This is a genomic window from Acinetobacter sp. WC-743 (assembly GCF_000335555.1).
Classification (GTDB): Bacteria; Pseudomonadota; Gammaproteobacteria; order Pseudomonadales; family Moraxellaceae; genus Acinetobacter; species Acinetobacter bereziniae.
This window is the reverse complement of sequence record NZ_AMFQ01000041.1, coordinates 1-57,671: the sequence shown is the minus strand read 5'-3', so window position 1 is coordinate 57,671 and position 57,671 is coordinate 1. Positions and strand designations below refer to the sequence as shown.

Here is a 57,671-nt window from a genome sequence, read left to right as displayed (position 1 = left end):
TCTTGATGCACATTTAACATAACTGATGCTTCTGATCAGATCTGATCAATTTTTAATATGGAAAATACGCAGTCCATTTTGGAATAATTTTTTAAGTCAAAGCCTCTACAATCTCTCAAAAAGATACATAACTTTTATTTATAATTTAAAAAACAAGCGTGGAACATATTAGAATTACTACAAAATTAAGAAATAGAGTGTTTTCCTGATAATCTTGTTCAAATTTAAGCGTTTCTGATCAAACAATTGTGGATAACTAAGATTTAATTACTGTTTGTTGAAAAATTTTCACAGTCCATTTTTTAAGATTTTTATGGTATTTGAGCATTAAAGTTTTTACTTTCTGTAGTCAAAATTCGTTCGAAATCCAAAATTACCCACAGACTTATCAACAACATTTTGATCAAGAATCAGTCACAATTCAAGTATAAAATTTGTCCATTCGTCGCTTTTTTAATGTCTATCTGATTTTTAAAAAAGTTAAATTGAGTAAAAAATAGTGAAAATTACACAATCTTGTTACATACAAACAATTTGTAATAAAAGCAGTACCACTTACTTAAAAATTTGATTTAGTTATGAAAATGAATGATATGTAATAAAATGAACCAACTAGTTCACAATAATTATCAAAAAAATAAAAATAAATGGAGTAAATACTCTATTTTTTTCAAACAAAGCTGATTAATATTGCGCTTAAGGAAAGTTCCTCAAGATGAACAAATAGATCAGGACGAAAATATGAAAAAAATTGCATTCGCTATTGCCGCTACTTCTTTACTTGGAGTGAGCTCAGCATCTCAAGCTGCTATTGATGTTTGTGTATTCGACTTATTGGGTAAATCTGGTGAATCGTTCCAGATGGCTCAAGAATGGGCATTGACAGCAAAAAGTTGGGGTGCAGATATTAATCTTATCCCTAAACAAGATGAAGCTGTTGCTGATAACGATTTTAAAGCGGGTAAATGTGATGGCGTGTTTATGACCGCAATGCGCGCACGTCAATATAATAAATTTGTAGGTTCAATCGATTCAATTGGTGGTGTACCAAGTAATGCGATTGCACAAAAAGCCATTACTTTTGCTTTAGATGCACGTAATGCAGCAAAAATGACCACAACCCTAGGTGGTAAAAAATACGAAGTTGCAGGGATCGCACCATTAGGTTCAGCATTTATTTTCGTACGTGATAAAAACATCAACTCAATCGAAAAAGCTGCTGGTAAAAAGTTTGCGGTATTGAGCTACGATAATGCACAAAAAATCTTGGTACAGCGCGTAGGTGCACAAGCAGTGCCATCAGATATCACTAACTTTGTTGCTAAATTCAACAATGGTCAAGTTGATATGGTTGGTGCGCCTGCATATGCTTATAAACCACTTGAAATTCAAAAAGGTCTAGGTGCAAATGGGGCGATGTTTAACTTCCCAGTTCTACAAGTAACTGCTGACTTTGTCATTCGCCCAGAGAAATTCCCAGCTGGTTTTGGTCAAAAATCTCGCGATTATTTTGTGAAAAACTTGCCAAAAAGCTTTGCAATGATCAATCGTTTAGAAGCAACCATTCCAGCAAAATACAAGATGAATTTAACGGCTGAAGATAAACTTAAATATCAAAAGTTAATGCGTGACGGTCGTTTAGAACTGACTAAACAAGGTATTTATGATGCAGGTATGATGTCAGTACTGAAAAAAGCACGCTGTTCAGTAGATAAAGCCAACTTTGAATGTACCCTTGGCGGTGAATAATACAGTTGAGTATTTCAACATTTGCAATAAAAAACCAGTTTTCATAAACTGGTTTTTTATTGCTCTCTTTTTAAATTTAGAATCATATATTTAAATTATTAATCACAAAAAAGGGAACAAACCAAAGTTTATTCCCTTTTTTTGCACTGTATTTCTTCAATTAAGCATCAATATCAGCATTGAGTGCATTTTCTTCAATGAAAGCACGACGTGGTTCTACGTCATCACCCATCAAACACGCAAACATACGATCTGCTTCAATTGCATCATCAATCGTCACTTGAAGCATATTACGGTTTTCAGGATCCATTGTGGTTTCCCAAAGCTGCTCCGCATTCATTTCACCCAAACCTTTATAGCGTTGGATCATCATGCCGCGACGAGAGTCACTTAAGATGTGTTGCCACACTTGGTGGAAGGTTGAAACGTTGATTTTACGCTCACCTTTTTGCAAATAAGCGCCATCTTCCAACAAACTGAACCAGCTCTTAGAATTTTGCAATAAACGTTTATATTCACTCGATGCCAATAAACCTGCATCTAATAAATAGCTATGCGGTAAGTTATGTACATATACGGTAATACGTGGGAAATAAACTGTCGTTTTAGTTCCGTCAGCATTGTCTTTATCGAATGCCTCTAAACTCAACTCAGGACGAAGGCTTGGTTGAGCTGAACCAATAGCAGATTGAAGCTTTTCCGCCCATTGCTGTACATAATTTTGATCATGATTTTGATCAAGTTTATAAGCATCTAAACTTAACAAACCATCCAGCAAAGTTGCTGGATAACGTAGCGTTAAACGATTCAAGCTTTTTTGTGAAGTTTGATAATCTGAGATCACTTTTTCCAGTGCCACACCACGAATAGCAGGTGCATCTGCACTCACGTGCAACTCTAACTCATCAATTGCATTGGAAATCAGATAAGTTTCAAGCGCTTCATCATCTTTGATGTATTGCTCTTGTTTACCTTTCTTCAACTTATACAATGGAGGCTGCGCAATGTAGATATAACCACGTTCTACAAGCTCAGGCATTTGACGGAAGAAGAAAGTCAGCAGCAAGGTACGAATATGTGAACCATCCACGTCCGCATCGGTCATGATAATGATTTTATGATAGCGTAATTTGTCTGGATTATATTCTTCACGCCCAATACCACATCCCAGTGCAGTAATCAGCGTTCCCACTTCTTGAGATGAAATCATCTTGTCGAATCGAGCACGCTCGACATTGAGAATTTTACCCTTTAATGGAAGAATGGCTTGCATCTTACGATTACGTCCCTGCTTTGCAGAACCGCCCGCAGAGTCACCCTCGACCAAGTATAATTCAGAAAGTGCTGGATCTTTTTCTTGGCAATCTGCCAATTTACCTGGTAAACCCGCAATATCAAGCGCACTTTTACGACGCGTCATTTCACGTGCTTTACGCGCCGCATCACGCGCACGTGCAGCATCAATAATTTTTCCTGCAATCGATTTGGCTGCTTGAGGATTCTCCAACAAGTATTCAGAGAAAGCCTTGTTCATTGCCTGTTCTACCGCAGGTTTTACTTCACTTGATACCAATTTTTCCTTGGTTTGTGATGAAAACTTAGGGTCAGGCACTTTCACTGAAACGATTGCTGTTAAGCCCTCACGCGCATCATCACCAGTTACGGCAACTTTCTCTTTTTTGAGTAAGTTTTCATTTTCCATGTAGCTGTTTAAGCCACGTGTTAATGCTGCACGGAAACCAGCCAAATGCGTTCCACCATCTTTTTGTGGAATGTTATTGGTGAAACAACGCACATTTTCCTGATAAGTATCGTTCCACTGTAATGCGACTTCAACACCAATTCCATTTTCAGCTTGCGTAGTAAAATGGAAGATTTCATTCAGATGCGTTTTACCTTGATTGATGTATTTTACAAATTCAGATAAACCACCTTCAAAATCGAAGATATGCTCTAAAGCGACACGTTCGTCACGAAGAACAATACGTACACCAGCATTTAAGAATGACAGCTCACGTAAACGACGTGCCAAAATATCCACATTAAAAATCGTTTGACTGAAGGTTTCTGCACTTGGCCAGAAACGCACAGTGGTTCCTGTTGTTTCAATATCACCGATCACTTTCAAGGGATATACAGGATCACCATGTTTGTATTCTTGTTGGTGAATATGCCCAGCACGGTGGATCGTTAATTCAAGTTTGCTCGATAGTGCATTTACGACAGAAACACCTACACCATGCAAACCACCTGATACTTTATAGCTGTTATCATCAAACTTACCGCCAGCGTGTAGAATGGTCAGAATTACTTCTGCCGCAGAAACACCTTCCTCTGGATGAATATCAGTAGGAATACCACGCCCATTATCTGCAACACTGACAGATTCATCTTCATGAATCGTCACTAAAATTTCATCACAGTGACCTGCTAAGGCTTCATCAATCGCATTATCGACGACTTCGAAAACCATATGGTGTAAACCTGAACCATCATCAGTATCACCAATATACATACCTGGACGTTTACGAACTGCATCTAGACCACGTAATACTTTGATACTAGAGGAATCATAAGCCTTTTCATTGGTTTGTTCTGTCTGAGAAGCGATTTGATCTTCTGAACTCATGGTTTCTCCCTAGTGAAAAATAGGTCTTTCCAAAATTGGTTAAAATCTAAAATCATGTTGCAACAACACTTACCTGACCTTGATCCACCTGAAATAACTGGTAGGAAATAGACAAATCATGCAAATGTTTTTTTACTGATTCATGGTCTAGTGTGGTAATAAAAACTTGACTACCAAGTTGGCTCAATCGCTCAATTAAACGTTGTTGTGCACTTAAATCTAATTCTGCTGTTACATCATCTAATAATACCACAGTTTCCTTATTACAGGCATGTAACATGGCAATTTGTGAGAGTTTTAACGCCATTATGAGTAACTTTTTTTGCCCTCTGGACAGTACCACATCAGCATCCCCCATTGAGGTTTTTAGTCGGATGTCGGCACGGTGCGGACCGTATTCAGTATAGCGACGATCAACATCTTTTTGATGATATTGAATGAGGTCATTGGCTAAGCCATGTTCCACATGGAACCCTGCGTTATACTCCATATCAATACTTAAATCTGGGAGTAATTGCGCCAAATCTTCTTGTAAATATTGTTTCCAGCGATCAACTATTTCGACGCGCTGAGAATGCAACATTTCACCATAATCACTGAGCATTTTGTTCCACGGTTCCAAATCTTGCAAAGACAGGTTGCGTTGCGATTTCAGCAACGTATTGCGTTGTTTCAAAGCTCGCGAATAATATTGCCATGCATGATAAAAATCTGGTTCCACGTGAAACATCAACCAATCAAGCAATTGTCGCCGTGGCTTTGCGCCATGGTCAATAATATCGGTACTTAAAGGATCAATCAGTTGCAAAGGTAGAATTTTGGCAAGCTGCCCTTGTGTTGCCACAGTATCGCCATTGACTTTAATCAGTTGCTCACCACTCTGTAGTTTCTGCATACCGATTTTTTCAGTCATAGATTGCGCAAAGACAATCGCATCAGCTTGATTGTTTTGAATGTAATTTTTAGGAATATGGGTTCGAAAGGAACGTCCCGTTGCCAATAGATGAATGGCTTCTAAAATCGAGGTTTTTCCAGATCCATTTTGTCCATAAAAAACATTAAACGGTTGCAACTCTTGGAGAGCAACCGTCTTAAGATTTCGAACACGTTGTATATTTAAACGCGTAATATGCATAACAAATGATTTAAAAAATAAATCAATTAAACACGCATTGGCATGACAACATAGGTTTGATTGGATTGGGTTGGATCTTGAACCAATACCGACTGATTTGCTTCAGACATGGTCATCGCAACATCATCACCATCTAAAACACTCAATACATCTAAAATATATTGCGCATTAAATGACATTTCCATAGGTGCATTGGCGTATTGAATGGCTAGATCCTCAATCGCCTCATCTTGTTCAGGGTTGTTTGCACGCAATTGCAAAGAATCTGCATTAAAATTCAAAAACACACCACGTAATTTCTCATTACTTAAAATCGCAACACGTTGTAATGATTGCTTGAACACATCATGCGGGATATGAACCACTTTATCGCCACCACGCGGAATCACACGACGATAGTCTGGGAACTTACCATCGATTAATTTTGTCGTGAAACGTACAGTAATGTCACCTTGCTCTTTATCACGGCTTGGTGTTTGAATGGTCACATTCAACAGTTCGCGACCGATCAATAAGGTCAATTGTTCATCTTCGATGCTGAGAAGGCGTTGTAATTCCCCTACCGCTTTACGTGGAACAATCGCTTGTACCAACTGGGTTGCAGTTGATGATGCTAAGGTTTCGCACAGTGCCAAACGGTGTCCATCAGTCGTCACAGCACGCAATTGATTTTCATCAATTTCCAATAAAGTTCCAGTCAGATAAAAACGCACATCTTGCACAGCCATGGCAAAAGAGGTTTTTTCAAATAAACGCTTTAATTCACGTTCAGTCACTTGAACTTGTGTACCTTGACTATGCTCATTGGTCAATAATGGATAATCTTCTGCTGGCAAAGTTCCCAAAACAAAGCGGCTATTTCCTGATTTTAAAATACAACGCTGGTCTTCAGTAATCTGTAAATCAATCAATGCTGCTGATGGTAAGGATTTGCAGATATCCACCAATTTACGCGCAGGAACAGTGGTTTCCCCAGCTTGTAAACATGCACCATCCGCTAAGGTTGTGCTGGCAACCAACTCGACTTCCAAGTCTGAACCAGTAATGGTAAGCGCTTGATTTGTAGCTTGAATTTTCACGTTTGAAAGAATATTCAAAGTATGGCGACGTTCAACAGCTCCAACCACATGGGATAAAACATTGAGTAAGCTCTCTTTCGCGATTTTCAAACGCACGGTGGAAATCCTCTAACTAAATTTGACAGAAAAGACAGATAATAAATTTTTTTAATGACGTACTATGCGGCAGTTTATGCCGCATTGCAAGCGTATAATTTGTACAAATTTTAGCTTTGTAACAGACGCATGAGGTTTTTATAATCCTCATTAAAAATTGGGTCTTCATCACGTAAGCTCTGCACTTTTTCACAAGCATGCATGACCGTACTATGATCGCGACCACCAAATGCCATACCAATTTCTGGGAAGCTATCCCCAGTTAATTCACGAGCCAAGCCCATAGCCAATTGGCGTGGTCGAGCATAAATACGGGTTCTTTTTGGACCCACTAATTCTTTCAATGGAATGCGGAAATACTCACTCACCACGCGTTGAATATTTTCTGTACTGATCGTCCGCGCACGAATGGCCAAAACGTCTTTCAGTGATTCACGCACCACTTCCAAATCAATCGCAGCACCTTTAAAACGGGATATTGCGACGACTTTATTCAATGCGCCTTCAAGCTCACGAACATTGGCAACCACTTGTTGAGCAATAAACAATGCGCAATTTCGGGGGAGATCAATCCCACTACTTTCAGCTTTTTTCAGTAAAATTTCGATTCGAGTTTCGATATCAGGGGGTTCTACACCAACAGACAAACCCCAAGAAAAGCGTGAGACTAAACGTGGATCAAGTTCTGTTAACTCTTTTGGATAGCGATCCGAAGTTAAGATAATTTGTTTAGACTCATCTAATAAAGCATTGAATGTATAGAAAAATTCAACCAAACTGGCTTCTTTACCCGCCAATAGATGAATATCATCGACCAATAATAAATCTAAAGAACGACAATTCTTTTTAAATTCCTCAACCTTGCCTTTTTGCAAAGAGCTGACAAAATCTTGGACAAAACTTTCAGCAGTCATATACATCACGCGCGCATTTGGTTTTGCCTGTAATAAAGCATTTCCAACCGCTTGCATTAAATGTGTTTTACCGAGACCTGTTGGACCATAAAGAAACAGCGGATTATGCTGAGATTCACCCAATTGAGTCAAAACTTTACGACAAGTTTCTGCCGCCATTTGGTTGGAACGCCCCTCTACAAATAAAGCAAAATTAAACAATGGGTTAAGTTGTCTCTTTTTCACATTTTTTGCAGAAACAACGTCTTGCTCTTTGTCTTTTTTTACTTTTGGCGATGCTATAGCTGGGCTGGCATGTTGTTCTAAAGCAGCAGTAGTGGTTGCTGGTTGTTCAGCAGCAGAAAGGATTGCACCTGGACGTGAATCAACCAAAATTTCAACTTTACGTACACGACCTTCAGATAATTGCTCTGCCAAGATTGAAATCAATTCTAAATGATGTTCTTGAATGTAGCGTGTCCAATATGGATTAGGTGCATACAGTTTTAAAGTATCTTCGACTTCTTCTGCAACCAACGGACGAATCCACATGGCAAAGACATTATCAGAGAGCTCTTGTCGCAAGCGAGTTAAGCAGTCCGTCCAAAGCATGTGAAACCCCTCTATTCCATTTTAAATTCAAAAAACACAACATTCCCCCTACCCTATAGATAAAGGGGTCGCCATTCTAACCAAGTTATCCACATCTGTCATGAACAATTAAAGTAAATTCGCTCAAAAAAGCAACTTTCTGTAAATAAATTTAAATTCAAAGCACTTGTGGATAAGGTTTTCCACATGCTGTGGATAAATTACCACATAAACTTATCCACAATCCATCAAATTAATAAAAACACAGATACCCACAGCTTAAATCTTTATTATTTAATGTAAAAAAGCTGTTTTCCACAGAAATAACCGACACTAATAATAATAAATTTAAATTTTAAATTTGAATTTATTTATAAGAACCGAGTTTTTTGTGGATAACCTCCAAGTTATGAATTTAAATTCAAAATTAGCAGGTTTTTAAATTTAAAAGCATGGAAACGAATTTAAATCTAGATGAGGTTATGGATAACTTTGAGGATATATCTGTTGGTAACTCTTATTTATACTATAAAATAATAAGTTATGTTGTGAATACTTTTTTTGTTGTTTTTATAGCTCAAAAGACAGTTAAAATTTCATGTGGGTAAAAATGCAACAAATATGATCGAATATAGAAGAGATATGTGTATATTCATTGACAGCATAAAGAATGCACAATACAATCGCGAACCTTTAGAAAGATCAATTTTGGAGTTTCGATATGAAACGTACATTCCAACCATCTGAATTAAAGCGTAAGCGCGTTCATGGTTTCCGTGCTCGTATGGCTACTAAGGCTGGTCGTCAAGTATTAGCTCGCCGTCGTGCAAAAGGTCGTCACAGCTTAACTGTTTAATTCGTTAAACAGTTAATACACGACTTGGGTGTTATGTCTCTTTATAGTTTCAGCCCAGCGGTGAGAATCCACTGCGCTGCAGATTACAAAGGTGTATTTGATGGTGCGCTTTTTAAAGTGCATCAACCCCATTTTATATTCTTAGCAAAAGTGACCGAACAGCCTAAAAGCCGTTTGGGTATCGTTGTTGCTAAGAAAAAAGTGCGCCGTGCGCACGAAAGAAATCGAATAAAACGTTTAACGCGTGAAAGTTTTCGCTTAAACCAGCAAAATATTGATCTGTTGGATATTGTGGTGATGCCTAAAGTCGGCATAGAAGCCGTACCCAATGCTGAACTTTTTCAGCAGTTACAATTTGCTTGGTTAAAATTGCAACGCATCGTTAAAAAGCACCATAAAATAGCTCAATCTTCCCCTCAAAAATAGAGGAAACCAATGATTCGTTTATTGCATTGGTTGATTCGTTTCTATCAAATTGCGATTAGTCCTCTCATTGGACCTCGTTGTCGTTATATTCCGACTTGTTCTCAATATTCGTTAGAAGCAATCCATACGCACGGCGCAATGAAAGGCAGCTGGTTAGCTGCAAAACGCGTGTGCCGTTGTCATCCTTGGGGCGGGTATGGTTATGATCCCGTGCCAAAAAAAACAATTCGTTTTATTTCGTTTCAGCAAATAGATTCTCAAACGCTTCATGTTCCTGTACCCTTGCGTGAACGTTTATTGAACCAAAATCACTCTAACCACTTGGGGTAATAGATATGCAACAATGGGCCAGGTTTGCAATCCTTGGGGCCATGTTAGTCACCGCATATTTGCTCATTTTGGCTTGGCAAAAAGACTATGGTCATGATGCAACAAAAGCTGCGACTCCGCAGGCTGTTGTCGCGCATGATGTCTCTGCCGATTTGCCAAAAGGTCAAGCAACTGCGGCTTCTAGCGATGTTCCACAAGCAAATATAGCTGCTGCACAACAAAATACAGCTGCGCCAGCCACAGCAAATCAACAATTGATTTCAGTACAAACTGATCTTTATCATCTTTGGATTAGTCCAAAAGGTGGTGATATTGTTCGTATTGAATTACTGAATCATGACAAGAGCAAAGACAGTGATCAGCCTTTTGTTATGCTTGAAAGTGATGCAAAACGTACCTATGTTGCGCAATCTGGTTTAATTGGATTGAACGGTCCAGACAGTAAACCAGATCGTCCAAGCTATGCGTTTGAAAAAAGTGCTTATACCCTTGCTGATGCTAAAACCGCACAAGACAAAGAAGGTAAATCTTCTCAAGTCTTAACTGTTCCGATGGTATTTAAAACAGCGGATGGTGTTGAAATCATCAAAACGTTTAGTTTCAAACAAGGTCAATACCCAATTGATGTCAGCTATCAGGTTGTAAACCGTAGTACGCAAAATTGGCAAGGACAAATGTTTGGTCAAATTAAGCGTGATAACTCAGATGATCCAGGAAAAACCTCTCAAGGTATTTTCACACTTGGAACCTATTTGGGTGGCGCTTGGGGTACACCAGATGAGCATTACAACAAGCTAAAATTTGCGAATTTTACCGATGAAAAACTCAACACTGAAGCAAAAGGTGGCTGGGTTGCGATCGTTCAGCATTATTTCGTAAGTGCTTGGATGCCAGGTCACTTTGGTGGTCAGCAATACACGGCAAAATTGGAATCACGTAAATCTGCTGATGGTATGAACATCATTGGATTTACTTCACCAACCATTAATGTTCCAGCAGGTAAAGCGATGAGCATTGATGCAACTTTCTACTCTGGTCCAAAAATCCAGTCTGAATTGAAAGATTTAGCGGTAGGTTTAAACCAAACTGTAGACTATGGTTGGTTATGGCCAATTGCCAAATTATTATTTGCAGGTTTACAGTTCTTCCATAACCTTGTGGGTAACTGGGGGTGGTCAATCATTCTATTGACTGTATTGGTTAAACTTATTCTTTGGCCGTTGTCGTCTAAGAGCTATCGTTCTATGGCGAAAATGCGTGTGATTGCACCAGAAATGCAACGCATGAAAGAAGAGTTTGGTGAAGACCGTATGCGTTTCTCTCAAGAAATGATGGCACTTTACAAACGCGAACAAGTCAATCCATTGGCGGGTTGTTTACCATTACTTTTACAAATGCCAATCTTCTTAGCATTGTATTGGGTATTGATGGAGTCTGTAGAACTTCGCCATGCACCGTGGATGCTGTGGATTCAAGATTTGTCTGCAATGGATCCTTGGTTTATCCTTCCATTGATCATGGGTGTTACGATGTTTGTTCAACAATCATTGAACCCACAACCGACTGACCCTATGCAGGCGAAAGTTTTCAAAATCATGCCAATCATGTTTACAGTATTTATGCTGTTCTTCCCTGCTGGCTTGGTTTTATATTGGATTGTGAACAACTCGATCACGATTCTGCAACAGTGGTTTATCAATAAAAATGTTGCAAAAGCCAAAGTTGAAAATGAAGTTGTTTAATCTTTAACGATTAAGCAATAGCTGAAAAAATCCGCTTAAGATGGTAATCTTAGGCGGATTTTTTATTGTCAAAGTTTGAGTAAATTTAGATGACGAACACTGTAAACCAAACCACAATTGCCGCAATTGCGACGCCACCAGGACGTGGTGGTGTAGGTGTGATTCGTCTTTCTGGACCAAAGGCTTACAGTATTGCGCAAGCTTTGACACAAAAAGATCTTCCCAAAGCACGTTTTGCTGGTTTTCGTCAATTTTTTGACCATCAAGGTGAAGTCTTAGATGAAGGCTTAGCCATTTGTTTTCCCAATCCAAATTCCTTTACGGGTGAAGATGTGGTTGAGTTACAGGGACATGGCGGACCAGTGATTCAAAATGCGCTACTAACACGTTTATTGGAGCTTGGTGCCACTGCAGCCAAAGCTGGTGAGTTTTCCATGCGTGCCTTTGAAAATGGCAAAATGGATTTGGTACAAGCTGAAGCGATTGCTGACTTGATTGATGCAACCTCACAAGCTGCAGCACGTTCTGCGGTACGTTCCCTACAAGGTGTATTTTCCAATAAAGTAAATACCGTGTTGGAGAAACTGATCCATCTACGCTTGCATGTTGAAGCTGCAATTGATTTTCCAGAGGAAGAAATTGACTTTTTGGCGGATGGGAAAATACTGAGTTTGTTAGAAGAGGTTCAAACTTCGGTTGCTGCGGTACAACAATCGGCTCGTCAAGGTCAATTACTACGTGAAGGTCTGCAAGTGGTGATTGCTGGGAAACCTAATGCAGGTAAATCTTCATTACTTAATGCCTTGGCGGGTAATGATCGTGCTATTGTGACGGATATTGCTGGAACTACACGTGATGTGTTGCATGAGAAAATTAGTTTAAATGGCTTACCGATCACTTTAACCGACACTGCAGGTTTACGTGAAACAGGCGATGTGGTCGAGAAAGAAGGCATTCGTCGTGCAATTAAAGAGATTGAGCAAGCCGATTTATTGCTCTTGGTTTATGACTTGAGCCAAGGTGAAAATCCTTTAGAACTTGCACAAAATTACTTTGAAAACCACTTAGATTACAAGCGTTTAATACTGATTGGAAATAAGTGTGATCTCACTGATCTATCTGCTGAATTAAATGATTTGCAAGGTTTTCGCCATATCACCGTTTCAGCCAAACAGGATGTGGGCGTGCAAGTACTCATAGATGCGATTACAGCGCATGCAGGCTTTCAGCCTGAGGAAGATACCTTTATTGCACGAACACGCCATTTAGACGCAATGAAGCGCACACAGCGCTATTTGGCAGAGGCACATGAGCAACTTGTGGTTTATCATGCAGGAGAGTTGGTTGCGGAATCACTACGACTTGCCCAAAACGCTTTGGGTGAAATCACAGGTGATTTTAGTGCTGATGATCTCTTGGGAGTTATCTTTGGATCGTTCTGTATTGGTAAATAAGCTTAAAATAGTGAACATGAACGCTGACCAAGTGTCAGCTTTTTTGATGAAAAGTTGTGCTTTTGTAAGCTGATTTTACATCTGAGTTTGAATTGTTTACTGTAAGATCAATAACATATTCAAAAGGGTGTATTATGAAAAAGTCTCCTTTATTGCTTTCCCTCGCAGTATTTGTGATCACTTCAAATGTCTGGGCGGGTAAGGCAGATCATGTGATTATTCAAGAAGCAGCGAAAAATAATATCACCATTGAACAAGCATTACGTGCCAGTGACGAAACTGCGGTAACTTTAACCGGTTCGATTGTGCGTCAAATTAAGCATGAACATTATGAATTAAAAGACAGCACAGGAACCATTGGAATCGAAGTGGATGATGATCTGATTGATTTAAAAAAATTAAAGCCTGGCACCAAAGTAAAAATCGTGGGTGAAGTCGACACGCATCGCTACAAACCAACAGATATTGAAGTGGTTAAAATAGATATTGTTCCATAACTGATTTAAAAATAGGTGCTAAGCACCTATTTTTAAGCGGTATTTGTTTTTTAAATGTTGAATCAATAAGTAACAGCATAATGTGCCGACTCCTGCACAAAAGCCTAAAACACCGATCATTAAACCAAAATGATCGGATAAGTATCCTGCGGAAATAATTGGCACAATCGTACCAAAATAAGCAATAAACAAATATGTTGAAACCACAGCGGCACGATTTTCGATTTGGGTCATTTGATGAATCAATGCAAAAGCACTCAATAAACTGAGTCCATGTCCCATGCCAACCAAAATCACACTGATAAAGAATAAAAAACTCCAATGCATCAGCATACAGACAGACAAAATCAAATAACTACTGATTAATAAAATCAGTCCGATATTTAGGGCTTTGTGCATATTCATTGATTTGGCAGCGAATTGAGCAATCGCGGAAACCATTAAAATACTGGCAATGGTTGCACCACTGACCAAAGGACCATGCCACGGAATAACATCATGTATAAATGAGGGCGCTAAAGAGGCAAATAAACTGAATGATCCGAAAGCACAAAACGCACTAAAACTGGTGATGTAAAATAAGCCTTTAAATTGTGTTTCTGGTAATTGTAAATGAGGTGCAATCGAAAAAGATTGTTTTTCAAATTGAACTGTTTTAATGCGAAATAAACTGAATAAACTCAGCAGCGCTGCGACAATGACAGGTAAATAAGGTGTGATTAGGGGGTGATCTGAAAATTGAGCAATTGCACCACCAATAAAAGGTCCCAACCCAAAACCAATCACGGTAATAATTGAACTTAATTGTGCTGCACTTTGTTTGTGTGAATCTGGGATAGTATAGATTAATCCTAGCATTGCCGAGGTGCTGATTAAGCCAGATGCGATTCCGATAATGAAACGACCTAAACCCAGATAATAACGATTCGAGGCAAAAACTGAGAGGCTCAGGCCAATAATAGCGAAGAATAAGCCGATCTGTAAGGTACGAATAAAGCCAAAACTATTGCTCATACGCCCTAAAAACAGCAATGTAGTTAAACAACCAAACATATATGCAACAAAGATATAAGTGATTTGGCTCGGGAGCAGGTGCCAAAGCTGTTGATAGATTGGATATAACGGACTCGCAAGTGCAGTACCGATGGTGCCAATACATAAGGCAAGACTGACCATGAGAAATGGACGCCATGATTGCTGATTCATAGATCTAGGACTTAAAGTGCAAATAATCTTGCGGATAAATGCCGAAGATAAGTATTAAGATCGGCAACGAAGAAATCGTATATACCGAAAAGCTTAGAACTTAATCAGTAGGGGGTCAATTAAAACTTTAAGACTTTATCTAATCACCTGTATTGAGCTTATTTTATGAATAACGTTTAAGCAATTTTAAAAATTCTTGTAACTCATTTGCATCAACAGCTTCAGGGTCTTGAATCACATGTTCAGTGAGATGTTGCTCAATTAATTCATTCATTAAACCATTGACGGCTCCTTTCACTGCTGCGACTTGTTGGAGAACCGAAATACATGAAGTACTTTGATCGTTCAATGCCTCTTCAATGGCATTCAGCTGTCCTTTTAAACGTTTGACACGGTTAAGGACTTTTTTATCTTGATGAACATGACTCATAAACTGATCCGCTAAAAATATACTCCCTTATAGTATATTTAAAAATAAAATAATATACTCATGGGGAGTATATAGGATCATGCCCACATGCAATTTAAAACTATACAACGTGAACACACTCATCAGTTTGATGAAGGTAATCCATTGGCACAAAAGAAAATTTTATGGGCAACCATTTTGACAGGTTTGATGATGCTGTTTGAAATTCTGGGAGGCTGGATTTTTAATTCAATGGCATTGCTTGCTGATGGTTGGCATATGAGTTCACATATGCTGGCGCTCGGTTTGGCTTATGCTGCTTATCGAGCCGCGCGCCATTATGCGCAGGATTTTCGTTTTAGTTTTGGGACATGGAAAATAGAGATTTTAGCAGGTTACAGCAGTGCAATTTTACTGATGGTTGTCGCTTTATTTATGGCTTTTCAATCGATTGAACGTTTATTTCATCCTGTTCAGATTCATTATAATGAAGCGATTCTAATTGCTATTTTAGGTTTATTGGTCAATTTAATCTGTGCATGGTTACTGCATGATCACCATCACCATCACCATCACCATCACCATCACCATCATTCACATGATCATGATGAACATCATGGACATGATTTAAATCAAAAAGCGGCTTTTCTTCATGTAGTAGCAGATGCACTGACCTCTGTTTTGGCAATTATTGCATTATTTGCAGGTAAATATTTTGGTTGGGATTTTTTGGATGCGACTTTGGGTATTGTGGGCGCAATTTTAGTTGGACGTTGGTCATTTGGTCTTATTAAAGAAACAGGCAAGACTTTACTGGATGCTGAAATGGATCATGTTGTAGTGGATGAAATCCGTGAAGTCATTACAGGTCTTAAAGTAAACGCCAAAATAACTGATCTCCATGTCTGGAAGGTGGGCAAAGCCAAGTTTTCAGTCATTTTGGCACTTGAAACATCTGATCAAAATTTAAATGCTGATCAAATTCGTAAAGCATTATCAATCCACAACGAATTGGTTCATATTTCCGTTGAAATTAATCAAACTGCGATTTTTAGCTGGGTTCCACGTGAAACTTCATCACCATAATTTAAATTTATCCCTTTATTATAACTCTGGATTTGAGTCGAGCATATTTTACTCAAGTTGGTTTAATCACAGTTTTCAAACAAGCTCACAAGGCAACTGTGTTTTAATAACTGACAATATATTCTGAATTTTTGATTTATGTTAAAGCACATCATTGCGTTAAGTTTAAGTTTTGCTTTTTGTGGGAGTAGTTTTGCCAGTATTGAAACTGTGAAAGCAAAACTCAGCAAAAACTATCCCAATGTCAAAATTGAGCATTTACAGACGACTGAAATGCAAGGTCTGTATAGTGGTACGTTAGATAATCAAATCGTGTATATCAATGAAGATGCTCAACATATATTTGTTGGTTCTATGATTCGTTTAAAAGATCAACATAATTTAACCAAAGATCTCGTTGTTGAAAAAAATACGGTTGATTTTAAAAGTCTTCCTTTCAATGATGCAGTAAAAACAGTCAGGGGGAATGGAAAACGCCAGCTAGCCATCTTTTCTGACCCAAATTGCCCATATTGCAAAACGCTTGAAGGGAATCTAGCTAAACTCAATGATGTGACGATTTATACTTTTATCTATCCGATCAAAGCACAATCTATTTTGCCTGCAAAGCAAGTATGGTGTTCGGCAAATCGTGAATATGCATGGAAAAATTTGATTCAAAATGGGGTAAAACCCACTGCACCAGCAAATTGTCCAACACCGATTGAGCGTAATTTAGAATTAGGTAAAAAATTAGCGCTACACGGTACACCAGCAATTATTTTCTCAAATGGCTATAAAGCAATGGGTGCCTACCCTGCTGAAGAAATTGAGAAGTTATGGAACAAATTTGGATTATAAAACGATAATTTCATAAGCACTTAGAAAAAAAAGCACCCTGAATGGGTGCTTTTCTAAATGCAAAATTTTAACTTCGTTTGGCAATCATGTTGTAAATAAATAACACGATAATTGCACCCACCACAGAGGCAATAAAACCGGCAGATGCACCTTTAGGGTAAAGTCCTAATAATTGACCGCCGTAGGTTGCAACCAATGAACCTACGATCCCCAGCGCTGTGGTTACAATAAAACCTGCTTTATCATCACCAGGATGGATTGCTCGAGCAATCAGACCTGCAATAAAACCAATCACAATTGCACTAATCAATGACATCATAATCTTTCTCCTTTTTCTTTATTTTGTCGTGAGTTACTGCATCGAATTAATTTAATATTCAAATATTTTTACAGGAAGTAAAAGGTTGGATTTGCTACAAGTTGTTGCATTTTTGTTCGACGGTTGCTGGGGGAAGCCATAAAAAAAGCGACCGTGGTCGCTTAAATCAGTTTAGGTAAAATGGGTTTACCGAAGATGATCTTATAGACCAATTTCTCCAATAAATGGAATATGGCGATATTTTTGATCATAATCTAAGCCATAACCCACAATGAACTTATCTTCTACTTCAAAGCCTAGAAATTTCACGTCTAAGTCGATTTCACGGCGAGAAGGTTTGCTGACTAAAGTACACAGTTCAATTGAATTCGGTTGACGGGTACTTAATATTTCTAAAACTTTGCTCAAGGTATTGCCTGAATCAATAATATCTTCTACCACCAAGATGTCTTTTCCACGAATTTCTCCGTCTAGATCTTTTAGGATTCTGACATCACGAGAGGATGTTGTATTACCACCATAGCTTGAAACCGTCATAAAATCGAGCTCGTGAGTTTTAGTAATGGCACGGCATAAATCTGCCATAAAAATCACTGAACCACGCAATAAGCCAATTAAAACCAATTCTTTATCACTACTGGCATAATGCGCATCAATTTTTTTACCAAGTTCTTGAACTTTTGCATGAATTTCTTCAGCAGAAATCATTACTTTCATTTCAACAGTCATGGGAAATACCTAAAACTTAAACATCAAACTCTAAAATTAAAAAAGGTGTTGACTAGCAACACCCTAAAAGATGGCATAATTTTAAAACATATCAGGTTCAGATGCATCCTTTTTACGATTTGAAAATGTAAATGCTGAAATTTGAAGCTAGATGTCTAGTGAGCATCTTGTTTTAACAACAGCGCACATACGATAAAAACACCCCCTATCAAAAGAAGTTTTTTCTTGGAGGGTGATGATTTAGGATTTTTTTCAGACTTGTGCATAGGCTTTTTGTCCATAAATATAGGTGGCTTGAATATTGCGATCATCCCCCATAGTGAATAAGGCGAATAATGCATCTTCAATATTTTTTGCTCGCTCTTGACGCAATTGCTGTAATCCGGTTGCTTTTAAATTCAGCACAACAAAGTCTGCTTCTTTGCCTACATTGAAATTGCCCAATCGATCATCTAAATGCAGCGCTTTAGCACCACCAAGCGTTGCATGATAAAGCGATTCCAGGGCTGAAAGTTTATCGCCTTGTAGTTGCTGAACTTTGTAGGCTTCGTTAAGTGTTTGTAAGTGGCAAAATGCGGTGCCTGCGCCAATATCAGTTCCAAGACCAACTTTAACTTGTTTTTCCCAAGATTTTTTTAATGGAAATAAACCACTGCCCAAGAATAAGTTGGAGGTTGGACAGAATGCGATCGCAGAATCAGTTGCATGCATACAATCCCATTCGTGTTCTTCTAAATGAACACAATGGGCGAAAACAGAACGCTCCCCTGTTAACCCATAATGATGATAAACATCTAAATATCCCTGTTGTTCTGGAAATAATTCTTTGACCCAAGCAATTTCGTTTTTATTTTCACTTAAATGCGTATGAACATAAACATCAGGATATTCTGCTTTTAATTGCCCTGCTTTTGCCAACTGTTCTGGTGTAGAGGTTGGTGCAAAGCGTGGCGTAATGGCATAAAGATTACGACCTTTGCCATGCCATTTTTCAATCAGTGCTTTTGAGTCGAGATAAGCACTTTCAGCAGTATCGGTCAGCTCTTCTGGTGCATGACGATCCATCATCACCTTACCTGCAATTAAGCGCATTTGATGACGTTCTGCAGCTTCAAATAAAGCATCCACAGATTGCGGATGTACTGTACAGAAAACCAGTGCTGTTGTTGTGCCATTTTTTAGTAATTCATGAACAAAAAACTGTGCGATTTTATCTGCGTAGTTTTTATCTGCAAATTGAATTTCTGTTGGAAAGGTATAGGTATTGAGCCATTCTAATAATTGTTCACCATAGGCACCCACCATTTCTGTTTGTGGGAAATGAATATGAGTGTCGATAAAACCAGGTACAATCAACTGTTCAGGATAATGATCAACGCTCATATCATTACTTAATTGCGACTGCCCTGCTTCCCAATCACTAAACCAGATAATTTTACCTTGTTCAGTAATCAATAACCCATCTTCAATATAACGCGTTTGATCTAAAATTTGAGTGGCTTGGGAAACGGTATTTTGAATATCAAGAAAACGTCCGCGAATCGCCGTTTTCTGCACAACAGAAGACATGTAAAACCTGCAATTTATCCTTTTTTCGATTGATTGTACCTGAAATTTATTTAAGCTGCTGTAAGCAGTTTTATTTTCTTGTGTGCTCAAAAATGTAATTGATGTTGAAGATTGTGAAAAAATCAAAAGCATTAGACGAATATTTGAGTTTGTGACTTTATCTTTAATCTAAGAATAGGTACAGTGTCGGCAAATGATGGAAATAAGAGAAAATAATATTTATGTATTTTTGGAATACCAAAGCTTTGGCGCATGAACTAGCAGAAGATACTTTAGAAAAACGCCATTATAAGAATTATTATTTGATCGCTGCTTTAGTGGTCAGTGCAGTTTATTACTATGGTATGTTTTCGCCTTATTATGATGCTCGTGTGATTGGTTTAGAAGGCATATTGACGCTGATCATTATGTTTGTTGGCATTCAACGTTGCTATGCTGCAAACGGTGGTGATGAGGGCGTGCATTTTATGAATCGTGTCACTGCACTCTCATTCCCTATTTTGTTGCAGACCACTGTTGCGGGAATTGCTTTTGGTTTGATTCTGCTCGGCATTTATCAATTTTTTAATCTTGAAAATACTGCTTTTGAAATGTGGTATGAGTGGTGTGTTTCTGCCTTTACGATTTTTTTGCAGATTGTGTTTTTTACCCGCTTAAATCAATACATGAAACGTGTTGCGGATCATACAATTTAACAATAAGCAGAGTCATAAAAGGGATTTATCTCACTGGATAAATCCCTCAGTTTAAATAGTGGATATGATATTTATAGATTTTTTAAATGTTTAATCGCCAAAAGAATGACAGTGTTGAACTGAATATTGGTCTGTTTAAAATTACTCTATAAAATAATGGGCTGCAAAATGTGCATCATTCCCAATAATGTCAAATTCATCTTCTCGAATCGACATACCTGCACAAGTATGTCCAACCATCCATAAACCTAGTGTTGGAAGTTTACCGTCATACAATGGGGTATTGACCCATTTTTGCGCAATATAACCGTATTTATCATAATTATCAAAGTAGAAGCTTCCTGAAGCAGCGCCCTGATCAATATTATCTTCTACTACACGGATATTTGCGCCTTCTCGGGCGAGAATAGGCTTTTTCACCCATTTGCCTTGTAACGAAACATTGGTATCGAAGGCATGGGATTCAAGTAAATAAGGATGGTTTGGAAACTTTTTCCAAAGTTCTACCAAAATTGCTTTATTTGACAGCAACATTTTCCAACATGGCTCTACCCATTGTGTTGTGGGTTTTAAATATTGAGAAAAGTTTTCTTCCCAGACCCATTCCCAAGGGTACAGTTTAAATAGCTGATCAATCGATTGATCATTCAAATCCACAAAGTTTTGTCCATCCCATCCGATATTTTCCATCGAAAGTTCGGACACACGATGTCCTGCTTGGAACGCCGTATCCATTAAATATTCGAGATTACCCCAATCTTCACGTCCGGCTTCTTGGCAAGCAGCGAAATGAATATGCGAACCTCGTGGAAAAATCGTTTTCCAGCGATTAATCAGGTCTTCGTGAATACTGTTGAATTGATCACGATGCGGAATATTTTCCACTTGTTCAATCCAATGCCACTGAGCAACTGAGGCTTCGAGTAACCCCGTGGGTGTATCTGCATTGTATTCCAGCATTTTGATTTGACGACCATCATAGGCAAAGTCAAATCGACCATAAAGCATGGGTGCATGGTTGTGCCATGAATGTTCAATGAGTGGGATTGCAGCCTGTGGAATTTGAAAATAATCAGGATAATCACCTTTTTGAATGATTTCTCCAGCCACTTGCATGCACATCTGGTGTAATTCATTCGAGGCATCTTCAAGTTGCTCAATTTGCTTTAGGGTAAATTCATAAGCAACCCCTTCAGACCAGTAAATGGAGCCATCCAGAGAAGGTAAGTTGTAATAATCAAAACCAATTTTTTCGTGTTCTTGTTGCCAGTTGGGACGAGCTTGGAAGCATTTTCTTTTCATAATATTCTAAATCATAAGATTGCGTATAAGATGTCTAACCACCAAAAGAGAACCCACTGCGCCCAAAGCCTCCACGCACAGGCGAAGATTTGCTATTACTTTTGGTGACTTGAGAAACCTGTGGTTGTCCAACACTTAGATTTGTAGAGGGTTCAACTTTACGTCCTAAATAATTTACTTTGCGATTGCCTTCATAATATTGTGGACCAATAAAGCGAGAGCCAGCATAGTATCCACCAGAAGAATGACTACCAGAAGAACTTGATGCTGTTTCCTCTTCACAGAGATCAGTGTTCCAGTCATATGAACAGTCATATTGGCTATTATAAACATCTTGAACAAGGGGTTTGTTATTGCTACTGCATGCTGTAATTAAAAGAGGGACTACAACCAGACTGATTTTTTTTGAACGCATGATTAGCCTTAGATCATCGAGTATTTTTATCTATTTGCTTTATAACATGATAAAAAGAAATTGTTTTATGCGCTGTATGATATGAGGATGTATGTTGAATGTACAGTCTGTGATTTATAAAATTGTTTTTTATCTGGATAATCGCCTGAAAATAAATCGATATTCAAACCATTTAGACATTGAATGATTGCGAAATAGCGTTGAATAAAAAGAGCCATGAACTATACAAAACAGCTTGAACAGATGATTTATAGCTTCCCTCAACTGATGATGAGGTTACAGTATTTGCGAGAACTACATGCAGATGCCTATTTGAGTGCAGGGGTCATTCGCAATATGGTATGGTCTAATTTACACGATCAGGTTTATTGTCTTGATAACACCGAGATTGATGTGATTTTTTATGATCTAAAGGATCATACTGGGAGACAACAACGGCGTTTAAGCCAAGAATTAAAACAAAAATTCCCAAGCAATGATTGGGATGTGGTCAATCAAGCCTATGTTCATCTATGGTACAAAACCGATGATGGGAATGCGATTAGTCAATATTCTTCATTATTTGATGCTTTATCTGTTTGGGTTGAAACCTCAACTGCAATAGCTGTTCGTCTACAACAGTCTGGTCAATTAGAATGGATTGCGCCTTTTGGACTCAATGATTTATTTGAGTTAAAGTTAAGATGGAATGCTCGTTTAGTCAGTTATGCCACCTTTGTACAACGAATCGCGTCTAAGCGTTTTTTGCAGAGATGGGACAAATTGGTCATTGTCGATCAACCATTTAGAGATCAGGAATAGCTCGGTAAAGAATGAATTCAATATTCCAAAGCATCCCATGATCAAGTGGTATTTAAAACGCATTCCTTGCTTAGGATGTCCTGATAAAAAAGCCCTCCGAGTGGAAGGCTTGGTTTAGTTTTATAAACGGGTTTCCTGATGCTTTTTGTTATGGCGGATCGACAGCCAAGCGGTAATGGTCAATACAATAACAATGAACCCTAAAGAAATCCAAATTGGCATATGGAATACATCCAACATTAACATTTTAAAACCAATGAACAGTAAGATAATTCCTAAACCGTAAGGTAAATAGTGCATCTTAGACGCAGCACCAGACAATAGGAAGAACATCGCACGCAAGCCTAAAATTGCCATTAAGTTCGCCGTGAGTACAATAAAAGGATCACTGGTGACCGCAAAAATAGCTGGAATTGAATCGACAGCAAAGATCACATCAGATGCTTCAACTAAAATTAATACTAGAAATAACGGCGTTGCCCAAAGTACACCATTTTGACGGACAAAGAATTTAGCGCCTTCCAGTTTAGGTGTAATGCGCATGTGTTTACGTAGCCATTTTAGAATCGCCATATCTTCGATATTGGTTTCTTCCTCATCTTGACCTTTCAGGAATTTGAATCCTGTATAAACGAGGAAAGCACCAAAGATATAGAGGACCCAAGAGAACTCTTGAACGAACCAAGCACCAATAAAGATAAATAGAGTACGTAAAATAATTGCGCCTAATACACCATAGAGTAAAATTTTACGCTGTAAGCCTTGGGGAATTGCAAATGCAGCAAAAATCATCAACCAAACAAAAACATTGTCAATTGCTAAGGATTTTTCTAAGAGATAGCCTGCAAAGTATTCCATGGTTTTAGTATTGGCTATGGCAACACCCGCAGTTTGCTGTAAATATAGCCATAAACCGCCACCAAATAAAGCAGCAACACTGACCCACGCAATACTCCAGTAGGCAGCAGTTTTAATTTTAACGTCTTGACCTTGTTTTTGCTTAAAGCCTAAAAAGTCAATCAGTAACATCACGATGACGATAGCGAAGAACGCTAAATACAGCCATGGATTGCCTATAGATTCCATAAAATTCTCCGAATCTGGCAATCAGGCATAAAAAACCTTGACCTGTTGCCAGATGATTAAACATCTGTATCAACATGATCAAGGTCTTGCCTACATTTTAGCGTTTATAACATGACTAAAATGCTCAGATACCGGCTTTTAAAAGCGTAATGACGATATTCTGATTGGAGGAGGCTACTCCCCTTGTTCAATAAACTGTGTAAGAAATAAAAATTTCTTTATATGCGCAGAGAATCGCACATTTATTTGAAATGTGCAAATATTGAATGTATTTTTATGTAGCTCAAATTATATACAAAATTCAGCGCAGGTTTTTAGCTGTGCAAAAGCCTGACTGAGTGTTTGATGATGGTGTTGAATAATCAACTGCGCATTGAGTACGGCTGAATCAACAGTACTGTGTGCATCTGAAATCAATTGCACCTTAAATCCTAAATCTTTTGCTGCACGACAAGTGCTATCTATGCAAAATTCAGTTTTTAAACCGCAAACAATCAGCTCTTGTATATTCAATGACTTCAATCGTTGTTCTAAATCAGTTTGAAAAAAACAATTTGGGCGAGTTTTTTCCAACACCTGATCAACATCATGATCAATGTTTAATTCTGCAATCAATTGAGTCATTGGACTATGAGGTGCCATAGCAGTATTGGCAGCACCCACATGACGAATTGCAAATACAGGAATGTGTTTTAAATGAGCGTATGCAATGAGTTGATTGATATTTTTTAATAATCGATCAGCTTCAAATGGAGGTTGCGATGCATAAAACAAACCATTTTGCATATCAACAACAATTAAGGCTTGTTTGTTTTGAGGGTCTGACATGAGTTTCTCCGTAACGATGTGCCCAATCACGGAGCCAAAAAATAACCCCGCACATTTGGCAGGGTTGGCTTTACAATTTATTTTAAATGCAAAAAACCACACTGCCGATGCAGTGTGGTGGTAAATAATCTAATGAAAAAGAAAGTTTGCATTGATCATCATATAATAACTAGATAACTTTGATTAAATTAAACTTATTGAGTTGAGATGTCACTTTAAAATTTGTAAATTTACGCTTTTTGAATAAAATCTTTACGTTGTACCAGCACTAAGGCAAGCAGTGTGCCCAATACAGCAATGATACCGCCAACCACACCAATATGATTTAGCCCATAACTGGCAGTAACTAAACCTCCAAGAAGTGCCCCACCGCCGATACCGACATTGTAAAGCCCAGAATAAATGGCCATCGCCACATCTGTTGCATCAGAAGCTAAATTTAATGTTTTGGCTTGTTGAGCTAAACTAAAGCAAATAATTGCCATTCCCCAGAACAAACTCAACACACTGAAACTGACAAAATCGATGCTTAATGTGGTCAATAACAGCATAGAAATCGCCAGTATCAGACTGCTGAGTGGGATCGGCAATTTGGGATATTTTTTAGCAAATTTTCCAAATAAATAGGAGCCAAAAAAGCCTGCTGCGCCATAGATGAGTAATAAGGTTGTGGTTTGTGTTGAGCTAAAATGTGCAACATTTAAGGCAAAAGGTTCGATATAACTATAAGCCGTAAACTGTGCTGTAATCACAATCACAGTGAGTGCAAAGACCATCATCAAACTTGGGCGTTTTAGAAATAATTTTAAGCTGCTTAAAGAACCAGAGTTGACACTCGGTAAGCGTGGTAATGTTTTGGCTAAAATTAAACAGACAACAGCTGCGCCAATGGCGATCAAGCCAAAAGTATTACGCCAACCATAAGATTCTCCCACCATTCTGCCAAAAGGAATACCTAAGACCATCGCCAGCGCTGTACCTGTGGCCAATAGACCTAAAGCTTGAAACTCCTTACCTTTGGGTGCGACACGAACGGCTAGCGAGGCAGTGATCGACCAAAATAGCGCATGCGAAAATGCGATACCAATTCGGCTGGCAAGCAGTACATCAAAACTCCATGCAAAATAAGACAAGGCATGACTGGCAACGAAAACCATGAATAAGCCAATCAGCAAAAAGCGTCTTTCGATATTTTTGGTGAGGAGCATAATAGGCAAAGAAATCGGCGCAACTACCCATGCATATAGAGTAATCATGATGCCGACATCCGTTGCTTGCATACTAAAACTTTTACCAATATCGCTGAGTAAAGCTACGGGTACAAATTCTGTGGTATTAAAAATGAAAGCAGCAAAGGCAAGGCTGATTACACTGACCCATTGCTGCGTTTCACTGGGGGCAGATTGGGGTGTGGGCGTTTGGGAAGAGGAACTGGACATGATCATATTTTCAAAGATTAGCACTAAATTTTAGGCTGATTTTTGCATAAAGTTAAGCTTAAGTTTTGATACATAAAAATTAGGATTGTCGGACAAAACTTAACAATAAACCCAATAAACTTATGGCATTTTGAATGTGCTTTTAAGTTTGTATGTATATAAAGAGTAAATAAAATGTTAGAAATTAGACACAAAGATGATGGAAAAAAAGGTGAGTTTTATATTGGTGAAGACGGTCACCATTTGGCTGAAATGGCATATACATGGGCAGGTGAAAATATGTTGATTATTGATCACACACTTGTAGAAGATGAGTTGCGTGGTCAAAGTGTGGGACGTAAGTTATTGGATCAAGTGGTGGATATGGCACGTTCAAAAAATGTGAAAATTATCCCTCTATGCCCTTTTTCAAAATCTGTATTTGATAAAGATCAATCGATACATGATGTTTTGAAATCTTAAGTTTGCTTTGTTAAAGTGGAATTGTGTCATAAATCATTAATGAGAAATAATAGATGCAATTCCAACATATCGATAATCAACATAAGGGTGAGTTTTTCTTAGATAATCCTCAAGGACAGCGTATTGCTGAAATCAGCTATGTTTGGAGTGGTGAACAGCAGATTATTGCCAACCACACTTGGGTTGATGATTCCCTACGCGGTCAGGGTATCGCCCGCCAATTATTAGATACTTTGGTTGAATTTGCGCGTGAAAAACAACTAAAAATTGTGCCAACATGTTCATATGTGGACGTGATGTTTAAACGTGAAAAAAGCTTTGCAGATGTCAAAGCATAGATAGATATACATACATTTAATGTCCTACCTGGATTGGACTGTTAAAATTGAGTTAGATACTTCAACATGTTAAAAAAAATTCTGATCGCTTTATCATTATTGATCAGCCCTATACTGAGTTATGCAGAAAGTTGTTTTGAATTAAACTTACGCGCTTATCAAAAAGAGCAAGAGATCAACCCACGTTGGGAATTAGTGGCTCAATCGAAACATCGTATATATTTTTATTCAGCGCCTAAAAACTTTTGTAAAATGAATGATACTTTTGTTATTCAAAATGATAATGTTACAGCATATTCAGTGTATAAAGATCGGGAAAAACAAGCGTGGGTCTATGTGGTATTTAATGATCCAAATCAACATATAGAAGATGACTTGGTTGAAGGATGGGTCAAACTTAAAGATTTTAAAGCTTTGCAGAAAACAGTGACCCCAGATTAAATGAAAAAACCACATTTTGTGGTTTTTTTCATTTCTAGAAAACTTATTTTGCTTTTAATGCAGTAATTAGTTTTTGGTGTAATCCACCAAAACCGCCGTTCGACATGATCACTACGGCATCGCCCTCGCCTGCCTCAGTGCGAATGGTATTGATAATCTCATCTAAGGTACGAGCCACAACAGCTTTATTTGTGGCTGCATCAATCACGGGCTGTAAATCCCAATCCAAGCCTTCAGGTTGATACCAAATGACTTCATCTGCCAAACGTGCAGAATACGCCAACCCATCTTTATGGCTACCCATACGCATGGTATTTGAACGTGGTTCAATGACTGCCCATAGTTTACGTTCGCCTAAGCGTTTGCGTGCACCTTCTAAGGTTGTATCAATCGCTGTTGGATGATGGGCAAAATCATCGTATACCTCAATACCTTTTACAGTATCGAGCAATTCCATACGGCGTTTCACTCCGCCAAAATTCGACAAGGCTTCACAAGCCGTTGCAATGTCGACACCTACGTGCTCTGCAGCAGCAATCGTTGCTAAGGCATTGGCAACACTATGCTGCCCTGTCATATTCCATTGAACTTCGCCTTTGACTACGCCGTGTTGTAAGACTTTAAAATGTGAACCATCCGCAGAAAGTTGCTCCGCATAGACTTCAGCACTGTCGTTGGCATCTAATGAAGTCCGAACCACTGGTGTCCAACACCCCATTTGCAGAACTTCATCAATATTGGTTTCAGTGATCGGTGCAATAATGCGACCTTCGCTGGGAATGGTGCGGACTAAATGATGGAATTGTTTTTGAATCGCAGCCAAGTCATCAAAAATATCGGCATGATCAAATTCAAGATTATTTAAAATCGCAGTTTTTGGATGATAGTGTACGAATTTAGAACGTTTATCGAAGAATGCAGAATCATATTCATCTGCTTCGACACAGAAGTATTTTCCTCCGCCTAAACGTGCACTTTCACTAAAACCTAAAGGTACACCACCAATTAAAAAGCCTGGATTTAATCCTGCCTGATCCAACACCCATGCCAACATGGTTGTGGTGGTGGTTTTACCATGTGTGCCTGCAACACCTAAGACATGTTTAGCTTGTAATACATGGTCAGCAAGAAATTGTGGTCCTGAAATATAGGGCAAACCTTCATTCAACATATATTCAACAGCATCAATACCACGTTTCATGGCATTACCAACAATCACAAGGTCTGGGTGGGGCTGTAAATGGCTACGGTCATAGCCTTGCATCAAGGTGATACCTGCATTTTCAAGCTGGGTTGACATCGGCGGATAAACATTTGCATCTGAACCCGTAACCTTATGACCTAAATCGCGTGCCAATAATGCCAATGAGCCCATAAAGGTGCCGCAAATACCCAAAATATGCAGATGCATTCGTTTTAACTCCAGTGCTTTTATAGACTCATCACTTTGTGCTTGTGGTGTAGCCGATTCATTTGATTTGAGAGCAACGATAGCAAGGCTTAAAGCGAAAAGATAGTTTTTCTTGTTACGATTTTAAAGCATAGCTTTTGTGGATAAAATCCTGCATATTTGCAGTTGAATATAGGTGCTTGCATAAATTTTATTATTGCCAAACATGTCAAAATCTCGGAAAAGAACAGCAAAAAAATTCGTCTTAAATCAGGTTTATCCTTATTCTTCGATCAGTAGTTTATTGATTGCTTTGCCAATGATGTTGATTTATGGCATTGCCTATTATTCTTTGTTGGGTGACGGTTTTTATTTAGGTCCAGTAAGCTTAACGTTTTTGCTTTATTTTGCTACAACGACAAGGATAATCCGACTATTTTCTAAAGATGTCACCATTTGGTTTGATGATCAGTATATGTATCTTCAATTCAATCAAAAAGCGCCACAAAAATATGCCAAACAGGAAATTTTAGGTTTTTACAGCTATGATTATTCAACCAAATCACCTTTATTATTCAATTCAAAAGTTTCCATTCATTTTTATCTTGATCAGGGTCAAAAAATATTTTTAAATGATTCTTCTTATAGAAATATCGTTGATGAAGAAAAGCGTCTAGTATTACTTAAATTTTTAAAAACAGCTCAAAGTGAGCTTGAGTTTTCTCCCCTTCATGCCAAATCTAGATTCTTTGCTCATCATGTGTATTGGTACGCGCGTCAGCATGATCGAGATTGAAGGTTTTTCACTTTTAAAAAAATGCAGTGTAATCTATTGAGGCATACATCATTGTTGAGCTAAAAATGGCTTTATCTCTACCGCTTTTATTGCTGATTATCTCCAATTGTTTTATGACTTTGGCTTGGTATGGTCATTTAAAGTTCCTCCATGAAGCACCTTTGTGGCAAGCCATCTTATTTGGTTGGGTGATTGCCCTGCTTGAATACAGCTTTATGATTCCTGCGACTCGCCTTTTGGCTCAACATGGTTGGTCATTGGGACAAATGAAAATTACTCAAGAAGTGGTCACACTTTTGGTATTTGTTCCTTTTATGATTTTTTTATTTAAACAGCCTTTTAAATTGGACTATCTGTGGGCAGGATTGTGCTTGTTGGGATGCGTATTTTTTGTCTTTAGAAGTCAGTAAGATCAATAGACTGAGTTAAAATCATGATGATTTAAGCGTCCATCATGATTTTTTGACCTGATGAGTTGGATGGCTTTTTCGATTTTTATGTTGTTTAGGGACTCCAGCCTGATATTGCCCTTCGACTCAAGCATTTAAGGTGGTTAAATTAAAAAATATTGCATTGCTACGTCTGTTAAATTTTCGTGAGATGAAAAATCAGTCTATAATAGCGAGCTTCTTGATATTCATTTAAACACTGATCACCAGTATTTAAACTTCCTTACATTCGTTTACGGAATATATGCAATGAATGCGGCCGCTGTACAAGACGCTCCTCTAGTTGGAATTATCATGGGTTCTCAATCAGATTGGGCAACTCTCGAAAACACTGCCAATATGCTTAAACAGCTTGGTGTTCCTTTTGAAGCTGAAGTTGTTTCTGCGCATCGTACGCCAGATCGCTTATTTGAGTATGCTGAAACAGCACGTGAACGTGGTATTCAAGTGATTATTGCTGGTGCAGGTGGTGCAGCGCATCTACCAGGGATGTGTGCAGCAAAAACAGATCTACCGGTGCTTGGTGTGCCAGTGAAGTCTTCGATTTTAAATGGTGTTGATTCGTTATTGTCTATCGTGCAGATGCCTGCTGGTATTGCCGTAGGTACATTGGCGATAGGTCCTGCTGGTGCAACCAATGCCGCGATTATGGCAGCACAGATTTTAGGTTTAACCCGTCCAGAGATCGCAAAAAATGTTGCAGATTTCCGTGCGGCACAAACTGATAAAGTGGCTAGTAAAAACATTCCGGGTCAAGCTTAAAACGGGACACAGGTTATGAATAAAACCATCGGTATTTTTGGTGGTGGTCAACTCGGCCGTATGATGGCGCAAGCTGCGCTACCGTTAAATATTCAATGTACTTTTCTTGAAGCCAATACAGATTGTCCATCTGCGATATTAGGGCAAGTATTTTCAACAAAAGCTGAAAATGGCTTGCAGGACTTTATTGCAAGTGCGGATGTATTTAGTTTGGAATTTGAAAATACACCATTGATTGATGTAGATGTATTGACCAAACATAAGGACTTACATCCACCACGCCAAGCTTTAGCCATTGCACAACATCGCCTTTCAGAAAAAGCGTTGTTTGATGCGTTAGAGATTCCAGTTGCGCCGTATAAAGCGGTAGATTCTCTGGATAGCCTCAAGCTTGCAGTTGCTGAATTAGGACTGCCGATTGTCCTGAAAACCGCGACTGGTGGTTATGATGGTAAAGGTCAGTTTGTATTACGTTCAGAAGATCAAATTGACCAAGCTTGGACAGAGCTTGGTCCAGCAGGTTCGTTAATTGCTGAAAGCTTCGTTATTTTCTCTCGTGAAGTTTCAATTATCGCAGTACGTGGTATTGATGGAGATGTAAAAACTTGGCCATTGGCTGAAAATCATCATCATAATGGTATTCTTTCACATTCGATCGTTCCTGCTCCAAATAGTTCAGATTTGCAACCTGTTGCACAAGACTATATCACTCGCCTTTTAAATCATTTGAATTATGTGGGTGTGTTGACTTTGGAGCTGTTTGTCACTGAAAAAGGCTTGTATGCCAATGAGATGGCACCACGTGTGCATAACTCGGGGCACTGGTCAATTGAAGGTGCTGTGTGCTCGCAATTTGAAAATCATGTCCGAGCGGTTGCTGGGTTACCTTTAGGTTCAACAGAAGTTGTACGTCCAACGGTGATGGTCAATATCATTGGTCAATATCCACCATTGGAAGAGGTTTTAGCATTAGAAGGTGCTCATGTGCATCTTTATAACAAGACTGAACGTGAAGGTCGTAAAATTGGACATATCACGTTGATGCCAAATGATTCTAAGGAATTAACGACGCTATGCCGTCAGTTAGCAAAAATTCTGCCAAATCCACTGTCATTAAGTGAAGATATGAGCATCTAAACTCAATATTGTGTGTAAAAAAAGCAGTCAAGGTGTTGGCTGCTTTTTTCTTTTTCGATGTTCTGTATGATGGCATTCCTTTATTTTTTGGGTATTTTGATCTCAACTTACATCGAAAAATGACATATAAAAATAACAACGAGCTTTAAAAATAAGTATTTTAAATCTCAAAAAATCGATAATTTTTTGAATTCAAAACCATTCATGCTGCCAACTCAATTGTATCATTCTAGACTTATCCACAAAAAATCTAAGACATAAAGTTAAATATTTTTGAATTTAAAACTTTAAATTTAAAGCTGATGGAGATTTGAATTTAAAATCAATCTTGTGGATAACTCGCATTGTTAAATTTTGGGAGTGTGTTGTGGATAAAAACTAGAACAATTTGAATTTAAAAAATGTGCAGTAAAATAAGAATTAATTTGAATTCATAAATGAATTTAAAACTGTATTTTGGGAGCTTGTGTGGATAACTTTATTTTAAATTCAAAGTTACGATATTGGGAGTTTTGAATTTAAAATTGGAAAATGAATTCAAAATTTACGTTTTTACATCTGTCATTTTATTCACAGGCTGTTATGGTATTCAGATAATTTAAATTTAAAACTATTTTTGTGGATATTATGCGCCATTTAACTTTGATTTGTGGATCTGTTTTATTCGCGGCATCACATGCCAATGCTGAATTAATTATTAATGGTCAGGCGGTGTCTAGCTCACCAGTGACAACAACTCAAGATACAACTTATACACCTAATTCTAATTTTCAAAGCTGTATTGCAAATTTACGTTCACAAGCTGTGAGCTCTGGTGTAAGCGGTTCAACCTATGATCGTTATACACAAAATTTAACGCCTGATTATTCCGTCATTAGTAAATTAGACTATCAACCAGAGTTTTCTACTCCGATTTGGGACTATCTTTCAGGTTTAGTCGATGAAGAACGTGTTGAAAAAGGGCGTCAAATGCTGAGCCAGCATCGGGATGTTCTTAACCGTGTTGCGGCTGCTTATGGTGTTCCTGCAGAAACAGTGGTTGCCGTTTGGGGTGTAGAAAGTAATTTTGGAGATATTTCTGGAAAATATCCATTATTACAAGCCTTAGGGACATTAAGCTGTGAAGGGCGTCGCCAAAGCTATTTTAGAGGTGAGTTTTTTGCCACAATGCGTATTTTACAACGTGGAGATTTACGCGAAGATCAACTGAAAGGCTCATGGGCTGGTGCATTCGGTCATACTCAATTCATGCCTTCTACCTATGAAGAATTGGCTGTGGACTTTGATGGTGATGGACGTCGTGATCTGGTTTCAAGTACTTCTGATGCTTTAGCTTCAACCGCTAATTTTTTGAAAAAGCGTGGATGGCAAACAGGAATGCCTTGGGGCTTTGAGGTAAAAATTCCTGCGGGTGCATCAGTGTCTGGAGAAAGTCGCCGCAATAAAAAATCACTCAGTTCTTGGGTCAATCGTGGTTTTACTCGTGTCGATGGCACACCAATCATTCAAGGAAACTTATCTGAAGGCTCTCAAGCTGGTCTAATGATGCCTGCTGGTGCAAATGGTTCAGCATTCTTGGTGTTTAAAAACTTTGATGCAATCTATTCCTATAATGCTGCTGAAAGTTATGCACTTGCAATTGCACATTTATCAGATCGTTTACAGGGTAAAGGAGGGTTCCAAACGGCTTGGCCAACAGAAGATGCTGGAACATCTCGTGCAGAACGCCGTGAAATTCAAAACTATTTATTGAAGAAAGGCTATGCGATTGGTGATGCTGATGGTCTGATTGGTGATAAAACTCGCCAAGCTATTCAACAAGAACAGGTCAAATTAGGATTAAGTCCAACAGGTCGCGCGGGGCAGCAGATTTTAAAAGCATTTAGAAATGAGGCTGCAAAAAGTATGATGCAGTAAAGATATGTTGTATTCAGGGCAATGAATACAATAAAAAGGTCTGCAATTGCAGACCTTTTTAATGATTGGATTTATTCAATCGCAGATTGATCGATTTTGACAGCTTCTAATACATCTAAAATGACCGCAGTAACATCCTGAGTGTGATCTCTATCATTAAAGATTTCATGTGCAGTAATAGTCACATCGGTATCACTAGGCAATTGCTTCTGTTCTTCTTCGATCAAATGCTGGATTGGAAGTAATGTTTGTTTGATTTCAAGATGTAAAATATCTGTAAACTCAATATTTTCATCTTCCAGTTCAATAATTTGCTCATTGAAGTAAGGCAATAAAATAGAATGGAGGTATGGCTGAAGTTCAGTAATATCATATATTTCAATATCACGAGTTTGCTCAATCGTGCTGATATGATCATTTACTTCCAGAATAATATGATAATAGCTCACAGTCATCTCCTCAATTCATTGCGTCTTCAGTTCACAATAACATGAATTTGAAAAAAATAATTTAAATACATAAGAAAATTATGGATTTAAATGCTGATGATTCATTATTAAATTTTCTTATCGTTGTCTTGAGTTTAGCATGGCTAAATCAGCTTGAGTTAATCTAAAATTTTTCAAATCTTGTTCTTTCATCATCGGATACATGAGTGCTTTAGGGTCATTATTATGTGCAAGACCTAAAGTATGACCCAGTTCATGTGCAATGGTGACTCTTAGATCTGCATCGGACTCAAATTCATAAATATTAATGGTTTTACCATCAAAGACACCTTTGTCAAATTGGCGTGGCTGAAAACGCATATTAAACTGATCAACAGATTGATTATATTGATGGTTCACTGAATTAAGCTGTTCAACTTGGCGGTTTAATGTATCCACTTTTTGGTTATAAAGATCTAATTGTTGTTTCAATTGACTCTGTTCAATGATCAATTGATTTTTTTGTTGATCTAATTCAAATCTTGCAGATGCATCTAAATTTTGCCTTGATTGATTAAGTGCATTGATCAGTTGATTATATTGTTCAACTTTATGTTGATAACTACGCTTTTGAAAGTCTAATTCTCGATTGGCTTGATTTAATTCAAGATGTAGTTGTTGAATTTTTTGTTTTTCACTTTGAGAATATTGTTGGGTATTTTCTAGGGTGCGTAAGGCTTGAGTTCTGGCACTGGACTCAGCTTGGCGCTCATCATAAATCAAATTAATCGTCAGCTTTGCCTGATCGTCATAAACAAATAAACTTTGCATTGTACCTAAGTGCCATATTTCAGCCGCTTCTTGCGCTAAATTTTTTACCTGTGCTTTGCTCAGATGGAAGCGAGGATCAACTTCACCAATGCGATAACGTAAACGAGTATCTAAAGGGTGTGTAATACGATCAATCGCTGAATTATGGTTGAGTTGCGGATACATCATGCGTTGAATCGCAAAATATGCCGTAAAAATAATGACGCTAACAATAATCCAGAAACGCATGCTTGCTTAAAAAAATAATTTTTGTTATCGATAATTTATCTGAAAATTACACAATCGCAAAGACTGATGAATGGAATGTTGATTTTAGGCTGGATTTTTTTAATTGCGGGCATTTGCTGTTGGGTGAATGTCATATATTGCTTGGTACAGCTCTTTCGAGCAAAGTTAGTGCTAGAAATGCCTTTGGTGCAAAAATCTAAAAATTTTAGCGTTACTCATAAAGGTGGCTATTCAATTTGGCAGGAAGGACCATTATTTAAACTCGCACCTCTGACTTTTATTCACCCTAAAATCGTCAATCTCGATTCACAAGAGGAGGTTAAATTGACCTCAAGTCTAGGACGACCACATAAAAATAGTTTTACACGAGGTTCAAATTTAATGTTTTATTGTGAGTTGGAGGTTGGAAATTACAACTTAACGATTGTTGAAGGCTCATCATTAAATCAGTTAGAAAAACAAATTTCCCAGAAAGTGATTGATCATTTACCCATAAATAAAGTCCTTGATCAGCAATACAATCTACAAATAAAACAAAGCCTCAGCAAAAAACAACGACTAATTATGTTGATATGTATATTTGCAGGACTATTTTTATTCATGAAAGGATTGTTTACCCTATTACAGCTCAGTTTAGGAATTAGGATGGAAGGCGCGATCTGATCAATTTTATTTAAGGGCTAAACAGGATATAAATATCAATAAACAGCAGGATAAATGCCAGTACACTTAGGAATCTGTTCATCCAAACGGATATGCTTAAGTATTCAGTGGTGATATACAGGGATTTAAATTGTAAGGGATGTCGCATGATATAACTGATTTTCTGTTTAAACACTGCGGTGACAGCGTATTGTTGTTTTAGAACAACTTGCCGCACAATAAAAGCATTTATCCACCAAAATACCAGTAAAATCATTAAAATAATCAAGATACTCAACCCCAATCGAATCCAATCATTCTGCTCAAAAAAAGCTAATTCAGTATAAAAATGGCTCATCAGTACGATGCTGACCAGTAACATCGTGCGATAAAAACTTTGTTGGATAAATTGAAGATGCAAAGGGTGGTTGAGTTTTTGCGTATCTGAGCGACTGACAATCTTGCGCGCAACAAGAGCAAATACATGACATAGAATTTCTAGAAAGACGTATAAAGCAAGGCTTATGCTGAGGACTTTATACATGATTAATCGTGTTCAAAAATAGGTTGATACAGTGAGGGTGTCACTAAAATCATCAATAAAATACCTGAACAGACAAAGGCAAGATCGTTAAAAATCGCAGCATAACTGGTCATGTAAATCCAGTGCATATACGGCATGAAATAAAGTAAAAATGTTGGAAAAAAACTATAAAGATAGGCTTTTCTTGCCCATTCTTTTTTCAAGCATAAGCCAAAAGTGATGATGAGTATAATTAAGCCTGCAACAGACATCACTGCCAACTCCCAAGTCTGTGGGTCTTGATAGAGGGTTTTATCAAGTAGTATTAACTCAGGTTCAGTGCAGTATATGTCTATGATTGCCGCAATAACGGGCAAAAAAAACTGAGCCAGGATCAAACTATAATAAACAGCGGGTGAAACAGCAGGGGAGTTTTTCATCGTTTGATCCATTATTATTGTGATAATTAAGATAAAAGATTTGATGCGGATTAGCAATTCATCATCTTGAAAAATCACAATGGGCTTAGCTATGCATGAGGTGTTATAACACGCAATCGCTAACGAAATGCTGTACCACTTCAGTTAAATTCCGCGCCAAATATTCTTGGGTATAAACCTGCTTAAAATGAGCCTGATACGCTTGTTCTGAATCAAAGCGTTCCCAGAGCAGTAAACGTGTTGGCTCTTGTTGACATTGATGCAGTTGGAACATGCTACATCCTGATTCGTGTTGAAGGGTCATTGTGCATAATGTTTGCAACGCTTCACGGGTTTCTAAGATTTTATTTTCATCTAGTATTCTTAATTCTGCAGTGATGTAAAAGCCCGAATGAAACATGTTTTTTACTCCGATTTAAAGTAGGAAGTAAAAAGCTTAACTGCTCGAGTTCACTCTAGCTCAAGCATTTTTCCAGCATAAATTTTAATTTTATAGTCAACAATACTCTGCTCTTGTTGAAGTCTTTGAATTTCCAGTTTTAATTGAGCAGAATGCTCAATCAGAAGCTGCTGTCTTTGTTTTAAAGTGTGTTCTCCCTGTAAACGAAATTCGGCAAAATCTTGAATTTTTTCTAAAGGCATTCCTGTTGATTTTAAACGTTTGATCCATTCAAGCCATTCTAAATCAAGTGAAGTATATACACGTTGTCCTGACAGGTTACGATGGATGTTTTTCAGCAACCCAATTTGTTCATAGTAACGTAGTGTATGGATGGATAAAGCTGTTTTTTTAGAAATGTCAGAGATTAGCAAAGCACACACTCCATATAGTCAATCTGTTGAAAAATGCAAACAGTAAAATATAATTTCTCTGGACCCATAAAATCAATGCGATGAAAATAGTGTTGAATGATATAAAACTTTCATTGCCACGCTTTAGATCTAAAGTTTAAATAGACTTGTATAAAGATGATTTGCCAGCATAAAAAAACCGCTCAATCTCTTGAGCGGTTTTCGATTAAAGCGACAAATTATTTTTTGTCATCTTTTACTTCTGTGAATTCAGCATCGACTACGCCATCATCAGCTTTTTGCTGTTGTTGACCTGCATCACCACCGAATTGGTTCGGGTCAAAGCCTTGTGCTCCACCTTGACCTTGAGTAGCTTCATAAGCGCGTTGAGTGATCGGCATAATGATGTTTTGTAAAGCTTCAGTTTTCGCTTTGATTGCTTCAACATCATTTTCTTTCGCAGTTACTTCTAATTCAGAAACTGCTGTTTCAATTGCAGTTTTTTCATCAGCAGTGACTTGCTCGCCAAGATCTTTAACTGCTTTATTTGCAGAAGCAACTAAAGCATCAGCTTCGTTACGTGCTTTTGCAAGTTCTTCAAACTTACGATCTTCTTCAGCATTTGCTTCAGCATCTTTGATCATTGCTTCGATTTCAGCATCAGACAAACCTGAGTTTGCTTTAATCTGGATTGATTGCTCTTTACCAGTGCTCTTATCTTTAGCAGATACTTTCAAGATACCATCAGCATTAATGTCAAATGATACTTCAATTTGTGGCACACCACGTGGAGCAGGTGGGATATCGCCTAATTGGAAGTTACCCAACAATTTGTTTTGTTGAGCCATTTTACGTTCACCTTGGTAAACTGAAATGTCTACTGCTGGTTGGTTGTCTGCTGCTGTAGAGAATACTTGAGATTTCTTCGCAGGAATCGTCGTGTTTTTCTCAATAATTGCAGTTAACACGCCACCCATGGTTTCAATACCTAGTGTTAACGGTGTTACATCAAGTAAAAGTACGTCAGTTTTGTCACCAGACAATACTGCACCTTGAATTGCCGCACCGATTGCAACAGCTTCATCTGGGTTCACATCTTTACGAGGTTCTTTACCGAAGAACTCTTGTACTTTCTGTTGAACCATTGGCATACGTGATTGACCACCAACCAAAATCACGTCAGAGATATCAGAAGTCGAAAGACCTGCATCTTTAAGCGCAATTTTACAAGGCTCAATCGTACGAGCAACTAAGTCAGCAACTAAACCTTCTAATTTCGCACGTGTTACATTCATCACTAAGTGTTTAGGACCTGTTGCATCCGCAGTGATGTATGGCAAATTAATTTCAGTAGAATTTGATGAAGAAAGCTCAATTTTGGCTTTTTCAGCAGCTTCTTTTAAACGTTGCAATGCAAGAGGATCTTGTTTCAAGTTGAAGTTTTGTTCTTTTTTGAACTCTTCAACCAAATAGTCGATCAATGCATTATCAAAGTCTTCACCACCAAGGAATGTATCACCATTGGTAGACAATACTTCGATTTGTTGGTCGCCATCTAAGTCTGCGATTTCAATGATTGATACGTCAAATGTACCACCACCTAAGTCATATACCGCAACTTTACGGTCGCCTTCTTTTTTATCCATACCGAACGCAAGTGCAGCAGCAGTCGGTTCGTTAATGATACGTTTAACTTCTAGACCTGCAATACGACCAGCATCTTTCGTTGCTTGACGTTGAGCGTCATTGAAGTAAGCAGGTACAGTAATAACCGCTTCAGTTACTGTTTCACCTAAATAATCTTCCGCAGTTTTTTTCATTTTTTTCAAAATTTCTGCTGAGATTTGTTGAGGTGCAAGTTTTTTATCATTCACTTCCACCCAAGCATCGCCATTGTCTGCTTTGATGATTTTGAATGGTGCAATACCGATATCTTTTTGTACAGCTTGATCTTCGTATTTACGACCGATCAAACGTTTGATTGCGAATAATGTATTTTTAGGGTTAGTCACTGCTTGACGTTTAGCAGACTGACCTACAAGAATTTCGCCATCTTTATATGCAACGATAGAAGGTGTTGTACGCGCGCCTTCAGCATTTTCAATTACTTTAACTTTATCGCCTTCAAGTACAGCAACACATGAGTTTGTTGTACCTAAGTCAATACCAATAATTTTAGCCATAAATCTATTCCTCTAAATTCTTTTGAATCCCTTTTATTTCTCCCTTGAGAAAGGAAGTGTTAAAAGGATTTTCTTGTTATCCGATATGAGAGCCATTCAAAAATTTTCAAGTCATTATTTGAGAAAATTCATGAAAATATTTTCAAAAAGCCCTCATTTATTAAGCTTATTGACCCACCATGACCATTGCAGGGCGAAGTAGTCGACCATTTAAGGTGTAACCTTTTTGCAAAACGGTACCAATTTGGTTGGCAGCTGCATTTGGGTCGATCCCTACGGCTTGGTGTAAATCAGCATTGAAGCCATTTGTGGTATCTGCTTCAACAACACCAAATTTTTCTAAAGTGGTAAGAAGAGATTTTAACGTGAGTTTTACACCTTCAAGTACAGGCGTTTCTTCATCGCCACCTGCCTGAATCGCACGTTCAAGATTGTCTACAGAATCTAATAATTCTTTTGCAAACTTCTCCAATACCGTATCTTTATGTTTTTCAGCATCGCGTTGAATACGCTCAACGCTTTTTTGTGCTTCATATACTGCATTTGCCGTACGGGCTTTTTCCAGTTTTAAACTCTCTTCTAAATTGCTGATTTGAGCTTGTAAAGCTTCAACGGTAACTTCAACCTGTTCATTTTCAGTCTGAGTTTGCTGTTCTGCTTGCTCGTTTTGAAGATCTTGGGCTTCTTGATTTTGCTCAGTTGCCATTGATTTACTCCGTTTAAATGGGTTCTTAAACATGTACAGTCCTTATCGGCAGCAGTTTTGCACTGTGTTCATTTTTGAACTGCCATGGTCGTTTAATTCGTCAATGAATATGAAATGTGGGCGAGCTACTAAAATTCAAGCAAGATTGAATATTATTTAATGAAATTCAGCAAAAAAACTCAGAAGCGTAACTGAATAACATATAAATCTTAATTTATTGTGTGAATATTCAGCAAATACATAGATTTTTTTCCACAAATAAAATGAGAAATTGTTTTTTTCTTATTCTTAAATTGTGAAAAATGACCATTAAATTCATAAATTAAAATTGAATGAATAGATAAAAATTATAAATTAATATATAAAACCGATTAAACTTATTGAAAATAAGGCTTTGCGAAAAACATAGAGTTTCATTATGATGCTCCTAAGATTCTATGGCTGTAGTTTCTTTTTATTTGAATATGTTTTTCATAGCTTATCCAATCTTCTTGGATAAGCTTTTTTTTTGCTTCATTAAAAATTTTAACAATGTAACTAATACGAGACTTTTACGGTAAAAATATATTTTTCAACATGAGCTTTCTTCTTGTGTCAACTCAGCGCATATTTAAAAACTCAGACAAATTAATGATTTAACCTTGATATTTTATTTAGTCAAAATAAGTAATTGATTTAATAAACTTTGCAGAACTTATACGGCAACACGTTAAAAGTCTTACCAAGCTGCAACGAACTTAGCTGAAAAAATGGCAATCATAGTCAGCACGATGATGCGGATTGTATTGTCGTTTTTTAATCGAGTGATGATAAAGGAATTGATGATGAAAAAATCAGGTCTTATTTTTATGTTATTGGCAGGTGTTGCGGTGATGAGTACAGCATGTACTTCAAGTGAAACTACACAAGCACCTGAAACCACACAATCAGCGCCAATGAGTTCAGCAGATCAGCACCAATCTGCACAAACAGCAACAGTTGATCCTGCTCAGCAAGGCACTGCGGTAGAAGGTGATGCTACGATTCAACAATCGCAACCAGCTCAAGCCACTCAAGATCCAACTTTGGGTGAACAACCTTCAGCTCAGTAAGTTCTGAATTTAAAAATCAGGCGACTTTTTGGATGCCTCCATCGCCTGATTTCTAATGATCAATAGGATCGGATTAGTATTTATTCACCTGAGAGTGAACATTCAAAGTTGGTCCGATCCACAGTACAACGTGCTCGCTTAAGCACTGACATCATGGTTGGGTCATAGACTCCTTGTTTGGTCAATTCTAAGCGTGTATCCCGAAGTAGTTTTTGATAACGCTCTTTGTCCTCTTTACTTAAATTCAGACGATATTTATTTGGAATGCTTTCCTCTTGTTTTCTGACCATTTCAAACTGCTTTGGCATTTTTTTAAGGAACCATTCTCGAGATAGGTTACCAAAACCTGGAGAAAATTTACTGGTATTAAAAATCAAATCGGCAGTGACATTGAGTACAGGGAAGTTAAACATTGCCCCATTGCTACCTAAGCCTTTTGAAAGTTCTAAAGGTTTAAATGCATAAGCTGGCGCACCCACCATATCTACTTTGCCCTGATTAAACTTCACAATAAAATCTGAAATATCAGATAAAACAGGGATTGCGCCGACACGTTTTACTGCGGCGATCTGGGCTTTATCATAGGATAATACGGCGAATTTCTTTCCGCGTCCTTTTTCAATGGTGTTAATCGATCTATCATTCACAAAAATATAAGCAGGACCGATTTGAGCGATACCGCCCACTTCATACTCCACACCGTTGATTGTTGATTTCAATCGTTGCGTGTTTCTTTTATCTAATACGAAATTAATGGCTTTTAAGGCGATGGCATTGTTTGGAACGCCACCAAGCGCATCAATAGAACCAGCAAATTTATTAAATTGGCGTGCTCGCATTGCTGTTAAAAAGACAGCATCACACTTACCACTTTGGAAGTCTCGTTCTGCCATTTCTTCATTTTGATAAGCAATCAGCTGTATATCAGTGTTCCAGGCTTTTGCAGCGAGTGCCCATTCCTCCATCATTTTATAAGATTCACCAGCTTTTCCCAGTAAGTCAAATACACAGACATCCTGTTTAGCTTGAGAAGCGCTTGATAATCCTAATAATGCGAGTGATGTAAAAGCAATAAATCCCTTTTTCATGTTATATCCTTATAGCTAAAAAGTGCTTTATTTATAATCAATATAGTAATTTTATTTAGATAAAAATAGAGCTTTTGCTCTATTTCCGATGAATAAACCATTGAAAGTGTTGCTTAATGTGATTTGATTTTCACTTTATTATTTTAGTGAGATGTATTTTATATTTTTCATGTATTGCTGTGATTAAATAAAAACTCTCTAGTTTTGATCTAGATATCTATTCACAGTGAAAAGATCAATTTTATTAATGAAAAAAGTGAATAAGTAAATCTAAAAAACATATTTTTAATAATATACAAAAACCTTACCATAAAGCAGATTCTCTTCTTTTTCCATTGATTGTCAGCTTATATCCATCATGAAATTTCAGCAGCTTATTTTACTTTGCTCGTCTTTAGCTATGTTTAGCTATAGTGGTTGGGTAAATGCACGTCCAATTGTGATTGGTTATCAAACCAATATAGAGCCTGCCAAAGTTGCACAGGCTGATGGTGTATATGACAAAGTGATTGGAGAAAAACTGGATTGGCGCTTATTTAACAGTGGTGCTGAAGTTTTAACTGCTTTGGCTTCAGGCTCTGTAGATATTGCTTTGATTGGATCTAGTCCTTTAGGTGCTGCTGTTGCCAATAACTTGCCAATTGATGTGTTTTTGATTTCAACAGATTTAAAAAGTGCAGAAGCCTTGGTGGTGAGAAATGGTTCTGGTATCCATCGTCCGCAAGATTTGATTGGGAAAAAAGTGGCTACGCCATTTGCTTCGACTTCGCACTACAGTTTATTGGGCGCATTGCAACACTGGAATATTAAACCCAATCAGATTCGGTTGTTGAACCTCAAGCCTGCTGAAATCAATGCAGCATGGCGTCGAGGAGATATTGATGCCGCTTTTGTTTGGTCTCCAGCACTCGCCAATATCAAAAAAACCGGCAAGGTGATGACGGATGCAGGGCGGGTTGGGCAATGGGGTTCGCCTACATTTGAAGTTTGGGTCGCACGTAAGGATTTTGCGCAAAAGCATCCTGAAGTACTCAGCAAATTTTCCTCGGTGACTTTGAATTACTATGATGCTTACAACCGTAATAAGCGCCATTGGACTGCAAACTCAGCTGAAGTACAAAAAATTGCCAAAATTACCGGAGTTGATGCGCAAGATGTTCCAACACTTCTTGCAGGGGCAGAATATCCTGATCGTCAAGCACAACTAAGCCCACAGTATTTAGGTGGGCGAACTACACAAAATATTGCCAATGCGGTTAACTTTTTGAAAGCACAGGGCTTGGTTAAAAAGGTCTCACCAAATTATCAACAATTTATTAACACTCGTTTTATCAACGCGTCAAAATAGAAATCGGGACTATTCATCATGGCTGTATTGACTGTAGAACACGTACAAGCACAGTACCCAGGTGCTGAGCAACCGGTACTTCAAGATGTGTCATTTCAATTGGGCTCCGAACAACTCATGGTTGCTTTGGGGGCGTCGGGAAGTGGTAAGACCACATTATTAAACTTGATTGCAGGTTTTACCCATCCCCAAGCAGGAAATATCAAGCTTGATGGCGAAAGCATTGTCGCACCAAGTCGTGATCGTGGTGTGGTGTTCCAAGATGATGTTTTGCTGCCTTGGCAGAATGTTGAGGATAATATTGCTTTTGGTTTAGAACTGGCAGGTATTGATAAAAAAACACGTCAAATGCGGGCGCATGAATTATTGAAACTGGTCAATTTAGACGGGTTTGGACAGCGTCATATTTGGGAGCTTTCAGGCGGTCAACGGCAACGAGTTGGATTAGCACGCGCTTTGGCTTCAGATCCTAAAATTCTACTGATGGATGAACCGTTCGGTGCTTTAGATGCTTTTATACGCGAACAAATGCAGTGTTTGTTGTTAGATGTATGGAAAAGTACGGTAAAACCAACTTTCTTAATCACTCATGATATTGAAGAAGCAGTTTTCCTTGCGACAGATCTGATTATTTTAGCGCCCAATCCAGGACGAATTGTTGAGCGATTAACACTGGACTTTGCAAAAAGATATGCCAATGGTGAGTCTGCACGAAGCATCAAATCTGATCCAAAATTTATTGAAATGCGTGAGCATGTGTTGAGTCGTGTATTTATTCAAAATCATCAAGAGCAATCTCACTCATCTCAACAAACGTCAGCTCAAGGGCAAAAGGTGTAATGATGACAGCACAATTAGACCCAAAATTAATGGCTTCAGTTCAACCTCAGCCCCAAAAAAATAATGTTCCACGTGAAGTGAATATTACCTTGATCAGTAGCATGACAATTGTGGTATTGCTTGCAATTTGGTGGTTTGTCACTGCTGTAGGTTGGATTGATGCTTTGTTTTTGCCATCACCAGTTGCAGTATTAGACCGCTTGCAAGATTTGATGACCAATGGCTATATGAGTATCAGCTTATGGAGCCATATTGGCGCAAGCTTAGGTCGTATTGGCACGGCTTTGGTTGCTGCTGTAATTACGGCTATTCCTGTGGGAATTGCGATTGGTCGAAATAAAGTGATACGTGGTGTTGTCGATCCAATCATCGAATTTTACCGTCCAATTCCCCCTTTGGCTTATTTGCCTTTGATCGTAATTTGGTGTGGTATTGGTGAGTTATCTAAAGTTTTATTGATTTATCTTGCGATTTTTGCCCCGATTGTTATCGCAACGGCAACAGGCGTACGTTCGGTCGACCAAGCAAAAATTCGCGCTGCACAGTCTTTGGGTGCAACGCCATTGCAAATTATTCAACATGTGGTTTTACCGAGTGCTTTACCTGGCATTTTAACAGGTATTCGTATTGGACTTGGCGTGGGTTGGTCAACATTGGTTGCTGCTGAGTTGGTTGGTGCTTCAGAAGGTTTAGGCTTTATGGTGCAATCATCGTCACAACTTTTGGCAACAGATGTGGTGATTGTGGGTATTTTGATTATTGCTGTGATTGCCTTTGCGCTGGAAATTGGATTACGCCGTTTGCAAAAGAAATTGGTCCCTTGGGATAAGCAAGCTCACTAAGCGCTTTGATTTAAATCTTTGTGGGCATGTTGGCAAGATTGATAAAAACGCAATCGCCCTCAAATTGATTATTGTATTTTTAAAGTTTTAATAATGATTTGCCTTTAAAACATCGTGAGATGATCGAGGAAGAAATGAACGCTGTTGTATCAAATACTTTTAAAATTACACCATTGAATCCTACCATTGGTGCTTTGATTGAAGGGATTAATTTTAATCAAGCTTTGACGCCTGAAGAAAAGACATTGATTGAAACAGCATTGCTAAAACATCAGGTTATTTTTTTTAGAAATCAGCCGATGACAGCTCAACAACATGCTGCTTTCGCTCGACAGTTTGGACAGTTACATATTCATCCCATTTATCCAAATATTCCAGAACAACCAGAAATTATGGTTTTGGATACCGAATTAAATGATTTGCGTGATAATGCACTGTGGCATACCGATGTCACTTTCCTTGAAGAACCTGCAATGGGTGCAATTTTGAGTGCAAAGAAAGTTCCAGCATGGGGTGGCGATACACTCTGGTCAAGTGGTACAGCAGCTTTTGAAGCATTATCTCAACCGATGCAAGAGATGTTATCGGGTTTAACCGCAACACATGATATTGCACGTTCATTTCCGATAGATCGCTTTGGTGGTGACCCAGCAGAGTTGGAAAAGTTAGAAGCAGCCAAGAAAAAGCATCCACCGATTAGCCATCCTGTGATTCGTACTCATCCCATTACAGGTCGTAAAGCCTTATTTGTGAGTGAGGGGTTTACAACACGAATCAATGAATTAGAAGCCAAAGAAAGTGATGCAGTTTTGAAAATGTTGTTTGAGCATATTCAAAAACCTGAGTTTGTGGTGCGTTGGTCTTGGCAAGCCAATGATGTTGCATTTTGGGACAATCGTTGTACTTTCCACTATGCAGTTGATGATTATCGCCCACAGCACCGGGTTATGAATCGAGCAACATTGATGGGTGATCGACCATTTTATCAAGCAGATTAAGTTTCCACCGTTAAAAACCAATCAGATTCGATTGGTTTTTTTACGTTTGAATGCATTAAATTTAAAATCAATAAAAATCATAAATTTACATAATTGTTTTAGCAATAAATATAATAAAGCTATTTAAAAACTAAGACGGTACATTCAGACTGGTACAAGGTTTTTGTGATTAAAAGCATTAAACTATTTGGAAATTCAAGATTTCAATGTAGGTTTTTTATGTGAAAAATGTTTAATTATTCATCAAAATTAAATAAACGATCAACATACTAAGCAAGAATAATTTATTGCTTGTTGGAAATATCATGTTGATTAATAAGAAAAAGCAAATATTTTTGCTGAGTATGCTTTCTACGTTGCTGGTGGCATGTAATGATGATAATGATCATTCAAATGTTGATCAGCCTGTAGAAGCAAAACCATTAGAGTTAAACATCCTACATATAAATGACCACCATTCACATTTAGATGAAGAAAGTATCAAATTTAAAACCAATGTGGGGACTGGGGAAGAAGAATTCAGTGTTACAAGTGGTGGTTTTGCGCGTGTAGCCAGCTTAATTAATCAACTTGCAGCAGAAAAGAAAAACGCTTTTAAAATCCATGCAGGTGATGCGACCACTGGTGATTTGTACTATAACCTTACGGACGGTAAAGCAGATGCTGATGCGATGAATACCGTTTGTTTTGATACATTTACCCCAGGAAATCATGAATTCGATGCTAAGGATGATGGTTTAAAGAAATTTATTGGTTTCCTAGACCAAGGTACTTGTAAAGAAAAGACTCAAGTCCTGACTGCCAACGTAAATTTCGGTGCATCTTCTCCATTGTATAAAACCAACCGTATTTTAAAGTCACAAGTCTTTGAGAAAGATGGTGTTAAATTCGCAATTATTGGTTTAACTGTGGCGAAAAAAACCAAAAATTCTTCTCAGCCGAATGCTGATACATTATTTGCTGATGAAATCGAAACTGCACAACAAGAAATTAATCAATACAAAGCACAAGGCATCAAAAATATTATTCTACAAACCCATGTGGGATATGACCTCGATCAACAGTTGGCAAAATCACTTACAGATGTCGATGTGATCATTGGTGGCGATTCACATACTTTACTGGGTCCAGATGGCTTAAAAAAATATGGGATGACGCCTGAAGGTGCTTATCCGACTCAGCTACGCAATAAAGATGGTCAATTGGTCTGTGTGGCTCAAGCTTGGCAATATAGTTATATCGTGGGAGATCTCAATGTTAAGTTCGACAAAAATGGTAATGTCGAAAGCTGTAGTGGTACGCCGCATGTTTTAATTGGAAATAATTTTACCCGTACAGCGAAAGATGCAAAAGCAGTCACCGAAACAGAAAAACAAGCTATTCTGGCTCAATTTAAAACAGACAATGCACCGTTTACTGTGGTCACACCATTACAAAAGACTTTAGATGTTTTAAAACCCTATCAGGATCAAAAGAAAAGCTTTGCTCAAAAAATTGTAGGGCAGGCGACAGATAATCTATGCTCGCGCCGAGTACCAGGAATATTACGTGATGTAAACCGTTCTACATTAGGAGATGTGTGTAATAAAAATACTCATGTCGATCAACATGGTGGTGATATTCAGCAAATTATTGCCGAAGCATTTTTACAACAAGGTAAAGTGTTTTTTGGTGCAGATATTTCCTTCCAAAATGGCGGTGGTGTCCGTGAAGATGTTGCTTTGGGCGATGTCACGGTCGGTAAAATTTATAATGTATTACCTTTTAAAAATACGTTGTTGCGTTTAGATTTGACCGGTGCTGAAGTTAAAGCAACACTCGAAGATGCGATCGACGGAGTGATTACCCAGAATAACACGGGAAGTTATCCATACACGGGTGGTTTACGTTGGAATGTTGATTTCACAAAAGATAAAGGTCAGCGCCTCAGTCAAATACAAGTACGTAATGCAGCAGGACAATATGAAAATATTGATCTGAATAAAACCTATAAAGTGATCACCATTGATTTTCTTGCCAATGGTGGGGATTACTATACGACTTTAAAGACCATCACTGGTGAGCGTCGTTTAGATGTCGGCTTAGATTATGCCGAGGCTTTCCTTAAATATGCCCAAGCTTTGACTGGTCAAGAAGGGCAAAAGAAAATTAATAAATTAGCAACGACTGAATATAGTACTCAGCTTTTTATAGATAAAGCGAAATAACTTGAAAGACAATAAAAAATCTCGCTTAGGTGGGATTTTTTTATTTTTTCTGTTTGGGTAAAACCTTGATAGTCTTGAGGTTGATAGCGCATAGGAATTTCAAAACGTTTAAATTTCCTTAGACGAAGAAAATGGATTGCTTTAAAAGAATAATGAAGGCTAAAAATCTAAGAAAGAATTGCAAAAATAGATGCTTCACATTAAAATGAGCCAAAATTTAGCCACGATGGCTTAAATAATCACAATGATGACCGTTTTTTTCTTTCACTTGCCTTATTTGATCTTGTAACGTTGCCATTTGACAAGATTATAGACGACCACTGACTGGTTGCAGGATAACCATAATATCTTGATTAAACCCAGCACATTTTAGACACCTGTTTGAAATGTAATTTGAATCTACATTTAAATTCAATATTCGGGAGAACAATCATGTTGTTTAGCGTATTTCTTATTTTGGGCTTTCAATAGACCCTCATACATTTTAATCGTTTAAATTAAACGAACAAAAACCTTATTTTAAAGAATATACATGTTCTTCGGGATCGCTTTGCTTGTAAAAAATACAGATTAGCTAAAGCCAAACTCGGACATGAAAAGAAAAAAGTGAATATATGAACGAATATATAAATCAACCTTTTGCACATACGGTGCAACATGTTGAGGTTGCGGATTTTGCTGAAATTTCTCCGATTGTAAAACTCTGGGCTTTTCGATTTTTGCTGGAGCTGGGAGGCGCAAAAGAATTTATTTCTGATCATTGTTTTAGCCATCAATGGATTGCTAAGAAACTTGGTTTTTCAGAAGCATTACTTGCGGATCAATTTAATGAGCAAGCAGCTTATCAAGAACTCAATCAATTGCATAAAAGCATTCAGCAACAAAATTTATTGAATGCTTTTCAATTTAATGATGAATTGCAATATAACTTGAAATTAATCCAACAATTGCTGGATTTAAACGCTGTCGAAACAACGATTTTAGGTTTTGTAGTGATGCTCAACAGTGAGCAACTTTTAGATGATGTCGCTGACACGATTGGTGAGCTCACGGCTTCTAAAACGATTCGTGCTTTGGCCGTGGTTTTGGATTTACCTTATGACGAGATCCGTCAAGCGCTGTCTGTACAAGGGCGTTTACATCGTAGTGGTTTGATCAGTGTGCAGCAGCACTATCGTAACTATTTACGTGGAAAACTGAATCTGGTCTCTAACCAATTGGCGGATAAATTATTGGTGAAAACCAATGATGTTATGGATCTTTTTGTTGGCACGATCAATAAAAGTCATCCTGCTGAATTGACGCTTAGGGACTATCCTCATTTAGCCTCTGAATTGACCTTGTTGATGGCTTATCTAAAGCAAGTGAAACAGAATAAGCAAGAAGGTGTGAATATTTTTCTGTATGGCAGTTCTGGTACAGGCAAAACACAACTCTGTAAAACATTGGCACAAGAAATGGACGTACAGCTTTTTGAAATCTCCTGTGAAGATGAAGATGGTGATGCGATTTCTGCGACAGGGCGTTTATGTGCTTATCGTGCGGCACAATGTATTTTCGATAGCCAATCTGCATTATTGATGTTTGATGAAGTGGAAGATGTGTTTAATGACACTGAAAATGGTGTCGGCATGAAAAGCACAGCGCAAAGTCGTAAGGCTTGGGTCAACCGGATATTAGAAAAAAATCGAACACCTACGATTTGGGTTTCAAACTCTGATCAGCTTGATCCTGCGTTTATACGCCGTTTTGACATGGTGTTAGAAATAAAAGTCCCCCCTAAACAGCAACGGAGTAGCTTTATACAACAGCATTGTGGTGATGATCTCAATATGTTGTATCAACAAGCGTTTGCCAATGTTGAACAACTTTCCCCTGCCATTTTACGTCGCAGTTATCGTGTTGCGAAAGTGGCACAGATGGAAAATGAAGGTTTAGTGGTACAGGAAAGCATGACTCAATTGGTTTCCAATACACTGAAAGCACAAGGGTATCAAGCGATTCGGTTGCAAGATAGCAATGCATTACCCAAATTCTATGACTTGGCTTATATCAACTGTAAGTCAAATCTTGCTGAAATCACAACAGGGATTCAGCAACATGGTTTCGGACGTTTATGTCTATATGGTGCATCTGGAACGGGTAAGACCGCATTTGCAAGATGGCTTTCTGAACGTATCAATCGACCATTACTGATTAAGCGTGGCTCAGATTTGATTTCAGCTTGGGTGGGGGAAACAGAAAAAAATCTTGCAAAAGCTTTTCAGGAAGCGGAAGAGATGCAAGCTGTTTTACTCTTGGATGAAGTCGATGGTTTGTTACAAGACCGTCGTCAAGCAACACGTTCTTGGGAAGTTTCTCAAGTAAATGAGTTTTTGGTTCAAATGGAAAGCTTTAATGGTGTTATGGTTGCAACAACCAATCGTTTTGATGAGTTGGATCAGGCAGCAATGCGCCGTTTTGACTTTAAGATGCATTTTGATTTTTTAAATTATGCTCAACGTTTGGCTTTGTTGGAAAACGTTTGTACCCAACTGAAGCTTGTTGTAGATGAGTCAGAGATAAAGTCTAAGTTATATGCTCTAGATCGTTTAAGTGCTGGAGACTTTGCGGTGATTGTACGTCAGTCTTGTTTTCATCCTTTTGAAAGTGTGGATGCAATTGTGCAGCACCTTGCCGATGAAATGGCTACCAAATATAAAAGCTCACAAAGTATTGGATTTACCGCATCAACTTGATGCGGTTTTTCTTTTTAAAGTGCGATCACAAGAAAAAAGTCACGATTTTCTGACTTTCGTATGCAAAACACAGCATTAAAATAGATTGAATATGAAAAAAATACAGAAAAATGCTTAAAAAATAGATAAAAAAGCAAAAAAAAGGGTGAATTTGAGGAAAAAACATCCATCCGAACAGAAAGATTAAAAAAGGGGGTTGTGTTGGTTGAGGAATGCTGTAGAATGCACATCCATCGGCGGTGATGAAGATTAAAACTTCTGATAAAACAATGACTTGGTTGAATTGATTAAGTTGGGTTTTAGAAAGGAAGTTTAAAAATAATTTGAAATCACAGTTGACTTTCTAGAGATAGAGAGTAATATAGCCGACCTAGCTTGATGCTGACGAAGCATGAAGAAGATCATTAAGAGAATATGAAGAACAACTTGTGTGGATTTTTACTGATTGATTGATCGAAATATTATCATTGATTGTTGGTTTAAATTACTCGAAGTTTATTTGAGAGAATTTGTCAGTAATTGATGAGCCAGAATTGTGACCTTAAGTCACTAATGATTTTAACTGAAGAGTTTGATCATGGCTCAGATTGAACGCTGGCGGCAGGCTTAACACATGCAAGTCGAGCGGGGGAGATTGCTTCGGTAATTGACCTAGCGGCGGACGGGTGAGTAATACTTAGGAATCTGCCTATTAATGGGGGACAACATCTCGAAAGGGATGCTAATACCGCATACGCCCTACGGGGGAAAGCAGGGGATCACTTGTGACCTTGCGTTAATAGATGAGCCTAAGTCGGATTAGCTAGTTGGTGGGGTAAAGGCCTACCAAGGCGACGATCTGTAGCGGGTCTGAGAGGATGATCCGCCACACTGGGACTGAGACACGGCCCAGACTCCTACGGGAGGCAGCAGTGGGGAATATTGGACAATGGGGGGAACCCTGATCCAGCCATGCCGCGTGTGTGAAGAAGGCCTTATGGTTGTAAAGCACTTTAAGCGAGGAGGAGGCTCTTTTGGTTAATACCCAAGATGAGTGGACGTTACTCGCAGAATAAGCACCGGCTAACTCTGTGCCAGCAGCCGCGGTAATACAGAGGGTGCGAGCGTTAATCGGATTTACTGGGCGTAAAGCGTGCGTAGGCGGCTTTTTAAGTCGGATGTGAAATCCCCGAGCTTAACTTGGGAATTGCATTCGATACTGGGAGCTAGAGTATGGGAGAGGATGGTAGAATTCCAGGTGTAGCGGTGAAATGCGTAGAGATCTGGAGGAATACCGATGGCGAAGGCAGCCATCTGGCCTAATACTGACGCTGAGGTACGAAAGCATGGGGAGCAAACAGGATTAGATACCCTGGTAGTCCATGCCGTAAACGATGTCTACTAGCCGTTGGGGTCTTTGAGACTTTAGTGGCGCAGCTAACGCGATAAGTAGACCGCCTGGGGAGTACGGTCGCAAGACTAAAACTCAAATGAATTGACGGGGGCCCGCACAAGCGGTGGAGCATGTGGTTTAATTCGATGCAACGCGAAGAACCTTACCTGGTCTTGACATAGTAAGAACTTTCCAGAGATGGATTGGTGCCTTCGGGAACTTACATACAGGTGCTGCATGGCTGTCGTCAGCTCGTGTCGTGAGATGTTGGGTTAAGTCCCGCAACGAGCGCAACCCTTTTCCTTACTTGCCAGCATTTCGGATGGGAACTTTAAGGATACTGCCAGTGACAAACTGGAGGAAGGCGGGGACGACGTCAAGTCATCATGGCCCTTACGACCAGGGCTACACACGTGCTACAATGGTCGGTACAAAGGGTTGCTACCTAGCGATAGGATGCTAATCTCAAAAAGCCGATCGTAGTCCGGATTGGAGTCTGCAACTCGACTCCATGAAGTCGGAATCGCTAGTAATCGCGGATCAGAATGCCGCGGTGAATACGTTCCCGGGCCTTGTACACACCGCCCGTCACACCATGGGAGTTTGTTGCACCAGAAGTAGGTAGTCTAACCGTAAGGAGGACGCTTACCACGGTGTGGCCGATGACTGGGGTGAAGTCGTAACAAGGTAGCCGTAGGGGAACCTGCGGCTGGATCACCTCCTTAACGAAAGATTGACGATTGGTAAGAATCCACAACAAGTTGTTCTTCATTGATGTATCTGAGGGTCTGTAGCTCAGTTGGTTAGAGCACACGCTTGATAAGCGTGGGGTCACAAGTTCAAGTCTTGTCAGACCCACCAAGTCTACTGAACACAGAAGAGCAGATATATTAAGATCTTAAGCTGGGGACTTAGCTTAGTTGGTAGAGCGCCTGCTTTGCACGCAGGAGGTCAGGAGTTCGACTCTCCTAGTCTCCACCACTACTACGCAGTTACCTGATTAAAAAAAGATTGATTATAGAAATTAATGAACTGAAGTTTATAGAGTTTATTAACTTCTGTGATTTATCACAGTGAACTACTCGCTGACGAGGCGGTAGAGAATCATTAACAGAATATATTTGAGTTGAAATAATTGTTTAACTCGTTTTATGAAGCTTAACAAGCAATTGTTAAAGCGGAATGAAATGAGAACTAGCGATAAAACTGAATCAAGCGTTTTGGTATATGAATTAAATTGAAGCTGTACAGTGATTAAGTTCACAGGCAACAAATAGAAGTGGTTAAATCCACATTGTTGATCCTCCTTGTAGGGATTAACGACTGTTTGGGGTTGTATAGTCAAGTAATTAAGTGCATGTGGTGGATGCCTTGGCAGTCAGAGGCGATGAAAGACGTAATAGCCTGCGATAAGCTTCGGGGAGGCGGCAAATATCCTGTGATCCGGAGATTTCTGAATGGGGAAACCCACTTACCATAAGGTAGGTATCGCATGATGAATACATAGTCATGCGAGGCGAACGAGGGGAAGTGAAACATCTCAGTACCCTTAGGAAAAGAAATCAATTGAGATTCCCTCAGTAGCGGCGAGCGAACGGGGATCAGCCCATTAAGTTATATGTGTATTAGCGGAAAGCTCTGGGAAGTGCTACCGTAGAGGGTGATAGTCCCGTACACGAAAGTGCACATATAATGATGACGAGTAGGGCGAGGCACGTGAAACCTTGTCTGAATATGGGGGGACCATCCTCCAAGGCTAAATACTCCTGACTGACCGATAGTGAACCAGTACCGTGAGGGAAAGGCGAAAAGAACCCCTGTGAGGGGAGTGAAATAGATCCTGAAACCGCATGCATACAAGCAGTGGGAGCCGACTTGTTCGGTGACTGCGTACCTTTTGTATAATGGGTCAGCGACTTATATTCAGTAGCAAGGTTAACCGTATAGGGGAGCCGTAGAGAAATCGAGTCTTAATAGGGCGTTTAGTTGCTGGGTATAGACCCGAAACCGGGTGATCTATCCATGAGCAGGTTGAAGGTTGGGTAACACTAACTGGAGGACCGAACCCACTGTCGTTGAAAAGCCAGGGGATGACTTGTGGATAGGGGTGAAAGGCTAATCAAACTCGGTGATAGCTGGTTCTCCCCGAAAGCTATTTAGGTAGCGCCTCGGACGAATACCATAGGGGGTAGAGCACTGTTTCGGCTAGGGGGTCATCCCGACTTACCAAACCGATGCAAACTCCGAATACCTATGAGTACTATCCGGGAGACAGACTGCGGGTGCTAACGTCCGTAGTCAAGAGGAAAACAATCCAGACCGCCAGCTAAGGCCCCAAAATTATAGTTAAGTGGGAAACGATGTGGGAAGGCATAGACAGCTAGGAGGTTGGCTTAGAAGCAGCCACCCTTTAAAGAAAGCGTAATAGCTCACTAGTCGAGTCGGCCTGCGCGGAAGATGTAACGGGGCTAAAACTATATGCCGAAGCTGCGGATGTATACATTGTATACGTGGTAGGGGAGCGTTCTGTAAGCCGATGAAGGTGTGTTGAGAAGCATGCTGGAGGTATCAGAAGTGCGAATGCTGACGTGAGTAACGACAAAACGGGTGAAAAACCCGTTCGCTGAAAGACCAAGGGTTCCAGTCCAACGTTAATCGGGGCTGGGTGAGTCGACCCCTAAGGCGAGGCCGAGAGGCGTAGTCGATGGGAAATTGGTTAATATTCCAATACTTCTGTGTAATGCGATGAGAGGACGGAGAAAGTTAAGTCAGCCTGGCGTTGGTTGTCCAGGTGAAAGGTTGTAGGCATGCATCTTAGGCAAATCCGGGGTGCTCTATGCTGAGAACTGATAGCAAGCGAGTTTACTCGTGAAGTGGCTGATACTATGCTTCCAGGAAAAGTCTCTAAGCTTCAGTTACACAGGAATCGTACCCGAAACCGACACAGGTGGTCAGGTCGAGTAGACCAAAGCGCTTGAGAGAACTCTGCTGAAGGAACTAGGCAAAATGGTACCGTAACTTCGGGAGAAGGTACGCTGCTGACGGTGATAGGACTTGCTCCTTGAGCTATTGGCAGCCACAGAAACCAGGCCCCTGCAACTGTTTATTAAAAACATAGCACTCTGCAAACACGAAAGTGGACGTATAGGGTGTGATGCCTGCCCGGTGCTGGAAGGTTAATTGATGGGGTTAGCGTAAGCGAAGCTCTTGATCGAAGCCCCAGTAAACGGCGGCCGTAACTATAACGGTCCTAAGGTAGCGAAATTCCTTGTCGGGTAAGTTCCGACCTGCACGAATGGCATAATGATGGGGGCGCTGTCTCCAGCAGAGGCTCAGTGAAATCGAAATCGCCGTGAAGATGCGGTGTACCCGCGGCTAGACGGAAAGACCCCGTGAACCTTTACTGCAGCTTGACATTGAACTTTGATCTTACTTGTGTAGGATAGGTGGGAGGCTTAGAAGTAGCGACGCCAGTTGCTATGGAGCCATCCTTGAAATACCACCCTGGTAATATTGAGGTTCTAACTCTGTCCCGTTATCCGGGACGAGGACCATGTCTGGTGGGTAGTTTGACTGGGGCGGTCTCCTCCTAAAGAGTAACGGAGGAGTACGAAGGTGCGCTCAGCGTGGTCGGAAATCACGCGTAGAGTATAAAGGCAAAAGCGCGCTTAACTGCGAGACCCACAAGTCGAGCAGGTACGAAAGTAGGTCTTAGTGATCCGGTGGTTCTGTATGGAAGGGCCATCGCTCAACGGATAAAAGGTACTCTGGGGATAACAGGCTGATACCGCCCAAGAGTTCATATCGACGGCGGTGTTTGGCACCTCGATGTCGGCTCATCTCATCCTGGGGCTGAAGCAGGTCCCAAGGGTATGGCTGTTCGCCATTTAAAGAGGTACGCGAGCTGGGTTTAGAACGTCGTGAGACAGTTCGGTCCCTATCTACCGTGGGCGTTGGAAATTTGAGAGGATCTGCTCCTAGTACGAGAGGACCAGAGTGGACGAACCTCTGGTGTACCGGTTGTGACGCCAGTCGCATCGCCGGGTAGCTATGTTCGGAAGGGATAACCGCTGAAAGCATCTAAGCGGGAAGCCTACCTCAAGATAAGATTTCCCTAGGACTTTATGTCCTCTAAAGAGCCGTTGAAGACTACGACGTTGATAGGTTGGATGTGGAAGTGCGGTGACGCATGAAGCTGACCAATACTAATTGCTCGTGAGGCTTGACTATACAACACCCAAGCAGTTGTATTGAAGCATCATTTGATTCATAAAAGATCAAAGAAACTTGATTTAGTTGTAAAGCTAGTTACATGAGCGAGGAATAAACAAACATTAATTATGTTTGTCCGAGCGCAAGACATAAAGCTATGCTTTATGTTAAAATCAACTCAAATGTTCTTCTGTTAAACTCATTTGGAACAAAGTAAGGCATACCCATAAGACCCGAAAAAGTCCATAACAGTTTGCTGGCGACAATAG

General features: G+C 39.0%; 52 protein-coding genes, 2 tRNA genes and 2 rRNA genes. 32 read left to right on the top strand and 24 right to left on the bottom strand.

Going from position 1 to position 57,671, the window contains the following annotated elements:
- Positions 1 to 741: 741 nt before the first annotated feature.
- Positions 742 to 1,749: a putative solute-binding protein gene (locus tag ACINWC743_RS05945; RefSeq protein WP_004823975.1), complete on the top strand. Its 1,008-nt coding sequence runs from the start codon at positions 742 to 744 to the stop codon at positions 1,747 to 1,749.
- Positions 1,750 to 1,909: 160 nt separating this feature from the next.
- On the opposite strand, the gene gyrB is transcribed toward ACINWC743_RS05945, so the two are convergent.
- The 4 genes from gyrB to dnaA form a co-directional block, all read right to left on the bottom strand.
- Positions 1,910 to 4,378 (bottom strand): DNA topoisomerase (ATP-hydrolyzing) subunit B, encoded by a 2,469-nt coding sequence (gyrB, locus tag ACINWC743_RS05940; protein ID WP_009584742.1) that lies wholly within the window; start codon positions 4,376 to 4,378, stop codon positions 1,910 to 1,912.
- Positions 4,379 to 4,430: 52 nt separating this feature from the next.
- Complete coding sequence (gene recF / locus ACINWC743_RS05935; protein ID WP_004823978.1) at positions 4,431 to 5,513, bottom strand: DNA replication/repair protein RecF; 1,083 nt, start codon at positions 5,511 to 5,513, stop codon at positions 4,431 to 4,433.
- Positions 5,514 to 5,539: 26 nt separating this feature from the next.
- The gene (gene dnaN, locus ACINWC743_RS05930; protein WP_004823980.1) at positions 5,540 to 6,688 is read right to left on the bottom strand and encodes a DNA polymerase III subunit beta; all 1,149 of its coding nucleotides are present in this window, start codon (positions 6,686 to 6,688) and stop codon (positions 5,540 to 5,542) included.
- Between the two features lie 110 nt (positions 6,689 to 6,798).
- Positions 6,799 to 8,193, bottom strand: a complete 1,395-nt coding sequence (gene dnaA / locus ACINWC743_RS05925; RefSeq protein ID WP_009584751.1) for a chromosomal replication initiator protein DnaA — start codon at positions 8,191 to 8,193, stop codon at positions 6,799 to 6,801.
- Positions 8,194 to 8,893: 700 nt separating this feature from the next.
- Between dnaA and rpmH the strand changes: the two genes are divergently transcribed.
- The 6 genes from rpmH to ACINWC743_RS05895 all read left to right on the top strand — a co-directional run bounded on the left by rpmH (position 8,894) and on the right by ACINWC743_RS05895 (position 13,477).
- Entirely contained in the window at positions 8,894 to 9,028 is a 135-nt protein-coding gene (gene rpmH / locus ACINWC743_RS05920; protein ID WP_000831329.1) for a 50S ribosomal protein L34, read from the top strand.
- A gap of 33 nt (positions 9,029 to 9,061) precedes the next feature.
- Positions 9,062 to 9,454 (top strand): ribonuclease P protein component, encoded by a 393-nt coding sequence (gene rnpA / locus ACINWC743_RS05915; RefSeq protein ID WP_004823984.1) that lies wholly within the window; start codon positions 9,062 to 9,064, stop codon positions 9,452 to 9,454.
- A 9-nt stretch (positions 9,455 to 9,463) separates the two neighbouring features.
- Positions 9,464 to 9,784, top strand: a complete 321-nt coding sequence (gene yidD, locus ACINWC743_RS05910) for a membrane protein insertion efficiency factor YidD (protein WP_005034824.1) — start codon at positions 9,464 to 9,466, stop codon at positions 9,782 to 9,784.
- A gap of 5 nt (positions 9,785 to 9,789) precedes the next feature.
- A complete protein-coding gene (gene yidC, locus ACINWC743_RS05905) occupies positions 9,790 to 11,526 on the top strand; it encodes a membrane protein insertase YidC (RefSeq protein WP_004823987.1) in 1,737 nt (578 codons plus the stop codon).
- Positions 11,527 to 11,615: 89 nt separating this feature from the next.
- Entirely contained in the window at positions 11,616 to 12,980 is a 1,365-nt protein-coding gene (mnmE, locus tag ACINWC743_RS05900; protein WP_009584744.1) for a tRNA uridine-5-carboxymethylaminomethyl(34) synthesis GTPase MnmE, read from the top strand.
- A gap of 134 nt (positions 12,981 to 13,114) precedes the next feature.
- Positions 13,115 to 13,477, top strand: a complete 363-nt coding sequence (locus ACINWC743_RS05895; RefSeq protein ID WP_009584746.1) for a NirD/YgiW/YdeI family stress tolerance protein — start codon at positions 13,115 to 13,117, stop codon at positions 13,475 to 13,477.
- Positions 13,478 to 13,495: 18 nt separating this feature from the next.
- Here the strand turns inward: ACINWC743_RS05895 and ACINWC743_RS05890 are convergent, their stop codons facing one another.
- Together ACINWC743_RS05890 and ACINWC743_RS05885 are read right to left on the bottom strand one after the other, a co-directional pair.
- The gene (locus ACINWC743_RS05890) at positions 13,496 to 14,683 is read right to left on the bottom strand and encodes an MFS transporter (protein ID WP_035300446.1); all 1,188 of its coding nucleotides are present in this window, start codon (positions 14,681 to 14,683) and stop codon (positions 13,496 to 13,498) included.
- 163 nt (positions 14,684 to 14,846) lie between these two features.
- Positions 14,847 to 15,113, bottom strand: a complete 267-nt coding sequence (locus tag ACINWC743_RS05885; RefSeq protein ID WP_004823994.1) for a metal/formaldehyde-sensitive transcriptional repressor — start codon at positions 15,111 to 15,113, stop codon at positions 14,847 to 14,849.
- A gap of 87 nt (positions 15,114 to 15,200) precedes the next feature.
- Here ACINWC743_RS05885 and dmeF point away from each other — a divergent pair, with 87 nt between their 5' ends.
- Both dmeF and ACINWC743_RS05875 read left to right on the top strand, forming a co-directional pair.
- The gene (dmeF, locus tag ACINWC743_RS05880; RefSeq protein WP_009584732.1) at positions 15,201 to 16,178 is read left to right on the top strand and encodes a CDF family Co(II)/Ni(II) efflux transporter DmeF; all 978 of its coding nucleotides are present in this window, start codon (positions 15,201 to 15,203) and stop codon (positions 16,176 to 16,178) included.
- 138 nt (positions 16,179 to 16,316) lie between these two features.
- Positions 16,317 to 17,018: a DsbC family protein gene (locus ACINWC743_RS05875; RefSeq protein WP_004823998.1), complete on the top strand. Its 702-nt coding sequence runs from the start codon at positions 16,317 to 16,319 to the stop codon at positions 17,016 to 17,018.
- Positions 17,019 to 17,085: 67 nt separating this feature from the next.
- On the opposite strand, the gene ACINWC743_RS05870 is transcribed toward ACINWC743_RS05875, so the two are convergent.
- From ACINWC743_RS05870 to guaD, 3 genes are all read right to left on the bottom strand, one after another.
- On the bottom strand, positions 17,086 to 17,337 hold the full coding sequence (locus ACINWC743_RS05870) for a GlsB/YeaQ/YmgE family stress response membrane protein (protein WP_004824000.1): 252 nt from the start codon (positions 17,335 to 17,337) through the stop codon (positions 17,086 to 17,088).
- A 201-nt stretch (positions 17,338 to 17,538) separates the two neighbouring features.
- On the bottom strand, positions 17,539 to 18,066 hold the full coding sequence (hpt, locus tag ACINWC743_RS05865) for a hypoxanthine phosphoribosyltransferase (protein WP_005034840.1): 528 nt from the start codon (positions 18,064 to 18,066) through the stop codon (positions 17,539 to 17,541).
- A 252-nt stretch (positions 18,067 to 18,318) separates the two neighbouring features.
- Positions 18,319 to 19,635 (bottom strand): guanine deaminase, encoded by a 1,317-nt coding sequence (guaD, locus tag ACINWC743_RS05860; RefSeq protein ID WP_009584731.1) that lies wholly within the window; start codon positions 19,633 to 19,635, stop codon positions 18,319 to 18,321.
- Between the two features lie 221 nt (positions 19,636 to 19,856).
- Here guaD and ACINWC743_RS05855 point away from each other — a divergent pair, with 221 nt between their 5' ends.
- Complete coding sequence (locus tag ACINWC743_RS05855; protein WP_004824006.1) at positions 19,857 to 20,330, top strand: hypothetical protein; 474 nt, start codon at positions 19,857 to 19,859, stop codon at positions 20,328 to 20,330.
- Positions 20,331 to 20,471: 141 nt separating this feature from the next.
- Here ACINWC743_RS05855 and ACINWC743_RS05850 read toward each other — a convergent pair whose 3' ends face one another.
- Positions 20,472 to 21,632, bottom strand: a complete 1,161-nt coding sequence (locus ACINWC743_RS05850; protein WP_009584739.1) for a glutathionylspermidine synthase family protein — start codon at positions 21,630 to 21,632, stop codon at positions 20,472 to 20,474.
- Between the two features lie 34 nt (positions 21,633 to 21,666).
- Complete coding sequence (locus ACINWC743_RS05845; RefSeq protein WP_009584754.1) at positions 21,667 to 22,047, bottom strand: hypothetical protein; 381 nt, start codon at positions 22,045 to 22,047, stop codon at positions 21,667 to 21,669.
- Positions 22,048 to 22,263: 216 nt separating this feature from the next.
- On the opposite strand from ACINWC743_RS05845, the gene ACINWC743_RS05840 reads away from it, so the two are divergent.
- Positions 22,264 to 22,848: a nucleotidyltransferase family protein gene (locus tag ACINWC743_RS05840; protein WP_009584735.1), complete on the top strand. Its 585-nt coding sequence runs from the start codon at positions 22,264 to 22,266 to the stop codon at positions 22,846 to 22,848.
- Between the two features lie 120 nt (positions 22,849 to 22,968).
- On the opposite strand, the gene ACINWC743_RS05835 is transcribed toward ACINWC743_RS05840, so the two are convergent.
- Together ACINWC743_RS05835 and ACINWC743_RS05830 are read right to left on the bottom strand one after the other, a co-directional pair.
- A complete protein-coding gene (locus ACINWC743_RS05835; RefSeq protein ID WP_009584722.1) occupies positions 22,969 to 23,934 on the bottom strand; it encodes a TerC family protein in 966 nt (321 codons plus the stop codon).
- A 288-nt stretch (positions 23,935 to 24,222) separates the two neighbouring features.
- Complete coding sequence (locus ACINWC743_RS05830) at positions 24,223 to 24,762, bottom strand: cysteine hydrolase family protein (RefSeq protein ID WP_009584749.1); 540 nt, start codon at positions 24,760 to 24,762, stop codon at positions 24,223 to 24,225.
- Here ACINWC743_RS05830 and ACINWC743_RS25070 point away from each other — a divergent pair.
- The gene (locus ACINWC743_RS25070; protein ID WP_009584758.1) at positions 24,761 to 24,886 is read left to right on the top strand and encodes a hypothetical protein; all 126 of its coding nucleotides are present in this window, start codon (positions 24,761 to 24,763) and stop codon (positions 24,884 to 24,886) included. The genes ACINWC743_RS05830 and ACINWC743_RS25070 overlap by 2 nt on opposite strands.
- 106 nt (positions 24,887 to 24,992) lie before the next feature.
- Here ACINWC743_RS25070 and ACINWC743_RS05825 read toward each other — a convergent pair whose 3' ends face one another.
- Positions 24,993 to 26,201, bottom strand: a complete 1,209-nt coding sequence (locus ACINWC743_RS05825; protein WP_035300442.1) for a sugar transporter — start codon at positions 26,199 to 26,201, stop codon at positions 24,993 to 24,995.
- Between the two features lie 174 nt (positions 26,202 to 26,375).
- On the opposite strand from ACINWC743_RS05825, the gene ACINWC743_RS05820 reads away from it, so the two are divergent.
- From ACINWC743_RS05820 to ACINWC743_RS05810, 3 genes are all read left to right on the top strand, one after another.
- On the top strand, positions 26,376 to 26,663 hold the full coding sequence (locus tag ACINWC743_RS05820; protein WP_004824024.1) for a GNAT family N-acetyltransferase: 288 nt from the start codon (positions 26,376 to 26,378) through the stop codon (positions 26,661 to 26,663).
- A gap of 53 nt (positions 26,664 to 26,716) precedes the next feature.
- Complete coding sequence (locus tag ACINWC743_RS05815) at positions 26,717 to 27,001, top strand: GNAT family N-acetyltransferase (RefSeq protein ID WP_004824026.1); 285 nt, start codon at positions 26,717 to 26,719, stop codon at positions 26,999 to 27,001.
- Between the two features lie 66 nt (positions 27,002 to 27,067).
- Positions 27,068 to 27,442, top strand: coding sequence for a hypothetical protein (locus tag ACINWC743_RS05810; RefSeq protein ID WP_009584757.1), 375 nt, complete (start codon positions 27,068 to 27,070; stop codon positions 27,440 to 27,442).
- Positions 27,443 to 27,485: 43 nt separating this feature from the next.
- On the opposite strand, the gene mpl is transcribed toward ACINWC743_RS05810, so the two are convergent.
- Positions 27,486 to 28,853: a UDP-N-acetylmuramate:L-alanyl-gamma-D-glutamyl-meso-diaminopimelate ligase gene (gene mpl, locus ACINWC743_RS05805; protein WP_009584736.1), complete on the bottom strand. Its 1,368-nt coding sequence runs from the start codon at positions 28,851 to 28,853 to the stop codon at positions 27,486 to 27,488.
- Between the two features lie 205 nt (positions 28,854 to 29,058).
- On the opposite strand from mpl, the gene ACINWC743_RS05800 reads away from it, so the two are divergent.
- The 5 genes from ACINWC743_RS05800 (at position 29,059) to ACINWC743_RS05780 (ending at position 33,893) form a co-directional block, all read left to right on the top strand.
- Positions 29,059 to 29,628: a hypothetical protein gene (locus ACINWC743_RS05800; protein ID WP_005034866.1), complete on the top strand. Its 570-nt coding sequence runs from the start codon at positions 29,059 to 29,061 to the stop codon at positions 29,626 to 29,628.
- A 65-nt stretch (positions 29,629 to 29,693) separates the two neighbouring features.
- Positions 29,694 to 30,038: a DMT family protein gene (locus tag ACINWC743_RS05795; protein ID WP_004824031.1), complete on the top strand. Its 345-nt coding sequence runs from the start codon at positions 29,694 to 29,696 to the stop codon at positions 30,036 to 30,038.
- 288 nt (positions 30,039 to 30,326) lie between these two features.
- On the top strand, positions 30,327 to 30,839 hold the full coding sequence (purE, locus tag ACINWC743_RS05790) for a 5-(carboxyamino)imidazole ribonucleotide mutase (RefSeq protein WP_004718991.1): 513 nt from the start codon (positions 30,327 to 30,329) through the stop codon (positions 30,837 to 30,839).
- Positions 30,840 to 30,854: 15 nt separating this feature from the next.
- Positions 30,855 to 31,976 (top strand): 5-(carboxyamino)imidazole ribonucleotide synthase, encoded by a 1,122-nt coding sequence (locus tag ACINWC743_RS05785; protein ID WP_009584727.1) that lies wholly within the window; start codon positions 30,855 to 30,857, stop codon positions 31,974 to 31,976.
- 627 nt (positions 31,977 to 32,603) lie between these two features.
- A complete protein-coding gene (locus ACINWC743_RS05780) occupies positions 32,604 to 33,893 on the top strand; it encodes a lytic murein transglycosylase (RefSeq protein ID WP_009584760.1) in 1,290 nt (429 codons plus the stop codon).
- A 71-nt stretch (positions 33,894 to 33,964) separates the two neighbouring features.
- On the opposite strand, the gene ACINWC743_RS05775 is transcribed toward ACINWC743_RS05780, so the two are convergent.
- Positions 33,965 to 34,348, bottom strand: coding sequence for a hypothetical protein (locus ACINWC743_RS05775; RefSeq protein ID WP_010590990.1), 384 nt, complete (start codon positions 34,346 to 34,348; stop codon positions 33,965 to 33,967).
- A gap of 111 nt (positions 34,349 to 34,459) precedes the next feature.
- The gene (locus ACINWC743_RS05770; RefSeq protein WP_009584724.1) at positions 34,460 to 35,380 is read right to left on the bottom strand and encodes a matrixin family metalloprotease; all 921 of its coding nucleotides are present in this window, start codon (positions 35,378 to 35,380) and stop codon (positions 34,460 to 34,462) included.
- Between the two features lie 66 nt (positions 35,381 to 35,446).
- On the opposite strand from ACINWC743_RS05770, the gene ACINWC743_RS05765 reads away from it, so the two are divergent.
- A complete protein-coding gene (locus tag ACINWC743_RS05765; protein ID WP_035300437.1) occupies positions 35,447 to 36,043 on the top strand; it encodes a hypothetical protein in 597 nt (198 codons plus the stop codon).
- 10 nt (positions 36,044 to 36,053) lie between these two features.
- Here the strand turns inward: ACINWC743_RS05765 and ACINWC743_RS05760 are convergent, their stop codons facing one another.
- The 6 genes from ACINWC743_RS05760 to grpE form a co-directional block, all read right to left on the bottom strand.
- Positions 36,054 to 36,566 (bottom strand): hypothetical protein, encoded by a 513-nt coding sequence (locus tag ACINWC743_RS05760; protein ID WP_009584753.1) that lies wholly within the window; start codon positions 36,564 to 36,566, stop codon positions 36,054 to 36,056.
- A gap of 2 nt (positions 36,567 to 36,568) precedes the next feature.
- Positions 36,569 to 36,985: a hypothetical protein gene (locus tag ACINWC743_RS05755; RefSeq protein WP_009584741.1), complete on the bottom strand. Its 417-nt coding sequence runs from the start codon at positions 36,983 to 36,985 to the stop codon at positions 36,569 to 36,571.
- A 103-nt stretch (positions 36,986 to 37,088) separates the two neighbouring features.
- Positions 37,089 to 37,385: a putative quinol monooxygenase gene (locus tag ACINWC743_RS05750; protein ID WP_009584737.1), complete on the bottom strand. Its 297-nt coding sequence runs from the start codon at positions 37,383 to 37,385 to the stop codon at positions 37,089 to 37,091.
- Positions 37,386 to 37,435: 50 nt separating this feature from the next.
- A complete protein-coding gene (locus ACINWC743_RS05745; protein WP_228129103.1) occupies positions 37,436 to 37,807 on the bottom strand; it encodes a MerR family transcriptional regulator in 372 nt (123 codons plus the stop codon).
- A 209-nt stretch (positions 37,808 to 38,016) separates the two neighbouring features.
- Positions 38,017 to 39,960 (bottom strand): molecular chaperone DnaK, encoded by a 1,944-nt coding sequence (gene dnaK / locus ACINWC743_RS05740; protein WP_005034883.1) that lies wholly within the window; start codon positions 39,958 to 39,960, stop codon positions 38,017 to 38,019.
- Between the two features lie 166 nt (positions 39,961 to 40,126).
- A complete protein-coding gene (grpE, locus tag ACINWC743_RS05735; protein ID WP_005034886.1) occupies positions 40,127 to 40,666 on the bottom strand; it encodes a nucleotide exchange factor GrpE in 540 nt (179 codons plus the stop codon).
- An 824-nt stretch (positions 40,667 to 41,490) separates the two neighbouring features.
- On the opposite strand from grpE, the gene ACINWC743_RS05730 reads away from it, so the two are divergent.
- Positions 41,491 to 41,757, top strand: coding sequence for a hypothetical protein (locus ACINWC743_RS05730; RefSeq protein WP_005034888.1), 267 nt, complete (start codon positions 41,491 to 41,493; stop codon positions 41,755 to 41,757).
- Between the two features lie 80 nt (positions 41,758 to 41,837).
- Here the strand turns inward: ACINWC743_RS05730 and ACINWC743_RS05725 are convergent, their stop codons facing one another.
- A complete protein-coding gene (locus tag ACINWC743_RS05725; RefSeq protein ID WP_005034890.1) occupies positions 41,838 to 42,845 on the bottom strand; it encodes a putative solute-binding protein in 1,008 nt (335 codons plus the stop codon).
- A 358-nt stretch (positions 42,846 to 43,203) separates the two neighbouring features.
- On the opposite strand from ACINWC743_RS05725, the gene tauA reads away from it, so the two are divergent.
- From tauA to ACINWC743_RS05675, 10 genes are all read left to right on the top strand, one after another.
- Positions 43,204 to 44,193: a taurine ABC transporter substrate-binding protein gene (tauA, locus tag ACINWC743_RS05720; RefSeq protein WP_035300434.1), complete on the top strand. Its 990-nt coding sequence runs from the start codon at positions 43,204 to 43,206 to the stop codon at positions 44,191 to 44,193.
- Positions 44,194 to 44,211: 18 nt separating this feature from the next.
- Positions 44,212 to 45,033 (top strand): taurine ABC transporter ATP-binding subunit, encoded by an 822-nt coding sequence (gene tauB / locus ACINWC743_RS05715; protein WP_009584721.1) that lies wholly within the window; start codon positions 44,212 to 44,214, stop codon positions 45,031 to 45,033.
- Positions 45,034 to 45,035: 2 nt separating this feature from the next.
- Entirely contained in the window at positions 45,036 to 45,875 is an 840-nt protein-coding gene (gene tauC / locus ACINWC743_RS05710) for a taurine ABC transporter permease TauC (protein ID WP_009584743.1), read from the top strand.
- Between the two features lie 134 nt (positions 45,876 to 46,009).
- Positions 46,010 to 46,873 carry a taurine dioxygenase gene (tauD, locus tag ACINWC743_RS05705; RefSeq protein ID WP_009584740.1) on the top strand — a complete coding sequence of 288 codons (864 nt, stop codon included), beginning with the start codon at positions 46,010 to 46,012 and terminating at the stop codon, positions 46,871 to 46,873.
- A 305-nt stretch (positions 46,874 to 47,178) separates the two neighbouring features.
- Positions 47,179 to 49,080: a 5'-nucleotidase C-terminal domain-containing protein gene (locus tag ACINWC743_RS05700; protein ID WP_009584745.1), complete on the top strand. Its 1,902-nt coding sequence runs from the start codon at positions 47,179 to 47,181 to the stop codon at positions 49,078 to 49,080.
- Positions 49,081 to 49,694: 614 nt separating this feature from the next.
- Positions 49,695 to 51,818, top strand: a complete 2,124-nt coding sequence (locus ACINWC743_RS05695) for an AAA family ATPase (RefSeq protein WP_009584759.1) — start codon at positions 49,695 to 49,697, stop codon at positions 51,816 to 51,818.
- Between the two features lie 559 nt (positions 51,819 to 52,377).
- Positions 52,378 to 53,915 (top strand): 16S ribosomal RNA (locus ACINWC743_RS05690).
- Positions 53,916 to 53,974: 59 nt separating this feature from the next.
- Positions 53,975 to 54,051 (top strand) — tRNA-Ile (locus ACINWC743_RS05685).
- 44 nt (positions 54,052 to 54,095) lie between these two features.
- Positions 54,096 to 54,171, top strand: a tRNA-Ala gene (locus tag ACINWC743_RS05680).
- Positions 54,172 to 54,529: 358 nt separating this feature from the next.
- Positions 54,530 to 57,420 (top strand): 23S ribosomal RNA (locus ACINWC743_RS05675).
- The 16S and 23S rRNA genes sit together here with 2 tRNA genes alongside, the layout of an rRNA operon.
- The last annotated feature ends 251 nt before the right edge of the window (positions 57,421 to 57,671 follow it).

Bases quoted from the DNA above. Each gene is read 5' to 3' on its own strand.
- ACINWC743_RS05945 (WP_004823975.1), top strand. From the start codon at position 742: ATGAAAAAAATTGCATTCGCTATTGCCGCTACTTCTTTACTTGGAGTG.
- gyrB (WP_009584742.1), bottom strand. From the start codon at position 4,378: ATGAGTTCAGAAGATCAAATCGCTTCTCAGACAGAACAAACCAATGAA.
- recF (WP_004823978.1), bottom strand. From the start codon at position 5,513: ATGCATATTACGCGTTTAAATATACAACGTGTTCGAAATCTTAAGACG.
- dnaA (WP_009584751.1), bottom strand. From the start codon at position 8,193: ATGCTTTGGACGGACTGCTTAACTCGCTTGCGACAAGAGCTCTCTGAT.
- rpmH (WP_000831329.1), top strand. From the start codon at position 8,894: ATGAAACGTACATTCCAACCATCTGAATTAAAGCGTAAGCGCGTTCAT.
- rnpA (WP_004823984.1), top strand. From the start codon at position 9,062: ATGTCTCTTTATAGTTTCAGCCCAGCGGTGAGAATCCACTGCGCTGCA.
- yidD (WP_005034824.1), top strand. From the start codon at position 9,464: ATGATTCGTTTATTGCATTGGTTGATTCGTTTCTATCAAATTGCGATT.
- yidC (WP_004823987.1), top strand. From the start codon at position 9,790: ATGCAACAATGGGCCAGGTTTGCAATCCTTGGGGCCATGTTAGTCACC.
- mnmE (WP_009584744.1), top strand. From the start codon at position 11,616: ATGACGAACACTGTAAACCAAACCACAATTGCCGCAATTGCGACGCCA.
- ACINWC743_RS05895 (WP_009584746.1), top strand. From the start codon at position 13,115: ATGAAAAAGTCTCCTTTATTGCTTTCCCTCGCAGTATTTGTGATCACT.
- ACINWC743_RS05890 (WP_035300446.1), bottom strand. From the start codon at position 14,683: ATGAATCAGCAATCATGGCGTCCATTTCTCATGGTCAGTCTTGCCTTA.
- ACINWC743_RS05885 (WP_004823994.1), bottom strand. From the start codon at position 15,113: ATGAGTCATGTTCATCAAGATAAAAAAGTCCTTAACCGTGTCAAACGT.
- dmeF (WP_009584732.1), top strand. From the start codon at position 15,201: ATGCAATTTAAAACTATACAACGTGAACACACTCATCAGTTTGATGAA.
- ACINWC743_RS05875 (WP_004823998.1), top strand. From the start codon at position 16,317: ATGTTAAAGCACATCATTGCGTTAAGTTTAAGTTTTGCTTTTTGTGGG.
- ACINWC743_RS05870 (WP_004824000.1), bottom strand. From the start codon at position 17,337: ATGATGTCATTGATTAGTGCAATTGTGATTGGTTTTATTGCAGGTCTG.
- hpt (WP_005034840.1), bottom strand. From the start codon at position 18,066: ATGACTGTTGAAATGAAAGTAATGATTTCTGCTGAAGAAATTCATGCA.
- guaD (WP_009584731.1), bottom strand. From the start codon at position 19,635: ATGTCTTCTGTTGTGCAGAAAACGGCGATTCGCGGACGTTTTCTTGAT.
- ACINWC743_RS05855 (WP_004824006.1), top strand. From the start codon at position 19,857: ATGTATTTTTGGAATACCAAAGCTTTGGCGCATGAACTAGCAGAAGAT.
- ACINWC743_RS05850 (WP_009584739.1), bottom strand. From the start codon at position 21,632: ATGAAAAGAAAATGCTTCCAAGCTCGTCCCAACTGGCAACAAGAACAC.
- ACINWC743_RS05845 (WP_009584754.1), bottom strand. From the start codon at position 22,047: ATGCGTTCAAAAAAAATCAGTCTGGTTGTAGTCCCTCTTTTAATTACA.
- ACINWC743_RS05840 (WP_009584735.1), top strand. From the start codon at position 22,264: ATGAACTATACAAAACAGCTTGAACAGATGATTTATAGCTTCCCTCAA.
- ACINWC743_RS05835 (WP_009584722.1), bottom strand. From the start codon at position 23,934: ATGGAATCTATAGGCAATCCATGGCTGTATTTAGCGTTCTTCGCTATC.
- ACINWC743_RS25070 (WP_009584758.1), top strand. From the start codon at position 24,761: ATGAGTTTCTCCGTAACGATGTGCCCAATCACGGAGCCAAAAAATAAC.
- ACINWC743_RS05830 (WP_009584749.1), bottom strand. From the start codon at position 24,762: ATGTCAGACCCTCAAAACAAACAAGCCTTAATTGTTGTTGATATGCAA.
- ACINWC743_RS05825 (WP_035300442.1), bottom strand. From the start codon at position 26,201: ATGTCCAGTTCCTCTTCCCAAACGCCCACACCCCAATCTGCCCCCAGT.
- ACINWC743_RS05820 (WP_004824024.1), top strand. From the start codon at position 26,376: ATGTTAGAAATTAGACACAAAGATGATGGAAAAAAAGGTGAGTTTTAT.
- ACINWC743_RS05815 (WP_004824026.1), top strand. From the start codon at position 26,717: ATGCAATTCCAACATATCGATAATCAACATAAGGGTGAGTTTTTCTTA.
- ACINWC743_RS05810 (WP_009584757.1), top strand. From the start codon at position 27,068: ATGTTAAAAAAAATTCTGATCGCTTTATCATTATTGATCAGCCCTATA.
- mpl (WP_009584736.1), bottom strand. From the start codon at position 28,853: ATGCATCTGCATATTTTGGGTATTTGCGGCACCTTTATGGGCTCATTG.
- ACINWC743_RS05800 (WP_005034866.1), top strand. From the start codon at position 29,059: ATGTCAAAATCTCGGAAAAGAACAGCAAAAAAATTCGTCTTAAATCAG.
- ACINWC743_RS05795 (WP_004824031.1), top strand. From the start codon at position 29,694: ATGGCTTTATCTCTACCGCTTTTATTGCTGATTATCTCCAATTGTTTT.
- purE (WP_004718991.1), top strand. From the start codon at position 30,327: ATGAATGCGGCCGCTGTACAAGACGCTCCTCTAGTTGGAATTATCATG.
- ACINWC743_RS05785 (WP_009584727.1), top strand. From the start codon at position 30,855: ATGAATAAAACCATCGGTATTTTTGGTGGTGGTCAACTCGGCCGTATG.
- ACINWC743_RS05780 (WP_009584760.1), top strand. From the start codon at position 32,604: ATGCGCCATTTAACTTTGATTTGTGGATCTGTTTTATTCGCGGCATCA.
- ACINWC743_RS05775 (WP_010590990.1), bottom strand. From the start codon at position 34,348: ATGACTGTGAGCTATTATCATATTATTCTGGAAGTAAATGATCATATC.
- ACINWC743_RS05770 (WP_009584724.1), bottom strand. From the start codon at position 35,380: ATGCGTTTCTGGATTATTGTTAGCGTCATTATTTTTACGGCATATTTT.
- ACINWC743_RS05765 (WP_035300437.1), top strand. From the start codon at position 35,447: ATGAATGGAATGTTGATTTTAGGCTGGATTTTTTTAATTGCGGGCATT.
- ACINWC743_RS05760 (WP_009584753.1), bottom strand. From the start codon at position 36,566: ATGTATAAAGTCCTCAGCATAAGCCTTGCTTTATACGTCTTTCTAGAA.
- ACINWC743_RS05755 (WP_009584741.1), bottom strand. From the start codon at position 36,985: ATGAAAAACTCCCCTGCTGTTTCACCCGCTGTTTATTATAGTTTGATC.
- ACINWC743_RS05750 (WP_009584737.1), bottom strand. From the start codon at position 37,385: ATGTTTCATTCGGGCTTTTACATCACTGCAGAATTAAGAATACTAGAT.
- dnaK (WP_005034883.1), bottom strand. From the start codon at position 39,960: ATGGCTAAAATTATTGGTATTGACTTAGGTACAACAAACTCATGTGTT.
- grpE (WP_005034886.1), bottom strand. From the start codon at position 40,666: ATGGCAACTGAGCAAAATCAAGAAGCCCAAGATCTTCAAAACGAGCAA.
- ACINWC743_RS05730 (WP_005034888.1), top strand. From the start codon at position 41,491: ATGAAAAAATCAGGTCTTATTTTTATGTTATTGGCAGGTGTTGCGGTG.
- ACINWC743_RS05725 (WP_005034890.1), bottom strand. From the start codon at position 42,845: ATGAAAAAGGGATTTATTGCTTTTACATCACTCGCATTATTAGGATTA.
- tauA (WP_035300434.1), top strand. From the start codon at position 43,204: ATGAAATTTCAGCAGCTTATTTTACTTTGCTCGTCTTTAGCTATGTTT.
- tauB (WP_009584721.1), top strand. From the start codon at position 44,212: ATGGCTGTATTGACTGTAGAACACGTACAAGCACAGTACCCAGGTGCT.
- tauC (WP_009584743.1), top strand. From the start codon at position 45,036: ATGACAGCACAATTAGACCCAAAATTAATGGCTTCAGTTCAACCTCAG.
- tauD (WP_009584740.1), top strand. From the start codon at position 46,010: ATGAACGCTGTTGTATCAAATACTTTTAAAATTACACCATTGAATCCT.
- ACINWC743_RS05700 (WP_009584745.1), top strand. From the start codon at position 47,179: ATGTTGATTAATAAGAAAAAGCAAATATTTTTGCTGAGTATGCTTTCT.
- ACINWC743_RS05695 (WP_009584759.1), top strand. From the start codon at position 49,695: ATGAACGAATATATAAATCAACCTTTTGCACATACGGTGCAACATGTT.